Raw genomic sequence first — 57,671 nt, 5'->3', positions numbered from 1 at the left:
GGTCATCGTGTTCTCGAACACGAAGATCGGCGCATCGCGCCTGTCGCGGCACCTGGAAAAGGAAGGCATCAAGGCGTCGGCAATTCATGGCGACAAGACGCAGACCGAACGCATGGCGGCGCTGGAGGCGTTCAAGCAGGGCACGATCGAAGTGCTGGTGGCCACCGACGTCGCCGCCCGCGGCCTTGATATCGCCGAACTGCCCTGCGTGATCAACTTCGACCTGCCGTACAACGCGGAAGACTATGTGCACAGGATCGGCCGCACCGGCCGCGCCGGCGCATCCGGCGATGCAATCTCCCTGTTCTCCGACAAGGATGCGCGCCTGCTGACCGACATCGAAAAGCTGATCAAGCACACCATCGCCCGCCAGCCACTCGCCGGCTTCGTCCCCCAGCGTTCGTCGGACCGCAGACCGCCGCGCCATGACGACGGCGAAGAGCGTTCCGGCGGATCGAGCCGGGGCGCCAGCCAGTATGGTCACGGGCGCACGTCCCATGCGCCGCGCAGGGAAAAGATCGACCCCTGGTTCCTGAAACCCTACGAGCCGGCGGCACCCACGCCGCAGCCGGCGAACGGAAACGGCCCCGATCAGGGCAACGGCAAGCCGGCCAAGGTCAAGGTGGCGGCATTGCTGGGCGGCCTGCAGAAGCGCTCTTAATCCCTGAACCGCGCCTGCCAGCGGTGCAGCGCGGATTGCCAGAACTGCTCGATCGTATCGACGCCGTTCACGTCCAGTTCCAAATAAGCGGCGGCCCTGATCAGCTCCGGCAGGGGCCGTAAGACATCCAGGGCCAGCGCGCCGGTCTGCTTCGACAATTTTTCCCCAGCGCTGTTGGTGACCACCGGAACATGCAGATACCGGGGTGTCGGCGCTCCCAGCAGGCGCTGCAGGTAAATCTGCCGAGGCGTCGAATCGAGCAGATCGGCGCCGCGAACGATGTCGGTCACTTGCTGGTCGGCATCATCCACCACCACCGCAAGCTGGTAGGCCCAGAAACCGTCGGCGCGCCTGAGCACGAAATCCCCCACCTCCGACGGCAGATGCTGCGACACCTCTCCCTGCCAGCGGTCGGTAAAGCCAATGCGGCAGTCATCCGCAATGCGAAGGCGCCAGGCGCGGGCGGTCTTGCCTTCCGCGAGTCCACCGCGGCAGGTACCCGGATAGACCGCCGCGCCGTCGCTGGCGATGCCGATGCGAGAATCCGCAATTTCCCTGCGCGTGCAGCCGCAGGCATAGGCATGGCTGCCCAGCCGGGCGAAGGCCGCTTCATAGAGCGCCTTGCGGCGGCTCTGCCAGACCACTTCCCCATCCCACCGCATACCGAATGCCTGCAGGCACTGGAGAATCGCTTCATCGGCGCCCGGCACGGTGCGCCCCTCGTCGATATCCTCGATGCGAACCAGCCACGTCCCGTGATGCGTACGCGCATCGAGGTAGCTGGCCATTGCGGCGACGAGCGATCCCATGTGCAATGGTCCGGTGGGCGAGGGAGCGAAGCGGCCGATATAGGCGGTGTTGTTCATGCGCGGAAAGAAACGGATCGGGAATGGATCATGAATCGGCCTGCCGGCCGACTGCGAGCCCTGCAAGCGCCGGCAAGCAGATTTGCTGATATTGTAAGCGGCTGAACCGTTTCAATCCCATTGCCTCCCATTGCGGAAGAAAGGAAGCCGACATGATAGAACTGCGCAGAAGCGAGGAGCGTGGGCATGCGAACCACGGATGGCTGGATTCCTATCACAGCTTTTCCTTCGCCGATTACTACGATCCGCAGCACATGGCGTTCGGCCCGCTGCGGGTGATCAACGAAGACCGCATCGACGGCGGCAGCGGCTTCGGCGCCCATGGCCATCGCGACATGGAAATCATCAGCTATGTGCTCGAAGGCGAGCTCGCGCACAAGGACAACATGGGCAACAGCAGCGTGATCCGTCCCGGCGACGTGCAGCGCATGAGCGCCGGGCGCGGCGTCATGCATTCGGAATTCAATCACTCCAAGGACAGCCAGGCGCATTTCCTGCAGATATGGATCGAACCGAATCTCTTCGGCATCCAGCCGGGGTATGAGCAGAAGCGATTCGAGCCCGAAGAGAAGAGAGGGCGGTTAAGGCTGATCGCCAGCCCGGACGGCAGCGATGGCTCGGTGACGATACATCAGGATGCGCGGGTGTATGCCGGACTGTTCGATGGGGAGGACAGCGCCGGGTTCGGGATTGTGTCAGGCCGGCGCGTTTATGTGCATGTGGTCAAGGGCGAGATCAGCATCAACGGGACGCCGCTCAGGCGGGGAGACGCATTGAAGACGATTGATGAAGATAGGATCGACCTCCTGAGTGGGCGGCAGGCCGAAGTGCTGGTCTTCGACTTGCCTTAGCTTGGAACGGATTGCAGATCGATGCAGGGCCGCGTTCAGACCAGAAGGGATGCTGTGCAAGCACAGCATCCCTTCTGGTCTGAACCCTTTGGGCGCCCTCGGCATCGGCCGCCTGCGGTGTTGCGACGTCTTGCCGCAGCCCTGCTGTGACACGTCGCCGTGCCCGGCATTCGGCCGGTTCCCGGAGTTGCGCGATCCCTGCATTGGCCTGCAATCCGCTCTCGTTATCGCAAACGCTTGGTAACTGCGCAATCGCTCAAGCATGTTCCAAAGCATCAACGTACTGGAACAGTCTTGTACCAATTCGAATTTTCAACAGCATCCAGCAGTTGCTTGGTGCTTTGCTCCCAAGTAAGCCACGGCATGTTTTCCGATGTTGGCACTTGGCCTACGTCTAGCATCTCCAGCCATATTTTCAAAGCTTCCGCCAAGTCTGCGGAGTCATCGCCTTTGAAGTAATAGGCATGGTTACCAGCCACTTCACGGAAAACCGGCAGATCGCGAGCGACGATAGGCAGCTTGTATTGAGCGGCTTCCACCAGCGGCAGGCCGAATCCTTCAGCTTCCGATGCCGCCAATAATCCCGACGCGGCTTCATACAGCCGCAGCAAAAGCGTATCACTTGCATTTTCAAACCAGAACAGGCGCTTGCCGATCTCTGGATGCGTCCGCAGTTTTTCAACCAGCGGTTCCACCATCCATCCCTGTTTGCCGACAATGACAAGATTGGCCTGTTCCCCGTTCTTCCACAAGAGCTCGAAAGCGGCGAGGGCTTGTGCATGGCCCTTGCGGGGCTCAAGTGTTCCAACCATCAGGAGAGAAGCGTGCTTTCCGATCTGCTCCGGGACGAGGTTTTCATGCTCTTCAGGATGGATTGCCGGTGCGGCCGCATTGATGTCGGCGCCAAGATGGAAATAGCCGAGCTGCAGCGGTGTCGTCCGCTTTAATTGGGTGGTTTCGACCCAGGCATGCACCTCGTCAGCGACGGCACGAGAAATGCAGACCAGTCCGTCTGCCAGCGTTGCGACACATTCCAGCCAGCGCGTGAATCCGGACTTGGCTCCGTCTACGAAGACATCCGGACGCAGGATGGGCAGCAGATCATAGACGACGAAGTGCAAGCCGATGCCGCGGTTCTTCATATCTTCGAACAGCTTGCGATTATTTGGGACCAACTGGGGATTCAAATCCAGGCCAAGGAAGATGTCTCCGGCATTCGCCTCAATGGCTTCGTCGTCCATTGGCACGGGTGCGATGTTCAGCATGCCGCAGGTGAAGTTGCGTGCATAAGCGTAGTAGCCGCCCGCGTCGTACACCGGCTCGACCCGGTATGCGGATGAGGTACGGCGCAGCATGAATTGCAGCACATTGCGCACCACGCGCTGGATGCCGGACTTTGCATCACGCTGTACCAGCTCTGAAATATCGACGAGCAGCTGCTTGCGCCGAGGCGTTTCACGATTCCGTGCAATGCTGCCGGCAATCGCAATCAAGTCGTCCTGGGCGGGTGACACCGGCGCAGGAATTTCGGAAATGGCGTTAATGAGTTGATGATGCAGCGCTGCAGAGCTGTTCAAGGCAAAGGCCTCGATAGCCTCGAAATACATTTGACCGACACGTGCCGGATGGTGCTGGTTGAGAACATGGGAAACAGCCTTTGTCGCCATCGCCTCGCGCAAATTGCCGTCGCCGTGCAACTGCTCGATTGCGGAGGTCAATTCACTGTCAGTGAACTCGTCAGGCAGCTTTACCAGCACTTCGTCCGGGAGCTCGGATGCCGATCCGTTTCTGTTGATGATCGTGGGGATGCCATGCGCCAGACAGTCGAGGATGCTGGCCGATGTCTCTCCACGTGACAGGGTTCGCAATTGGACGGCAGCATCTGCCGCTGCAAGATAAGTACGATAGAGTTCCGGCGAAGCGAATCCGGTAATCCGGATGCGATCACTGGCCGGGCTCTTCGCAATATTGGCGGCCAAGTCTCTTCCATACTGGTTCGGATCGTTTTCGCCGACGAAAACCAGGAGGCAGTTCTTGTTCCGGGCGAGGACGGAATTGAGCCAGGAATTCAACAAGCGGTGGTTAAGTTTGGTCTTGCCGAGCAGGCCAAAGGAGCAGATAAGAAAGTCATCGTCACCAATGCCAAGCTGTTGGCGAGCCTGCTCGCGGTTGACTTCCTTGGAAACGGCTCTTATGAGCGGAATGACTTTCCAGTTTGAGAATTCATCCTCGCCATACCATTTCTTGGCAAGCTGTCTGGAAAAATCTGAATGGATGATCAGTCCGGTGGCATGATCCAGTACCTGCCTGTTGCCAGGGTACTGCCAGGCCGCGGCTTCCTTCCCGGATGCGGCCGCGTCGATCAATGCCGGATAGCCGTGAGAATAATACAGCGCATTGCGGAAAGCTCCCGGAAGGTAGGAGGTCGCCTCCAGGTAATGCAGGATCCCGCTGAGAAAGAAATCATGCAGAACCACGACTCCGGGATGCTCCGGGAGCAATTTGAACATGTGCTCATGGAAGCTGGAGTTTCCGAAATGGTAGACAATTCTGTCGAACTTATCGGCATGCGACTGGAACCAGGACACCGGTCTCTGCACGAAGTTGGCCGCAACCCATGCGTCATCGACATGCTCCTGATTGACTATCAGCTCGATCTCATAATAACGCGCAAGTTCGGGCAGCAACTCGGCACTATAGTCAGCGATACCGGATTTGCCGGGGGGCAGGGGCGATACATACGCAAGACGTGGCCGGCGTCCAGTCGGCACACTGGGACGGACAGGTTGCCGACGTTCGTGCAGTTCTTCAAAAGCTTGCAATGCCCGGTATCCGCTTTCCTTCCACGAAAATTTCCTGCATTGTTCAAGTCCGTGACTTTGCAGGGACTGACGGAAGGCCGGGTCTATCAAAGCCTGTTCCATTTTGGCCGACATGGCTTCCAGGTCATCTGGCTTGAACAACGCATCTTCACGGCCGATCACTTCCGGAATGCTGCTGACGTTCGAACCAATCACAGCCACGCCGCATGCCATTGCTTCCAAGGCAGGCAAGCCGAAACCTTCATGCAGAGACGGGAACACAAACAGCGTGCACAGGTTGTACAGGCGTAGAAGTTCTTCGTCGCTGACATAATCGGTGAAGACGACTTCATCCTGCTGCAATCCCGCACTGCCGGCAAGAGCCTGCAATCGACGCAGGTCGGCATCGCTGATCTTGCATACGATCGCCAGTTGATAAGCACTGCGTAGCGATAAGGGGAGCCGCGCAAAAGCCTTGATCAGACCTTCAATATTTTTCCTTGGATCGATTCCCCCCGTGTACATTACAAAGGGGCGCTGGATGCCGAACTTTGCTTTCAAGCCTGCCGCTTCTTCCGCATTCAAGGCGAGGGGGCGGAAGCTGTCGTCAATCGCCGATGAGATATTAACGACGCGATCGCTTGGCAGGTGCAGCCAGTCCAATGCTTCGGTACGGCTATGCTCGGAAATGGCGAGCAGAAGCTCGGCGCTTTTCAAACCCTGGAGTTTCCGGTAATACCATTGCCGCACGCGCGGGTCCGACAGATACGTCTCCTTGCGAAGCAGCGGGATCAAGTCGTACAAGGTCACTGCGGACGCAAAGTTGTTTGGCAGATGCCTTACGGACGTGACCGCATCATCCACCAAGCCCTCGAAGAGACTGGAGACATGCACGATGTCCGGGGAAAAACGCCTGATGAAAAATTCCCGTATCTGCTCCGCGGATTTGCAGCGCCACGAACCTGGCGCATGGATTTCGGCAATGCCGGACGGTCCATCGAAGACCACGATATCGTCTTCATGCAGCAAACCGCCGAAGGCTTTGCGAATCGGCTCAATGCTTTCCGGGAATTGCCGGTTGAGCAATACCTTCAAATCATGATTGCCCCCTTGTCTTGCAATGGATTGCGCAAGAGACATCGAGTAACGGCCAATACCCCGATGCTGGTTGGTTGCCTGGCATGCTTGAAGGTCAATAAGGATTCGCATAAATATTCAGCAGAAAAACTTGCAAGGATAGGGAGCCGAGGCTGTACGCGGGACGGTTGAGTGCGCATCCTTGCACCCATATTTGTTGTTCCGGTTTTGCCGTTCTAGTGCTTGTGAGCGTTTTTGGTGTCGATGGCCCGTTCCAGTTCGACCAGGACACGATTGACGGAAGCGGGAAGGGAGGCGTGTCCTTCCTTCCCCTGAGGCGCCGCAGGGGACGCCGCCGTATTGACCGCCGCGTTCCGGCTGATTGAGGCCATTCGCTGATAAAGAGAAGGGTAACGGTCAAGCTGGCCCAATACAAAATTTCTCAATCGCGGTCGTGTTTGCAGCTCGCGCTTCGCCTGCACCAGCGTCCATTTCACTCCGGCCTTCGCCATCGCCTTCGGCTTCGGCATTTTCTGGAGTGTCGCGACCGGCTGCTTCATCAATTCTTTCATTGCACGCACAGGACGGGTGATCCGCCAGGAGGTGCTGTTATGAACAGCCATCAGCTGTTCATAAATATGATGAGCATTTGCGTTGGCTTCCTGCAGGCGTTCCTGTGTGTCTTTTATCTGCTGCTGCAGATCGAGAGCGCGTGCGTCGGCTTGCCTGGCAAACTCCTGGGCTTCAAGCAAGGCAGCCTCGACTTGCCTGCCGTGTTCATGAGCCTTGTGCACTTCAGCTTCAGCCAGCCCGAACTGTTTTTCCGCCTCGAGCAGTCGCATCTCGGCGGTATGGCAGCGCGACTCCAGATCGTACGGATATTGGCTGAAGTGATGGCGCAGCCTCAACTGGAAGTGATCGAAATAGTTCGGCGGCAGCTTCAGCGCTGCCAGCAATTCTGGATGCTCGTTCGCCACATAGAACTGGTTCAGACCATCGAAATAGGCGGGCTGGTAATCCGCTTCCAGCACCATGTGTTCCCATTCCGCATGAGCCGTTTCCTGAGTTTGCGGCCGCGTGGCTTCGATGACCAGGATCCAGGGGCGCCATGACTTGAAGCTCATTCCGCGCAATACCTCGGCCTCGAAACCTTCCACATCGATCTTGAGGAAATGGATGGGACCGGTGACATGGCGCGCGCAGATTTCCGACAGCGGCAGGACTTCGATATTCGTTTCAACCACGTTGCGACCGGCCTCGATATGCTGGCGGGCGACATTGGGTTCCATGGTCGACAGGCCGGTATCGGGAATGTCGTAGAACGTGATATTGCCAGGACCGGCTCCCACCGCGAGCTGCAGATTCGTATCGCGCGGCCGCTGAGCTTGCAGCTGCTCATAATATTGCCGCATGGGTTCCACATTGATCCCGTGCCAGCCCTGCTGGTAAAAGGCTAGAGTGACCGAGTCCACCACCGGGTCATTCGCTCCGACGTCGATGTAAAAACCATTGGGAACGTGCTTGAGCGCACGCCACAGGATGACATCTTCGAAATTCTGCGCGTAGGAGATAAAGGTCATATACGTTGGATTTCTATCTTGGGGTCAAGCCATGTGCAGCCGACGAAATGCGCGCGCTTCATATTCATTACATTGAACACCAGGGCCAGATCGCGCCATTCGTAATTGTTCACGAGATGGGTGTCGCTGCTGACCAGAGCGGTGGCAACCGAGTAGCTGCCGGGTCCCAGGTTCATTGCGAAACTCGCACGGTATGTGATCTGCTCGCCGGGACGGACGTCATGCAGTGGCAGCTCCTTCAGATGCGTATTCGTACCGTACATCGGTTGACCGAGACGATCCTTGATCATGTAGCCGAGCACCAGGCGCGGAATCGGTGCCTGGATGGCGATTTTCACTTCGAGCGTGACCATGCTGCCGACGTCGATCATCTCTACCCGCTGGCCTTGCTCATCAAGCAGTGCAATCTCGCTCACCGTGGCTTCGCCGGTTCCGGAAATGGTCTGCACTTTTCCGTCCTCGCGCTTTTCCTGGCGTACGGTCTCGTTCTCCCGTTCGGCAAGCATCGCGTTGTAGAAATCCATGATCTCTTCAGGCGACCCTTCTTTCGCAAGACGGCCGGCGTCGAGAAGAATCGCGCGGTCGCAGATGGACTGGATTGCCGTCTTGTCATGCGACACGATCAGCAGCGTCGTACCCTGTTCGCGGAATTCGCGGATGCGGTCGAAGCTCTTGTGCTGGAAGTAGGCATCACCCACGGACAACGCTTCATCGATGATCAGCACGTCGGGGCGCTTCGCGGTCGCGACGCTGAAAGCCAGCCGCATCTGCATGCCGCTGGAGTAGACCCGAACCGGCTGATCGATGTAATCGCCGATCTCGGCGAATGCCTCGATCCGAGGCATGAGCGCTACCATTTCATCTGCGCTCAGCCCGATCAGCTGTCCCGCCATGATGGCATTCTGCCGGCCGGTGAAATCCGGATGAAAGCCCATGCCGAGTTCCAGCATGGCAGCGACTCTGCCGGTGATTGTTACATTGCCGGTGGTCGGTTGCGCCGTGCCGGTAATGAGCTTGAGCAATGTGCTTTTTCCGGCGCCATTGATTCCGATGAGGCCTACCGCCTCGCCCGGTTCGACATGGAAGCTGATCCCTTGCAAAACCCATTTGAGTTGATGTCTTGGTTTGCCGAACGGCGTAATCCATTCGGCAAATCTCGACCAGCGCGCCGGATATTGTTTGTAGGCCTTGCCCAGATTGGAGACGCGAATGCTGCCCATTAGAGTTCATCCACCATTTCACCGCTGCGCTTGCGGAAGAGCTGCAGGCCCAGGGCGCACAGGGCAATGCTGAGAATCGTGACAGGCAGCAGAGCCATCCATTGCGGCCACGCGCCGTTGACCATGATCGTCTGGTAAGCCTGGATAATCGGTGCCATCGGATTCCAGGCGATCATCGGACGGATATTGTCCGGCAGGATGGCCGCAGGATAGACAATGGGCGTCAGCCAGAACCAGAACTGCAGGGCAATCGAAAAGAACTGTCCGACGTCGCGGAAGAACACGTTCAGCACGCCCAGTATGGTGGCCAAGCCTATCGAGAAAAGAATTTGAATGACGAGAACCGGGAACACTGCGAAATAAACCCATCCGGGGAAATTGCCGCTGATGATGAGGAAGGCAGTGAACAATCCGAAAATGATGGCAAAGTTGAGGCTGGCATTGCAAACCACGATGATCGGCAGGCAGATACGCGGAAAACTGATTTTTTTGATCAGATTGGCGTATTCGAGAAAGACGGATTGCCCGCGCCCGGTGATTTCTGCAAACAATCCCCATGTCAGGGTTCCCGCGCACAGATAGATGCTATAGGCGAAGGTGGAATCCACGCCCGGCAATTTCGCCCGCATCACCTGCGCGAAAATAACGGTATAGACCACGATCATGGCCAGCGGATTCAGCACCGTCCACGCGGCGCCCAGCATTGAATTGCGGTATTTGGACTGAAACTCCCGCTTGACGCTGCTGAGAATGAAACCGCGGTAGGTCAGGATGGCTCTAGCGATGCCTGAAACCATTAGCGTCGTACTCCGGCGGATGGTTGTGCTATGCCCGGTGCAGCCACGTCTTGCGCAGTCGCAGTGCCGCAGCGTGTTTGATGAAAGCTTTTCCGGACCGATGCATAGACGACTTTACTCAGATAGTCCGGGACAAGTTGAGTCATGTTCATTGACAGAGGGTGTGTACGACCGTTGGAAGAGGGGGAAGCTGCCGGCTTGCAAAAAATGCATGAGCGCTGACAGCCGGCGCGGCGTATTTTACCGCACTTAGTTGCCTGTGAAGAAAGCAGACAAGACTGGAAACATTTCAGTCAGCCGGCATCGTTCGCGCTGGCCTTTGATCAACCACGGATGACCGTTGCACCTGCCATGACGCAGGGCAATGCAAGCAAACACGGGCGTGATGGGACTTGCGAGATGCCGATGCGCACCGTGATACCCATCCATCCCTATTGGTATCGGGTACTCAGGAATCGCCTTGCGCCAACTTCTTCAATCCTGCCGGATCCCGAATGATCAGCCGATGGGGCTCTTTCTCGACAATGCCCTTTTGAACGAGCGTGAGCAATGCTCGCGTTACGGTTTCGCGACTGGTATTGATCATGTTGGCAATATCCTGATGAGTCGGAAGGTTTTCCACGACTTCGATATTGCCTTCGCCATGCTGCTTGAGAAGCTGAAGATAACTATAGATGCGCTTGGAAGTGTTATTGATGCTGAGCAGCGCACGGAATTCGGAATCGCGTTGCACCTTTTCTGCCAGATGTCCCAGGATCTGCTGTGCTACTGACGGCGAGTGCGAAAACAGATGAAGTGCGGTAAGGCGCGGCAGAAACGCTACCAGCACCGGACTGAGTGCCACCACCGAGGCGGATCGGGTAGAGCCTGTAATGACCGCAATTTCCCCGAAAAAGTCGCCCGGCTTGAGCATGCGCAGTCCGATGGCGCGGCCATCATCGGTTACGTCAATCACCTGCAGCTGCCCATGCAGCAGGAATAGAAGGCTGTCGCCCACAGCCCCTTTTTGCAGAACGATATCGCGCCTTGCGAATTGCTTCAAACGCAATTCCGCCTTCACGCGCTCCATCTCATCATTGGACAGATGAGCCAGAAGAGGAATCTTGCGCAAGTGAACCTGCAGGTTCACTTGCGTGATGCTGAGCTTGATTTGTTTCGAGCTGGACTCCGGAAGGTTGGCCACTTCCGATGGAGGTAAATTCTTCGCCGCTGAATTAGCGAGTGCGTTACTAATGGACGGCATTGCACAGCGCTCCAGAAATTGATGGGCCAATTATAGCCGTCGTTTCCTGCAATCAGCTATTAAAGAGCGGAAATGTCACATCAAATGCACATATGTTGATATTACGGAAATGGCAGCGGCAAAGGCGATGCCGCCTGCGTTGGCGGCCATGTCCCGCCAGCAGAATCGGCGCCCCGGCACCATGTTTTGCAGGATTTCTATTACCCAGCCCAGAGCTAGCAAACCGGCCAGCCACAATAAATGTTGGCTGTCGGTCCGGGCAATGCGGCCCGCCAGGAGCGCAAGACCCGCATAAGCCATGAAATGCATGAATTTGTCATTAGGCAAGGGCGGCAACCACTTCGCCGGAACGAGACAACCTGCGGAAACGGCAACAAGTACCGCGACAAAAACAGTCAATTCCAACACCATAAAGATTCCTGTAATGCATCCTGCGGCAACGGCCGGGGACATTTGTTTCGACCGGATGGAGTTTGCTATCCCAATGCGTACATGGAATCGGGATGCATGACGGCATTTGATGCGGTAACGCCGGAAAGTTGCATGCCGGATTCAATCAGTGATGATCGGCGAGCTGATAACACATTGACTGGTACGCTGGCTGGCGGAAAAACATGTTCAATCGCGCCACTGCCAGCTCACCTGAATCTGCCGGCTGCCATATTGAAAAACTGAAATGTTCTCATCGTTTTTCACCTTGCGTACTTCCAGCTGAATGGATTGATTCTCTGTCACGGGAAAGATCAGGGCACCCCTCATGACCTGCGTCTTCTGATTCCGAACCCTGTCGATCAGGAGCGAGTAGGGCGATTCGCTCAGCCATGTCTGGCGTGTCCAGCTGAATTCACCAAGCACCAAACTGGAAAGCCGGGTGCGTCCATAAAAACTCGTGAACCATCCGGCCCTGTCCCCGCCTGGTCTGGCCGACATGCCGTGGTCGTTCAGATAGCCGATGTTGGCTTGCATCTGCGTTTCGCCGTGCCGATACGTCAGCAGGCCGCGCAGATCCGAGATGGTGGAATCATAATTGTCCAGCGTCAGGTACTCGATGCGAGACAAGCCGCCGGCCACCGAGAACTCCAGCCCGCGAGGCAGGTTCAGGGGAGGGCTGGCTCGCAGCTGTACTTGCTGCTGGCTTTGATACAGCTTGCCGCCCAGAGCATGCATGGCTACCAGGCCGGTTCCGCGCATTCCCCAGTCGCCGAACCGCCACGGATGCTCCGCGCCGACAATCAACGATGCCGTGTTGTAGCGCGCGAGACTGTCGTTATGCATGACGCGCGCCTGCAGGAAGCCCAGCGTGCCGTTGGGTGTCAGCTCCCGCAGGTAGTCACCGGTAAGCATTGTGTACTGGTCGCTTTGCGGCAGGTGTTCCGGCAGCAGCTGCAGTTCAACCTGCGTCGTACCGGTGCCGATGATGAAATTCGGATTGCTGGCGCCCTGATTGACATTGCTGTCCGTGCCGCGGCCCACTACGAACGACTTGCGGCTTTGCGGCTGCCAGGACTTGCATCCTTTCGCGCGTTGCGCAGCGATCACTTCCCTGATGACCGGCGGCGGAGAGAAACGGGATTCGATCACCTCGAACAGCTTCTCCGCTTCGGCGCCGCGTCCGAGTTCGCACTGGATGATTGCCAGGTCGAGCCATGCCCCGGCGTGCTGCGGCTCGCGCTCGATCATGCGGATCAGCGCTTCGCTGGCATCGGTATGGCGGCCTTCGGAGAGGGACTTCAGGGCGTCCAGATACAAATCCTGCTGTGCAACCACGATGTCGGCGCAGGCGCCCGATCCAAGCGACAGCATGAAGCCGGCAAGCGCGGAAACAATCGCCTTGCGCACGCAAGACGGTGCAGTCATCATCATGCCGCCGTCTCCATCTTCTCCGCAGCTCCCTGAGACTCCAGCGTGAACAGCGTGGTGGGTTTGCCTTTGCCGCGCAGGACGAAATCGCCCAGCAGTTGGAAACGATGGCGCGTCGCCCGCGAGACTGTGCCTTGTCCGATGATGATGTCGTGGGGCTGGTTGCGGGCGACCTGCTCCAGGCGCGCGGCGACATTGACGCTATCCCCGACCGCGGTATAGATGCTGCGCGACGGCGTGCCGAAGTCGCCTGCCATGGCCATCCCGCTCTCGATTCCGATTCGCACCCTTAGCCGCGGCAAGCCGCTGTCCTTGCGTGCCTCGCTGAACCGCCTGACCTCCTCCACGATATTGCGTGCCGCCTCCAGCGCCATGTCGGCATGGTCTTCCACAGGCAGCGGCGCGCCCCAGAACGCAACCAGGCCATCGCCGGTGTACTTGTCGATCGTGCCGTGCTTGGCAAGCACCGGGCGCGTCAGACAAGCCAGAAAATCGCTTGTCAGCTGGGCGGCCTCCTCAACCGAGAGAGACTCGACATAGGTCGTATAGCCTTCCATGTCGGCAATCAGCGTCGTCACATTCAGGAGGCGGGGCGTCAGCGGATCTTTCAGGTCGCTGCGCAGAAGCTCGTCGACCACCGCTGTCGCCACATACTGGCGCAAGGTACCCAGCAGGCTGCGGGATTTGCGCTGGGCGATCTGCCAGTGGTAAGGCACCGCGACCGCCAGCAAATAGACATTGCCTGCCAGGGGACCGCTGGCCGAGAATTCGGCGTCATGGCGGGTCAGCAGATAGGCGATGCACAGCCATATCACCGAAGCGCCGCCCAGGAGCGCCACGTTCGCGGCGGCTGAAAAGCGGGGCAGGGTAAAAGCGGCCAGAAACGCCACAGCAATCATGAAACCCGTCGCGATCCAGCGGCCCGGCAGCTTGATAGGTTCGCCTGCCGCCTGATGATCAAGCAGTGTCGTCAATGCCGCTGCATGCACCAGCATGCCGCTGGTCGACGGCGCCAACGGCGTGGCCACGCGGTCGCTTAACCCAAGCGAGGACGAGCCAACCACGACCAAACGGTCCTGAATCATGTCCCTTGATGCGCTCATGTCAAGTATCTGGGCCGCGGAGATGCCCTGGTAGGCTGACCAGTGGCGGCTGTAGGGAATGCGCCAGGCGCCGGTCTCCGTCTGCGCGTAGGTTGGTGCTTCCGGATTCGCCATACCTGTGCCGGCCGCCTGACGACAGCACTGCATCAATGCCAGCGACAGGGTCACGTAACGATTGCCTTCAAAATGCGTGACCATGGGCAAATGCCGGATGACGCCGTCAGCACTGGGAATGAAGCCTATGTTTCCGGTATAACGGGCCTTCGCCAGCCCCGCATGGTTGGCAATGAAGCCGGTAGCCGCGGCCGCATGGCCCTGGTTTCTTGCCAGCTGCCCACCGGTAACATCACCTACGCGCAGCTGGCGGTCGCGGTCCGTATAATCGAAAGCCTGTGCCAGCACGACAGGCGCATGCTGCGCAAGTGCCGCCAGCCGCGTGTCGCCGTCTGCATCGGCGCGTTCCGGCATCACAAGGTCAAGTGCCACGCCGCGCGCACCATAAGTGCCGATCAGGTTTTCCACGAGGTCGGCGATACGGTGGCGCGGCCACGGCCAGGGACCTATGGATTTCAGGCTGGCCTCGTCGATATCGACCACAACCACCCGGGTTTCCGGCTCACCGGAAGCCTGCATGCGGATGAACCGGTCGCGCAGCCATTCATTGCCGAAGCTGAATACGCTGTCCGTGTTGGCCCACTGTGAGCAGATTACCAACACGACGGCGATAGAACTGATGACAAACCGGAAAAGCGCTCCAGAACTGATGAGGGAAACAAAAGCGCGAAATTTGGCCGTTGAATTCATAAGACTATGATCTTGTGCGCAGACAAGCTGCGGGGCCACCTTTCCAACCTGGATGCTCAAAGCGTGCAAGTATAACCGTATGTCCTGATGGCTACATCCCACATTTCATAGAGAAAAATGCCTTGCGTCGTCGATTTTTCTTGAAATTTAGGCAATCGCCGCCAAAAAAAGAGACTTGTTCTGCGAACGAGTGTAGCGAACCGGCAACCGTACTCCCCAAGTCATATTTCCATTTGGAACAATATGCTACCCTCAGGAAATCATGCCGGTTTTGTGACCGCCGTCACTGAAACCTTTGCCTTGGGAATCAAAATGGCAAAAAGGAAAAATCCATGCTTACTCAACTAATTGTCTTATCCGCCTTGTCCGTTTTATCCGTTGCAAATATTGCCTTTGCAGGGGAGGCTGCGCATGTGGTGTTTGTTGCAGGCCAGGTACAGCTCGGTGCCGACGCAGTGACGCTCAACCGGGTCGTTCAGGAGGGAGACGAGCTGACAACCGGAAGCGACGGTTATGTCTACCTGAAAACTATCGACAACGGCTTTCTTATATTGAGGCCCAACAGCAAAGCCAGAATCGTTTCGTATAAGGTTGATGCAGTACAGCCGGCTAATACGCGCATCAAGCTTGAGCTTGACCATGGAATCGCGCGCGCGATTTCAGGCGAAGGCGCCAAGCATGCCAGGGAAAATTTCCGTTTCAACACGCCGGTGGCGGCCATCGGTGTCCGGGGTACCGATTTCACTGTATATACGGATGACGCGACTTCACGGGTAGCCGTGCTTTCCGGGGGCGTCGTGGTCAGCGGCTTTTCCGGTGCCTGCGGACCAGAGGGGTCGGGGCCGTGCGAAGGAGCAAGCAGCCGTGAATTGTTTGCCCGGCAGGCAGGCCAGGTGCTGCAGATCAGCAAGGGACAGGCGACACCGCAGTATCTGCCCAGCAGCACTGCCTCGCCGGACAATAGCGCTCCACCTCGTTCCGATGAGCCGAGCGCAAAGTCGAGCGGCGGCACGGGGGCTGGAACAGCAGGCGCGAAGGATGTCAATCTCGATCCGCAGAAGAATGCCGATATTGTCAGCCGTGCAAATTCAAATTTGCCCTCCGTGCCGAGCACGCCAACCAGCCCTGTGCAGCCCGTCACGCCGATGCCGCCCGTCACGCCGGTGGAAATGCCGCCGCAGATCGTTTGGGGGCGCTGGCAGACTGTTCTGGATCAGGCCGCCAACATCAAATACGAAAACATGTTGAATGCCGGCACACATCAATTGATTGCTTCCAATGCGCACTTTGTTCTATTGCGTACTCGCGGCACGGAATGGCAGATGCCGAATACCGGCGTGATCAATTTCGGCCTGCGGGACAGCGCCGCCTACATTACCGATGAATCTCGCAGCGCAATTACTGCGGCAAATATCGAAAACGGCCACTTGCAAGTCGATTTCGCGAAGGCTACGTTCAGAACCGGCTTCGACCTGGTCAGCAACAACGAGCGATTCAACATGCAGTCTCGGGGTGCCATCGCTCCTGACGGCCGCTTTGCGGCCGATACCCCGATCCTGAAGCCATTTAATATGGATGTGAGCGGCGTACTGTCCCAGGAAAATGGCGGAACAGCTGCCTATCTTTTCCAGGGGCGAATCGATGATCATCGTAGTGCGGCCGGCGCGACGTACTGGACCAAATAGCAGGATGTGCATTCAATGCGATAGGAGTCGGTAATTAACAAAATGGGGCGCTCGGCGCCCCATTTTGTTTATATCGCTCAAGAGCGGACAGTCATGGCCTCCTCATTCGTTGAATCCAGGCATTGCTCATATTCATCTTCTGCCTGTATGTCTTCATCCGGCTTCTCGTTCCCAATCCTTTGGCTATGGATCCCTTCGCGGCGTAGCCGCAGCGCCTTCAAACACCTGACCAGATGCGGTCCAGAAACATGTTGGTAAAAATTACACGCTCCCTCTATAATGCGACGCTGGCAAATGCTGTGGGGAAACTACAACGAATGTGGGTTTTTCGCTCAGTGTGATAACCGTCACATATTTGCAGTAGTGCTCTCTGTCATTATTCGCCTGCGTTCTTGCAGATCAGCAAGCGCTGATTGCTCTGATCAGAGTAACAACAATTCGTTTTTTATACTTCCTAGGAGTTTTTTAAATGGGTATTTACGCAGAAGCAGTACAAAAGCTGTACGTTGCTTACTTCAACCGTCCGGCTGACGCACTCGGCCTGATCTATTGGGAAGAGCAAGTCGCCAAGAACGGCGGCAGCGTAGCAGCAGTTGCTAACGCCTTCAGCGCATCGCAAGAGTACAAAGACCTGTACGCAGGCAAGGACAGCGCCAACGTCGTCAACTCGATCTACCTGAACCTGTTCGGCCGTCCTGCAGAAGTTGATGGTCTGCTGTACTGGGGTTCCCGCCTCGAGAACAAGACTTTTGACGTCGGCACAATCGCTATGGCGATCCTGACCGGTGCTCAGAACGACGATAAGAAAGTCATCGACAACAAGACAGCAGCTGCAGTTGAGTTCACCAAGGCACTCGACACAACAGCTGAAATCACTGCTTACTCCGGTAACGCAGCAAACGCAGTTGCTAAAGCATGGCTCGGCGCTATTACTGCATCCGCAGACAGCCTGACTGCTGCTAAAGCTTCTGTGAACAGCACGATCACATCGATCGGCTCCGGCACTGTTGCTAACGGCCAGACTTTCACTCTTACAACTGGTGTCGACACTCTGACTGGCACAGCAAACAATGACACATTCATTGCTGCAACAGGTGGCAACTTCTTCGGTCAGGCAACTCTGAATACGTCTGACGTCATCGACGGTGGTGATGGTGTTGATACACTGAAAGTATATGCTGATGGCGTTACACAGGCTCAGCAAGGTACTATCAAGAATATCGAAAAGGTTCTGATTGATAACGCTCAGGGCTTCGTATTCCGTGAAACCGCGACTGGTAATCTCAATGCTGGCAAGTTCGAAGGCGCAACTGAAGTAACTCAGATTGGTGCAGCCGCTAGCGTCTCCAATTTGGCCGCTACTACAACTGCTGGTTTCAAAGGTGTTACTGCTGGTGCAGGTCTGGGCCTGAGCGTTACTGGTGCAGCAAGCGCAAACAGCGTATCGATCGCTCTGGATGGTCTGAAAGGTGACGCAGCAACTGCTGCAGCAAATCCTGGTAGTGCTGGTACTCCTGGCAATGCAGGTCCTGACACTATTCCTGGCACCATTGATGATGTCGCGCCTGTCCCAGCAGTTCCGGCTTCCCCGGCGACTATTCAGAATCAGGCTGTACTGAACGTGGCTGGCGATGCAGTAAGCAAAGTGACTGTTTCCGGTACTCTGAAGCAGACTACAACAACTACGGGCGCTGCCGCCGCTTCGCTCGCACTCAACGTTGTGGCTGGCGTAGATGCTACTAACAAATCGGTTTCCACAGTAACTGTCAAGACTGACGTTAAGACAACGCTGACCATCAATGAAAAAGCTGGTTCGACTGGCTCGGTCAAAGATGTGCAAGCTTATGATTCCCTCGGCGGCATCACTTTCACAGGCGACGCTCAGACTGCAACAATCCTGACAGGCGCAGGTGACGACGTTCTGACAGTCACAACTGCAACTGCCAAAACCGGCGTTGTCGTCAATGCAGACATCGGTACAGGTGCTGGCAAGGACACTATCAACGTTCGTACAACTGGCGATGGTAAAGTTGCTGTTTCCTCTGGTCACGGTGATGACACAATCGTTCTCGCAGCAGTAGTTGGTGGCGCGAACGTCGTTGCAGCAGGTACCTTGGCAATTACTGCTGGCGAAGGCAACGACAAAGTGGTGCTGTCTGCTGGTACTGCTAATCGTGCCGTTACAACAAACGATGTGATTGATGGCGGTGATGGTTCTGATACCGTTGTTTTGGCTGGCTCGACCACTGCACGTACTGCTGATGATTTCATTGTCTTCAACAAAGTACTGAAGAACTTCGAAACATTGACATTCACTTCTGCTGAAGGTGTTGCTGGTGCAACTGGTGCGTTTGACGCGTCAAAACTGGCTGCTAACTACACTGGCATCGATTTTGCGACTGACTCCTTTGTAACTAAGGTCACTACTCAGGCTCTGACAGCAAACGGCAACTTGACTGCACGTGCTGATGGCATGATCTTGGTCGGCGAAGTTCCTGCTGCAGGCGGCGCTGCTGCTACAACAACAACATATGCTGGTACTCTGAATGTTACTGAGAAAGCAACTGGTACTGTTACAGCAATCGCGGATGTTGTAAATCTGGCTGTCAAAGCTGGCACAGCGGATGTCACTGCAACACTGGCTGGTAATGTCCAAACTGCAAATGTCACACTGACAAATGCTGTTAATTCCCTCACTGCACCGACTGCCGACACTATCGCTAGCGTTTCCGTAACTGCTAACGCAGGTACAAACCTTGGTGCAATGACAGCCCTGACACTTTCCGGTAACGGCTCCGCTTCGGTTACCAATACCGCAGGCAAGCTGGCTACGGTTGACGCTTCTGCCCTCGGTGGCGTGGCAAGCTACGATGAAGTCATTGGTGGCGTTACATACGCAAAGGGCGGCGCTCTCAAAGGTCTGACCTATGCATCGAGCAACGTCAATGCTGAAACAGTAAAGCTGGGTGCAGGCCTGGATGCCGTAACACTTAACGCATCCACATATGGCAAAGCTGATTCTATCGTTGGTCTGAATCTGGTTTTGAATGCAACTGGCACAGCTCTTGATGCAGCTAAGTCGGATGACATCAATGTTGCCGGCAATGGCAGCAATGTTTATGTCAAGATGACAACAACACACGCTGATCTCGATCTGGCACTGAAAGATGCTGCAGCCTTGTCCATCAACAGCGTAGCTAAAGAGAACGTTGTGTTCCAACTGGGTGGTGATACATACATCTACGTTGACACAAACGCTTCCAACTTGGTTGATGCAAATGACACAGTCGTTAAGCTCGTTGGTACTATCGACCTCGACGCGCTGATCATCGCTCTGGCTTAATATCGCCAACGCGGTAGAGTAGAAACAACGGTTAGCAGAGCATCGCTAACCGCTTGAAGGGCCAAGGCCTCAAAACCTTGGCCTTTTTCAGTAAGACATTGTTGTTATTGAATTAACTTTTGGTTATTTCGTACTCCAAAAACAGCCCTAGGAAGGCAGCGGTAATTTCAGCCGAGGTGCGCAAGCCCCTCGGTTTTTTTTGTTTACGGCGCGGCAAGCAAGTCCATCACCCATGCGCACAAGTAGACTATGCTGCTGTCCATTCAGCCTCCGCTCCATTGCCATCTCACATAATCAACCAATGCAAGACTGGAAGTCCCAGCTCAACTTGGCACAAGCCGCCGCACAACAAGGCCAATTCCAACTTTGTCTAAATACCTGTCAAGGCATTCTCAATGCGCACTCAGCAAATGCCGAGGCAGTGTTAACGGTCGGCGCAATGCTATCGTCCGCAGGGCTGCTTTCCTCCGCCCGGCGCTGCATCAGCCATGTCTGCACCTTGACACCGAACGATGTGCGGCCCCTGCTTGAGCTGGCCACTATCGCCAGCGCGGAAGGCAATCATGCAGAGTCTTACCGCCTCTATTCGGTTCTACTCGCGCGTCTGCCCGACAACCCGGTGGTACGAAGAAACCTGCTCACCAGCCTGGAATACCATCCCGCCGTATCGGAAGCGGAACGCTTGCAGCAGGCGCGGGTTTGGGGCGAGTGGGCAATATTACGGGCCGGCGGCATGCGGCCGCGTCCGGTGCTGAAGCTGGACGTATCGCGGCCCTTGCGTGTGGGTTATCTATCGGCCGACTTCTGCCAGCATACGGTCGGTCTGTTCGTAAAAGACGTGATCGCCCGCCATCATGCTGACCGGGTCATTACCTATGCGTACAGCGCAGGCCGCGTGAACGACTGGGTAACGGCGGCCATTCGCAATAGCAGCCAGTTCCGCGATGTTGCCGCAATGGATGATGCGGTGCTGGCCGCGCAAATCCGGCAGGACGGCATCGATGTGCTTGTCGATCTATCGGGGCATACCGGCGGCTCGCGGCTGACCGTCTTCGCGCATCGGCCCGCGCCGGTGCAGTTGAGCTGGCTCGGCTATTTCGCCACTACTGGCTTGCCGGTGATCGATGCGGTACTGCTGGACGACTGGCATGCGCTGGCGGGCACGGAAGCTCAGTTCGTCGAGCCTATCGTGCGCCTGCCGCAGGGGCGCTTCTGCTATGTGCCGGTGCCGTTCGCGCCGGACGAGGTAGCGCCGCCGGCCTTCGAAAAGAACGGCTTCATTACCTTCGGCTGCTTCAACAACACGGCCAAGCTGAATGAGAACGTTATTGCACTGTGGGCAAGGATTCTCACACCCGTTCCGTCATCGCGCCTGATACTGAAATGGCGCACGTTTCAGGACGAGGCCTTGCGCGCGTCCATACACCAGGCGTTCGCTTCGCATGGGGTTGAGCCTGAGCGCATCGAGCTGCGCGGCGCGTCATTCCATGCGGACCTGTTGAAGGAATATGCGGATATCGACATCGCGCTCGATCCTTTTCCATTCACGGGCGGGCTAACTAGTTGCGAGGCGCTGTGGATGGGCGTGCCGGTCGTAACGTGGCCGCAGGCGCAAGTGGTGAGCCGGCAGACCTATGCGTTTCTAAGCGCCCTTGGCTTGGCGGAACTGGCAGCGTCCAGCGCGGATGAGTATGTGACGATTGCCTGCGGACTGGCTGGCGATGCGGCACGACTGAAGGATTTGCGTTCCGGCATGCGTGATCGTATGCGAGCATCCCCCTTGTGCGATGTGGATGGATTTACGGCCATATTAGAAAACACTTACCGGGCTATCGCAACGCAGATTGCAGATTGAATTGCGGCGAGGGAGCATCCGACTGCACTAAAACAACGCCCTAGAAAGGCCAGCGGTAACTTATGCCGAGGTACGAAAGTACCTCGGTTTTTTTCGCCTGTAGGAAGGACGATGGAAATGCCGATGCCAGACAAAGGGAGCGAAATTTATTGCTAGAGAAGTGACTGCTACAAAAGATACAAAGACTCCCGCCGATTTGTTACTCTTGGGAAATATCAATCGCTAAATTTTCCATGCGTATTACCCTTCGTTCCCCTATTTACCTCGTCGCTGCAACACTCGCCACCATTCTGACTGGGTGTGGTGATTCAACCGATATCGGTTCCGAAAACCAAAACGTATCCCGGCAATTTTCCACTTCTGTTGTCGTCAATGCTGATTTCTTCGCAGGCCGGTATGCCGACTACGCAATCACCAGCGAGAACGGTCAATATGTCGTCACGGACAAGATCAGCGGTATCGCAAGCCACATTGCACCCGGAGTCCAACGCATAAGGTTCAACGACACTTCGGTGGCATTGGATACGGAGGGAGCGGCCGGGCAGATCTATCGTTTGTATCGGGCGGCATTTGACCGCGAGCCTGACCAGGGCGGGCTGGGGTATCAGATCGGGGCCATCGAGTTGGCCGGGCTGAGTCTGTCGGTAGTATCGCAAAACTTTATCAACAGCCCCGAGTTTTCAGTTCGGTACGGCAGCCTAGACAATCGGCAATTCGTCACCCGGTTATACAAGAATGTTCTTAAACGGGCACCAGAGGCGCAGGGACTGGATTTCCATGTATCCAATATTGAAAGCGGACGGCTGACAAGGGCGCAGGTTCTGATCGGTTTCTCGGAATCGCCCGAGAACAAGGGACAGGTGCTGAACGAAATTCAACATGGCATGGCATATGTTCCGGCGAAGGTCACCGACTTCCTGCCGGGGAAGCCGAACGGTTCTCTGGCAGATTATGTGGAAGTCATTCCCGACGCATTTACTTTTGCTGCCGTCGGCAAGACCCATATTCCCTGGATGCAGTCGGTGGAGCAAATCAAACAGATTCAAACGGGTGCGGACCTGATCGTTTTTGGCATGGTCTATCCGGACTGGTCGTACGATCTCTTCAAGAAAGAGATCTATGCGCGTGGGCCGCAGATGCTGCTGCGCTGGACGGGACGCCAGTTCGAGAATGCGGACGCGCTGGTTGAGGGAGGGATGCCGGCCATGTATTTCGCCGAGACGATGAACTCGCTCGGCGATCTGAACGGCGACGGCAAGGCTGATGCCATTTTGGGCGGCAACGGTCCGGATTCGCACGGCAACCCAGCAGAGCCTACCTATGCCATCCTCAGTCAGGGCGACGGCTACGTCAAACGCCAGCTCCCAAACACGGCACGGGCTGGCACATGGAACTGGGCGCATGGCGTCGCTTCGGTCAAGCTTGCGGACACGCCGTATAAGGCGGCATTCGTCGGCGACTTTATCAATGGACCGTCCGTACTGGCGAGGATTGATGCAAGCGGGCAGTTCGAGTCGCTGCAGGAACGACTGCCGGCCTGGCTGCGACTGCCATCCACGGATCTGAATGGATGGTATCCCGATGCCGACATGCCGGTGACGGCAGCAGCGGGTGCCGATCTGGATGGGGACGGCATTGACGAGCTGATACTCGGTACAAGCTTCAGTTATCACGAGACGTCTGAAAAGCTTGGCTTCAATAAACACGGGAGCTATGTCCTGAAGCAGGATGCAAAGGGAAGCTTTGCGAATGCGACGGCTCAGGCTTTGCCGAATGGGGCCTTTTCCAAGCGCAATTGCTGGGACCAGGCGGCCAATGCAACGGCATGGAACTGCTATAACCTGGCCGTCAAGCAGATTTCGGTTGCCGACATGAATGGCGACAAGCGTCCCGACTTAATTATTCAGAACCACCAGTACGGACTGGATGCAAAGGGACAGTTCAAAACAGGCTCGCAGACGCAGATTCTCATCAACATGGGCAAGCTTTTCTTCGTTGACAAGACGGCGGACTTCTTTGGAAACAGCATGGTGTCAGATATGACAGTTTCGGGCGGCTATCGGCATGCTTATCCTACTGACTTGAACGGCGATGGCTGTGTTGACATCGTCATGCGTGGAGATGCGGTCAATAACGAGAAGCTGCGCGTGTACCTGAACGACTGCGGCGGCAGGATGGTGGATATCTCGCAGGAAGTGCGGGCGCTTCTACCAAGTGCGACTACAGGCGTCGTAATGAATCTTGGAGGGCGGCCGGCCATCGTTACGGACCAGGACATGAAAGGTAATTACACGCTCAAGCTCCATGTTCTAAGGTTCACCAGCAACGTTCCGACGCCGCAGAACGGCACGGTCCCTTGGTAGGGTTGTTGTCATAATTTAGCGGTTGGAATTTCAGTCAAAGCCGAGGTGCGCAAGCTCCTCGGCCTTCTGCCGTATGGAGGATGATTAGTGCAAACAATATTACCGAGAAATTCTTTTGAACCTTATGGGCTAATGCTAGACGAGTAAAAAAGCCTTCCATGAGGAAGGCTTGGCATTGCTTGACGAAGAGCAGCGCTGACGCTACCACTCAGCTTATCGGCAAACAGCAATCAGCCGATCAATTCCATCCCATTCTGAATCACACCAATGATCGCCGCCTGATTCTCAGGCGACTCGGAAAAGCCGACCAGCACCTGGGCGCGGGACATACCATTGGCAAGATTGTTGACATGGAAGTTCAGCCCTTCGGTTTCAGGAGCACGGTGCAGCACGTTGGCGTAGAGCTGGGTGACGAACTGCGTATTGTTCAATGCGCCGTATTTGCTGGAGAACTCCGGACTGTCGATGAAGTTCTGGGCGATGCTGGCCACACCCCAACCGTCGTCGAGCGCCTTGGTCTGGAAGCTCAGGCCGCCGGTATCCGGTGTGCGGTTGAAGGCGGCCTGGTAGAGGCGGTAGGCTTGGCCGGCATTGCCGCTGGTATCGAAGGCAATGGTCTTGTCGTCGAACTTGATGCGCTCGATATTGAACAGTGTATCGCCGCCTTCAGTACCGCCATTGACCAGGTAGCCGTTGGAAGTCTTGAGGATCTGATAGCTTGCCGCGCTGCCCGCATAAACAGCCGTGTCCGTACCCGCGCCGCCGTCAATGATGTCGTTTCCAGCCGCGCCCTGGATGATGTCGTTACCCCCAAAGCCCTTGATGTACTGATTGCCGGCGGTGGCGATGATGGTGTCATTGCCGCGGAACCAATACGCTACCTCGGCTTGCATGCCAGGCGCTTCGCCGCCGAAGCCCGTGTCATAGGCATTGCTGTTGCCGTCGATGGACAAGCCTGTCGCCTCCAGAACCACCTGTCCGCTTTTCCGGATTGTGAGGCTGTGCGCTATTCCACCGATCCAATCGCCGTCCGCACCGTAGCGGAATTCGTTACCTGTTACGGTCGCGGAGTTGCCGAGAGCGTCGGAAATACTGAATCCAGTGGCGCTGGAGGTGCGTGTGACACCGGTGCTCATGTCGTCCACGTCATAAGTGGAAGGATTGGTGATGTTGAAAGCGGGGCCCAGTTTTACGGTAGCCATTTATTGTTCTTTCGGATAGTTAGTTGGAAGTGGTGGCATACCAGAGGACGGCCACAACTGGCGGGAAATAGCGGAAAGGGACGTCGATGCTTAAAGACCAAAAGGCCAGTATGGGAGAGTAACCAATAAGTGATTGATGTCTGTGATTCTCTTGATTTTATTGCCACACCTCAATCCCATATTTATGGGATGCTGAGGGTCGGCTCCCTCCCGCGCATACGTCGTTTTTTTGTCCTTTTAATGCGAGAGCTGCATCCACTAATACCAATCCCAAATCATTCCATGCCATGAGATCGCGTCTTTTTCCACCTGGCCGTGTTGCGCTCGTCATCCATAGCCCCGCTATGGACTCATCCCGCGCCTTGCCAGTCGAAAAAATCCATCGATCTCATTCGGCATGTCATGACTTAGAATTGGTATAAGTTGACATCGAAGCGTATAGCTCACATGTATATGGGATTGCTGCTCACCCTTGGCTAACGGAAACTATTGCTGATCAGGTAGCCAAGGAATAGCCACCCATGTCGAGCATCATCGAACAAGCCATTGCGCAGAAGCGCAAGCTCAAGCTTTACTACGCCGGATACAGCCGCACCGTCGAACCCTATGCCTTCGGCCTGGATCATGAAGGCCAGCCGCTGCTGCTGTGCTTTCAGGAAGACACGCAGGGCAATACCCGGCGCCCGAACAACTGGGTCTTCGTGCATGCGCACGAGCCGGTGTCGATCAAGATGCTGGAAGATGCGTTCAGCCGGATCCAGTCAGGCTATATCCGCAATCATCCGGCTTTTCATACCGTGCTGATTCAGGTGTAAGCGCCTGCTATGCGGCTGATGCGCATGGCTGGAATTGCAGAAAAATTATTCCGCCGCTGATGTTTTACGAGACTTTTACGCGGCTATACTCATTTCGGAAATACAACAACGCAGAACGAAGCAAGGCGTAACAAAGCATAACAAGGCAAAACGGTTGTTCTCGGGAGGAACAATGACGGATGCATGGCATGAGGCCCAGCAGGCGATACGGGCGCTGCGGAAAAACGGGGAGATCCGGCCCGGGCTAATCGAGGCCTATCGGGCGCTGGTCAAGATAAGAGGGAAAGACCTGCCGGGCGAAGTCCGGCATGAGCATGAATGGCTGGTTCATGGCATTGATACGCGCTCGCCCGAGCGCGTGTGCGGGGAGATCCGCGACAAGATCGCCGCCATGACACCGGGCCAGTTGAGCGAGGCGGTGCGTCGCATCGTGAGCCTGCATGATGCCCTGCAGGCGTATCAGCCGGTCGTTGCGCCCACGCGGCAAAAGCAGGCGGCGTGCCGCGCAATGCGGCGCAAGGAGGGCAAAGCCGGGCTGGAGGACCAGGGGCCTGCGGCATGCACCGACTGCACGCAATGCAGGCTGTTCTGATGACGGCTTGAAGTACCCGGAAGCAGGCTGAGGCAAGCCAGGACGGACCGCAAGCGCCTGCCGGATATTTCTCCAAGGCTACAATTCGTTACTGCAGGCAAGGGCCGGATTGAGGATAATGCTGGCCCTCCAAATTGTCTTCGCAGTTCTTCATGCCGATTCAAAACTTCACTACCCTGCTGCAAAGCATGGCCGACGTCCGCAACTGGATCGTCCAGCATGTTCCCACCGCGACCTCGCTCGTCGGATACGATCTTTTCCTGAAACTCGGCAACGACCATTTCGCCGGCCTGCCGCTCGATGTGCAGGCCTTGTACCAGAGCCTTCCTCATGCCAGGGAAACCATCGATGCATCGCTGGAGCAGATGCGGCAGGCGGGCTTTCTCGAGTACGCGATCGGCTCGGGCAATGCGCCGGCGACGCTGGTGCTCAGCGAGCGCTTCGTCGCCATCCTGATCGGCTACCAGAGGAAGTTCGAGAGCCTGTTCATCCTGCGCAAGAAGCTGCGCGACGAGCAGCTGCTGGTTCGCTGCGGCGATGCCGAGCTGAGCCACTTCGCACACTCGCTCTATGACCATTTCTATGACCTCGGCTGGCTTTACCTTCACAATTTCGGCGCGGTGTGCTTCCTGATGGCTTCGCTGGTGAAGCGGGTAGCGGTGGCGCATGGCTACGATGCCCGCGTGGAATCGGGACATGTGGAAGTGACTGCGCCGAACGTGCATTACAGCCTGGGCGGAAAGGGCTTCGCCAAGCCGGGGCAGATCGATGGCCATGCGATGTGCGTAATCAATGACAGGCTGATTCTCGACTTCGGCCTTGGCAATGTGCGCAAGGGATATCGGCGGGATTTTGCCTGGGCACTCGGATGCGACTACCAGCCTGACGGGCATGCGCTCGGCGCCATCGTTGTGCCGAGCGGCGAAACGGTGACCTGGAAGAACGACTGGCGTTCGCCGGGAACGGAGGAGGAGCTGCAGAATTACGAGCCTGCGGTCGAGCAGCTGTTTCAGCGGTATGTCGCGTACTTTGGTTGAAACGCCGGCCACCTGTCCGGCGGTCGGGCAGAACGCGGAACGCCGGCTTCAAACGATCAATTCCATGCCGTTCTGAATCACGCCAATCAACGCCGCCTGGTTCTCCGGCGATTCGGAAAAGCCTGCGAGCGTCTGCGCCCAGGACATGCCATTGGCAAGGTTGTTCAGGTGGAAGGCCAGCCCCTCGGCTTCCGGAGCGCGAAGCAGTACGTTGGCGTAGAGCCGGGTGACGAACTCGGCAGGCGTGAGCATGCCGTATCTGGCGGAGAACTCGGGGCTGTCGATGAAGTTCCGGGCGATGTCGCTCAAGCTCCAGCCGGCGTCGAGGGCCCGGGTCTGGAAGCTCAGGCCGCCGGTATCGGGCGTGCGGTTGAAGGCGGCCTGGTAGAGGCGGTAGGCCTGGCCGGCATTTCCGCCAGTGTCGAAGGCAATAGTCTTGTCGGCAAACTGCAGTCTTTCAATGTTGACGAGACTGTCGGCTCCGCCGGTGCCGGTGGTGTCCTTGACCGCAATTCCCCATTCTCCGGTGCTGATCTGATAGGCGGCCCGCTTGCCCGCGAAAACGACAGTGTCGATTCCGCTGCCGCCGTCGATCATGTCGTTGCCGGTCTGCGCGGCGATGCGATCACTGCCTGGCGTGCCGGTGTAATCGATGCCGGCGCTTCCGACCGAGATCCGGAACTCGTCCGAGGCCGAGGAGCCATCGGCGGCACGGGCGGTGACGCGCACGCTCATGCCGGTGCTGTCGGTGGATGCGGGCGTGCCGGAAAACGCCTTTGTTGCCGCATCGAACTTCAGCCATGAAGGAAGCGCCGAGCCATCTGCCAGTGTCGCGGTATAAGCGAGGTGGCCGCCGGCATTGCCGCTCTTGAATGTGTCGGCGGCAAGAGCGAGGCTGAACAGCCGTCCTGCGGTGGCATCCGCATCGGGAATGTTCTTGCAGCGATACGCGCCATCGATGAGTGCATCATTGCGCGACATGGCGGCAAGCAGCCGGTCGTGGAGCAGGTCGATATCCGCCCAGATGTTGGTGGATGCCGTCCCGGCACTCTTGACGCCGATAATCGATGGAAGACCGTTGCCGTCGATGACATACAGCGGCCCGCCGGAGCTGCCCGATCCCAGCAGGTCCGTGCCGGGACCGGCCGAGGCGGCATACAGCGATGTCGAGGTCTCCCGCGTGACCCATGCCTTGCCGCTCATCAGGCCGGTCGTCCCTGATGCATAGCCGAGCACGCTTGCCCATTGTGCGGTGTTGTACCCGCGCGCCAGGGCGAACCAGCCGGTCTGCATGCCGATGGCCTTGCTCAAGCCGATGACCGCCACGTCGTATTGAGATTCTTCATAGCGGAAGGTGGCGTTGCTGTCGTCCGAGAAAGCCTGAGCCGGCCAGCCGTCGAGCTGCCAGCGGAAGTTCTCGACAACATAGGGGGCGTCTTCGATGCGGCCGGTCGTGCCGTTGAAATCGGCGCCGGGGTAGAGGCTCAGCGCCGATGCCCAGCCTCCGTGGTCGGGGCTGTAGACGACATGCGCGGCTGTCAGAAGATCGTTGGGGCCGACCATGGTGCCGGTGCCGGCGACTTTATGGCCGTCCGGGAAAGTGACCACGATCAGCGATACAGCGGTATAGGGATAGGTGGTGCGGGTATTGACTTCGACAGCCATGATTGCGGGCTTGCGGGTTGCTTTTTCGTGTGCTCGGTGAATCCGGGGGCGGGTTGGAAATCGTTTCCACTTTCCATGTCATGCCTGCGCTGGTCAGGCCGCTTTGGCTCCGTCCCCGTCTCTTGTTGATTGAGGGAAAGCATACCACGCCGCACTTGGTCGAAAAGCCTGGGCAACGCAAAAATCCGTGATGCTTGCGCATTGGAGATTCGAGCAGCGTGGCGGTGCTGCTGCTGCCCGTTCGGTGCCCTTTCTTGCCAAGCCGCATGTGCCGTTGTTGCTTGATGATGCACAGCCGATGCAATGCTACTTGCGGTAAAAGGGCCGGGCTGACTTATGCAAACCAAATGAAACAAAATGCGAAAAGGCAAGCCTTAGATAGGGTCTTGTCGTAAAGTGGCGACAAGACCCTAGGAAGTCGATTGAGGCCGAGGCGCGCAAGCTCCTCGGCTTTCTGCTTTCTGCTTCATGCGCTTTCGTGGTCAGGCCGATATGCGCAATGCACATCTCCATGCTGGGGGAAGCAAGCGATCCTACTGCGACCGGGTAAGAAAAAATATTCCCACGAAAATCAGCAGGATTCCGGCCGCCTTCTGCAGGCCGAAGCTTTCTCCGAAGAGGAGCGCACTGCTGGTTGCGATCAGGAAGAAGGTGGCGCCGGCCATCGTCGGCGATGCGACGCTCAAGGGGTTCACCGCAAAAACCCGTATCGTCAGCAGGAAGCTGAGGCCGTACAGGGCCACTGCCAGCAGCAGCCAGGGAGACGTCAGGTAACTCCACTTGTTGGCCAGCGTTTCATGGCTGGAGTATTTCATGCTCAGTTGTGCCGTTACGTTGCAAAGCACCGCAAAGAAGGCAATCAGCGGCTCATTCATTGGAAGAATCCTTTTTCCAGGGCTTGATCAGGTAGCTGGGCCGGCCTTTGATTTCATCGTAGATGAGAGCGAGGTAATGGCCGACGATGCCGAGCCCCAGCAGGATCGCTCCGCCCATGAGAATGACCAGGAGATTGACGGTGGTGAAACCGTCGATCGCCGCACCGCGGAATTTCTGCGCCAGGCTCACGATGCCGACTGCGGCGCCTATGCACAGGGTGCCCAGGCCGATGTAGGTTACCAGGCGCAACGGCAGGCTGGAAAAATGCGTCAGGTTGTTGATCGCGTAGCGGATGAGCTTGAGCTTGTTCCACTGGCTTCCGCCGCCCGCGCGCTCTGGTACCGAAAACGGAACTTGCGCACTTGGGAACTTCGCCCATCCGATCAAGCCGCGAAAGAACCTGTGCCGCTCGGGGAAGGCGAGATAGGTTTCGATGACCTTGCGGTCGAGCAGCTTGAAGTCGGAGTGTCCGGCGAGATCGAGCCCGGCGAGGTGGCGGAAGAGAAAATAAAACGTCTTGGCAAATAGTTTGCCCGAGAAGGTTTCCACTCCGCGATGGCTTTTCACCGCCTCGACCACGAAGGCGCCGCCGCGCCAGAGTTCCAGCATTTGCGGAATCAGCGCGGGCGGATGCTGAAGATCCGAATCGAGCACGATCGCCACTTCACCCCTGGCCTGTTCCAGCCCGGCATGAATGGCGGCTTCCTTGCCGAAGTTGCGTGTGAACGCAATGACGGAAATGCGCGAATCCTGTGCCGATGCACGTTCGACTTCTTTCACGGTCATGTCGCGGGAACCATCGTCGACCGCGATCAGTTCGAAATCGACCCATGAGGTTTCTGCCAGCGAAAGGATCGCGCGCAGATTGTCGTAGGCATGCCTTTCTTCGTTGTACAGCGGAACGACGAGGCTTACTAAAGGTTTGTTGGCCATTCTTCTATTCTTTTATTTGGGCGCTGGAAGCATCCAGGCCTTGACGGGTTATCGTCAGCTGGTGAACCCGCAGATCATGTGCTCCATTGAAATACGTGCGGACTTCGACTTTTCGGGCAGCATTGGCCTCAATGACGAACTCGCCTGATATTTCTTTTTTCACTCCGGCTGAACCGTACAGGTCGCCTTGGGATAGCGGTGTCAGCGTAGCCTTGTCATCCATGATGGCAACATCCCACCGGCCGACCCTGGTTTCCGAAGATTGGGCGCTATCGTAAACCAGTTTGAATCGATAAGTGCCGGGAGCCGCTTTTGCATAAGGACCGAATGTAAGAAACCCTGCGCCATCGGAGGCGTCAGCCTGACGCTGGGTGCCGGAAACACGGCCGATTTTGCTTGGCAATTGCGCTGCATCCCACTGCACGGAGTTGGCCTCCAGAGCGGAAATCGGCCGTGCCTCTATTTTCTTGTCCGCCCAGTAGGCGGCGTCGGTTCCCGGTTTGCACAGGATAAATTGCTTTGTCTCTGCGCATTCGCTGCGTCTTGCCGCTTCGTGGAACCCGACAGGCAGTTTCAGCTGCACCGTTCTCAATTGCTTGAGCGGAAGCATGTATAACTCACCGGCGGTAAATGGTCCCTTGAACTCGCTGTCATTGGCTTCGCAATCCACCTTCAGTCGTGCGATATGGCCTGTATCGAGTGTTTTCTTGTAATAGGCGGCGATGCGCTGCGCCTGCACGTATTCCTTGTCCGACACATCGCCGCATGTGTAGGCGGGATAAAGGCGAATCGCGCTCACATCCTTCAGTACGGCATTCCAATTCGCCAGATTGTCCAGCGCCGGGCCGGAAGCCAGGCTTCTCACGGTGAAGCGCAGGTAGCTGGTATCTATCCATTGCAACGGCAGTGCGACGATCAGTACGGCGGCCGCCAGGAAGGAAGATGCCCGAAGCACCGCTGCGAGTGCTCCAAAGAAGATCAGGTAGGCGACCGGCCAGAAAAAGCGCGCACCCGCACGGAAGGTTCCCGTCAGCGTTTCGAGCGAGGCAGGTATTTTGTACAGCTGGGGGACGGCAACGTAAGATCCCCAGCGAACCGTCGGAGAGATCGCATAGATGAGGAACAGAACCATCAAAACGATCAGTGCCGGGTAACGCCTTAGCAGGGAAATGGAGGTGCTGAGGCGTACGGCAATTCCGACCAGAATGATCGTCAATGCGCCGGCTCCGAAGTAAGTGAAGCTTTCACCGAATATCAAAGGTCCCCTGATCGGGCACTCGATCAGGGTGCCGCCGCAAAAAGGCGCGGCAAGATTCAATGCATATTCTCCGAAGCCGGATGTCACTGTGTTGCCGTGGCTGAAATAACCCAGTACGCCGCCGACAAGCGCAATCATGGCCAGGGACAGGACAAACAGCCCGCCCTGTTTCTTCCATCCCTTGCCGCTCAAGCCCTGATCTACGAGGTAAGCAATGAAGATCGTGTAGCACATGGCGAACAGGTACGGGTGAATCAGTAATGCCGTGACCGAAAGGGCAATGTACAGCAGCCCGATCCGCGCCGTGTTGTCGCCCGCCTTGCGCCCGGAAAAATACAATGCAAGCGCAAACAGGATGAGACCATGCGTCATCAATGATGTATGTCCCATGCGCCAATAAAGTGTCGGCCACATGGTAGACATTGCCACCGCCGCAATGGCTCCGGGAAGGTGACGTACGCCCAATGCCCTGATGAGTGCGACGGCACCCAGCCCCTGCACCAGGTAAGCCACTGCATGCCACCATCCTATGTAGTGAAATTGCTCCGGCAGCCAGGCTGCAAACGGCTTGAAAAGCAGGGCGGCCAGTGGAATGCTGTCTGTGAAGGCAATCGATGTGCCATGCGGAAAATTCAGAAGAACGGTATGCAGCAAGGGGAAGTGCCAGCCATCATGCGCATAGAACAGCCACCCGGTCACATGCTGAGCTGCATCGCCGCCTTCGAAGTATTCCCCCTGGCCATTCAGGAAGCTCGAGGGGTAGGTCACCCAGATCATGAACAAGGAGATAAGAAGCGCCGCGACGATCGCCGCACCTTTGGATGTGATCAGCCGCTTCCTTGCCTGTGGGCTGACGACGCGCTCATTTGACCCGGACAGCGCTTGATTTTGATTTTTTTTAAATAACATGCTGCTTGGCAAAAAGAGGCGACAAGAGAAAATGACCTACATGGAGGCGTCCTCGGTTCTGTGGATGAGGAACATTGCATCGAGCGAAAATATTGCCTTTTCATCAAGCGAGGCATCCATAGGAAAGACGCTCTCGTTAAGTGAAAGAGGCGCAAGATAATATTACGAAATAGGTAAAGTTGCAGCTTGATAAGCGTCGAAGCGGCATTGCGTGTTAACGCATCGCGATGACTGCTTGCTTAAAGTGCTTTCGGCCTGGCTGTGAGGACCTGCATCGATAGGTCAAGGAAGAGCGCAGTGCAGCGGGTCGTATGGTGACATGCAGCCGGAGCATGCATCCGCGGTCATGCGTGTGACGTTTCGGCTGGACTGGATTCCGGCCGGCGGGAGTGATGTTGTTCCAGGCGCCCGGCCATGTCATTGCTGTGCGTGAGCCTGCCATCGTTTGAGGAGCGCTTCGCGGCCGCGCTGAGGCCGCATGGGTTGTTGCGCGCATGCCGATCTGCAAGACGACCGGCATGCGTGTGATCCGGATGCCCGGATTGCCGCCAACCGATCAGATGATCGGTGTGAAGCTGAAGCCGTCCTGAATGACGCCGATCAGGTTTGCCTGGTTCTCCGGCGATTCGGAGAAGTTGGCCAGGGTCTGGGCGCGCGACAAGGCGTTGCCGTTGAGGTTATTGACATGGAATGCAAGCCCTGCGGCTTCGGGCTCGCGGTCCAGCACATTGCGGTAGAGCTGGGTGACGAACTGGGTGTTATCCAGATTGCCGTAGCGGCTCGCGAACTCCGGGCTGTCGATGAAGTTCTGCGCAATGTCAGCCAGCTTGAATCCGTTGTCCAGTCCCCTGATGTGAAAGCCCAGGCCGGCGCTGTCGGGCGTGCGGTCGAATGCAGCCTGATAGAGGCGATAGGCCTGTCCGCCGTTGCCGTTGATGTCGATGGCTACCGACGTGTCGGCAAAGCGCAGGCGCTCGACGTTCACCAGCGTATCGGTACCTTCATTGTTGGCGCTGGAGTGAACCGAGTAGCCGGTGATGGTCGGGCCGTCGGTGATGGCCATGATGGTGTAATCGGCCCGGTTGCCGGAGAACACTGCAGTGTCGATCCCGGCACCGCCGTTGATCGTGTCATTGCCGTCGTAGCCGCGAATGACGTCGTTGCCGGCGGATCCTGTGAAGGTGTCGGCTGCCGCCAGCGTGTAGGCATACGATTCGCCGACGTCGCCGCCTCCGAGAACATTGTCGATGGGAGTCACATTGGCGGAGATGCCGGTTGCGCGAGCGGTCAGTTGCGTGCCCTGATACACGTCATAACCTGTGACGGTGCCGCCTGCGATCGCGCCTGCATTGTATTGAAAGGTTCCGGTATAACTGATGGTATGCGTGCCGTCGCTGATAACGATTTCGGTCGGCGTAGTCCTGGTGACCGCGCCTTTCCATGCGCCCGGAATGTTGGCGGCGGATGGGGCGAGTAAATTGATTGTAGCCATTAAGTCAGGTCTCCCTCGTAAAGATAAGGCACGCATGCAGCAGCGCAATCACGGAAGCGGCAACAGCAGCTGCCACGGCAGCGGCTCGCCTCGCAATCGCGCATCACTGCATGCGTATGAAGGACTCAACAAGTCCTGAGGTAATGGTCGCATCGTGCCGGGCACCAATATTGTGCGGGCTCATGTTTCCGGGCAGACGTATATGACATGGCTCATTGGCACGACGAAACTCTCCTGACGAGGCTGCCTCCCACGGATATCAGCCTGCTCGTCATGCTTTATTGCATCATGCTGTTGTTTATTGGCGTTGACGTTCTCGCATCAAACCTCCGACATGCTTGGCATAAAAGAATGGCGAGACGTAAAATTTCTGAACGGAAAACGCATGTTCGGAGATCGTCATCGGCATGTTTTCCGATGCGTCTGCGGACGCAGGTTTTTTGTCGGAAGGTATCATGCCCAGTGTCACCGGGACCTCGCAGTCAACAATCATCAGCAACACCATCAGCGGCGACTATCGTATCGATGTGCTGCTTGAGGATTCGGCTTATCGGTGGAACAGGGCAGGCGCTCCCGGTACCCCTGTAGAAGTCACCTACAGCTTCATGTCGGCCGCGCCCGTCTATACGGCTTACGGCAACAAGATCGGGTTCCTGTCTTTTACCAGCGAGCAGAAGTCCGCAGTCAGGCAGATCTTCGCGGACATCCAGGCGCAGTTCAATATCAGTTTCAAGGAAGTTGCCGATAGCGCCTATAGCTACGGCTCGATCCGCCTGGGCAACAATTCGCAAGGATCGACTTCGGACGGATATGCCTATTTCCCCGATCCCGTCATCGGCATGGATGCCGGTGATATTTATATCAACCGCGACAATGCGTCGAACCTGGGGAATGTGAAGCCTGGCACTTATGCCTACGCGACCCTGGTGCATGAGATAGGACATGCGCTCGGGCTCAAGCATCCCGGCAATTACAACGCAGGCTCGGCGCCCACTTCGGAACCGGGCAACTTTCTCGGGCAGTCGGAGGACTCCGAGTCGAATACCGTCATGTCCTACAACGGGGTCAGCCAGGGACAGAACCGGACCTTCTACGGCACCTACGACATTCTTTCCTTGCAGTACCTGTATGGAGCGCAGGCCTACAACGCCGGGGACAATACCTATGCCTTCGTCAATGCTTCCGGACAAAGGCTGGAAGTGATCAACGACAGCGGCGGCAACGACACCATCGACGTCTCCGCCGTCACTGCCGGCAGCAAGATCAACCTGAAGGATGGCGCACTCAGCTCGATCGGCAAACTTGCCAACGGTTTTACGCCGGCAATTGGCAATGTGTCGATTGCCTTCGGCGTCACCATTGAGAATGTCATCGGGTCCGCCTATGCCGACCAGATCACCGGCAACGATGCAAGCAACCGCTTCACGCCGGGCATGGGCAATGACACCGTCGATGGCGGCCTCGGCTTCGATATCGTGGCTTATTCCGGCACGCGCGCACAATCCGTCATCAGCCGCATCGGCGACACCATCCTGGTTTCCGACAAGACGGGAGCCGAAGGCCGGGACACGCTGGTCAATATCGAGCGCATTTATTTTCGGGATCAGGCAGTGGCTTTCGATACCGAAGGCATTGCGGGGCAGGCGTACCGCCTCTACAAGGCCGCCTTCAATCGCAAGCCGGACGAGAGCGGCCTGGGTTACTGGATCGATTATCTGGAGCATGGTGCAATGCTGGCCGATGCTGCAGCGGGATTCACCAATTCGCCGGAATTCAAGGCACTGTACGGTGTGACGCCAAGCCATTCGGAATTGATTACCCACCTGTACAACAATGCATTGCACAGGGAGCCGGAACAGGCGGGCTTCGACTGGTGGATGAATGAAATGGCGTCCGGACGCGCAACGGTCATCTCTGCTCTGGTGGGCTTCAGCGAAAGTCCGGAAAACCAGGCAAACCTGATTGGCATTACGTCTCAAGGCATGGAGTATTTGCCAGTGATTCGATAGAAGCCGATGCAGGACACGTTGGCGGAATGATCCGGCGAAACACGAGCAAGGCATCGTGGAGACTGGAGCGCTGAAGGCAGCATTCTGCGGTTGGTGAGGCTGATTGCCATTGCCGGTATCAGACCTGCTGCACGGTACGGCAGACGGCATGGCATTCATGTGATGTAATGGTTGTCGGCGCTGCAGCCGATGCAAATCCTTCCCATGAACCAGACGCTCCCCCAAACCCTGCTGATCGCGGTACGAGAGGACGACGTTCCCCTCGTCCAGTCCTTTCTCGGCGATGCCTACCGCATCGTCTACTGCCATACCCTGGATGCCGCGAAGGCCGCTCTTGATGACGGTGTGGACATCGTGGTGTCGGGCGTGCATTTCGACGGCGGCGCGGTATTCGATCTGCTGCAGCATGTCAGATCGAGGCCGGTGTTCGGCCGGCTGCCTTTCTTCGTCATGCTCGATACCAGCCGGCGCTACAGCTATTCGCGGGCCATCGTGCATGGCATGCGCACGGCGTCCAGGGCGCTCGGCGCCAACGGCTTCACCGATCTCGGCGGGATGATCCAGAAGTTCGGCAGGGACGAGGCAGTGAGGATGCTGAAGAAAGGTATCGACGATGTGTTCAACCGTTCATGACAATGTTGATCACAATCGGCGCTGCGGCAGCGTGGCCGAACCGCGCTGCGTGGCGTCGAGATAGCTTTCCGCCGCATCAGCCCCATAAATCGATGATGCGCTGATTCAACAATCAGGCTAAAGTTTCGCACTCGGGCGATCCCGGCCGATGCAACCTGCCTGCAAGGAACCATGCTTGCAAGGCCCGGGTCCATTTCCTTTTCATGCCTTTTCATTCCACGATAGAAAAATTCGACATGCCAGTCTCCGCACCACCTTTCGATCCTCCCTATGTCAGCATGCATGTCGCCGAAGAGCGCACCGAGTACATCGAAACTCTGGCTGACGGCACAACCCGCCCTGTCGTGGAAGCCGCATTCGGGGTGGCGTGGCATTACGTGCAGGGCGGCTCCGGCACCTCGCAGAACGAGGCGCAGCCGGCGCCGCGCAGCCAGCGGCCGCGCTCCTCTTCCTCCGGATCGGACCGGTTTTACCTGAACGTACCCTATGCCGAGAAGGACGAAGCCAAGGCGCTGGGCGCCCGCTGGGATGCCGCGAAGAAGAAATGGTATGCGCCGCAAGGCGTGGAGCCCGGGCAGTTCGAACGCTGGCTGCCGAAGGCGTAAACATCCGGGAGTCCGGGCAGCCTTGCAATTGCGGACCGAACCAATCGCCACCAGGGCACCACACATCAGTAGTGCCCCTAGGAAGGCCAGCACCATTTTCAGCCGAGCGCGCGAGCCCTCGGCTTTGTTTTGTCTATCGCCTGACGCATATTTATGGGATTGGCTATTTATGCTGCACCGCATATATTTGTCCTTCCATGAAAAGCAAAACGATTGTCGGGAGGCCGGACAATGGCAGATGCGTGGCATGAATTGCAGCGCGCCGTGCGTGCATTGCGGAAACGGGGTGAAATCAGACTGCGGCTGATCGAAGCGTACCGGGCCCTGGTACGGCTGCGCCAGAAGGACTTGCCGAGCGAAGCGCGGCATCATCATCAGTGGCTGGTCGGCTCCATCGATGCACGCACGAGCGAACGCCTGCATGCGGAAATCCGGGACTGCATCGATGCCATGAACGCCGCCCAGCTCAGTGAAGCAGTGCACCGCATCGTGGCGCTGCATGATGCCGTGAAGGTGTATCAGCCCGGTGTTTCCCCGGCACACAGGTCGGATGTTTGCCAAAGAGGCGAAATCTGACGTTGTTGCGGGCGCATCGGGCTTGAATGGAGGCCGCTGGGAGAGTCTTGAATCCGCTTCGGGCCGTGATCAGCCAAGCCGGTCAAGACAACCGCTCTCATACCAATCCCGATGTATAACGTGCCAGATGAGAACGATGGATTTCTTCGGCTAGCAAGGCCGGGGTTGCAGGATCAGGAATCCATGGCGGTGCCATGGATGACGAGCACAACGCGGGCAGGCGGAAAAAGACACGATCTCATGGCATGTCATGCCTTGGGATTGGTATAAGTCCCTTCGTTGGTGAACTGCCTCATGAAGTACCGGCTGCGCGTATCCATGTCGGTGAAGGCAATCCTGCAGTGGTAATCCGCCTCGGCCGCCCGGGTAACCTCGACAATGACGCCCCAGGCATTGATGCGCTTTTCTCCTTCCTGCGTCATCAGGTCGAAAGCGATCATGCAGGGGCTTCCCGTCACGACGAATTGGGACGTGGCAATGCAGACGCCGCCGATCGAGGCATCTACCGTTTGCACCACGATCGGTTCTGACTGCTGGAGCATGAACTGAGCCGGAATCTCCAGGGGAATCCTTGGAGTGTGTCTGCGATCATGATGAACGGCCTGGCTCATATGCGTAGAATCTCTTGCACCGCTGCACGGCAAAATGCCGGTCAGCGACATGCTCTCACAAAAAGTTTCCTTGGAGTATGTATCCCATATTTGGCTCTTGCGCGCAATAGCCGGAATGGCAACATGTTGCATGATGGTGCAGGCTGGCGTTAAAGACCTGCACGTTAATGCCGATGTGCTGAAGTCGATTTATTCATATTGAAAGCGCAGCAACTGTCGTTTTTAGGTCATTAGCATAGCCATTGTTCAAGATCGGCTAGACCGCCGTGAAGATATTGCTTATCCTTCGCCTGAGAAAGATTCATTAGGGAAACATTTTCAAAAGCCGGTCCTCGTTCCACTCTTTCCCTCCGCAGCCCCTCTTTTCTACTCCCTGATATCGACCGGCCAAGTTTTACTAGGTGCCTTATGCAATTCTTTTCCCGCATGAAAATCGGCAAGCGCCTGTTCCTTGGCTTTGCCGCCGTCTTCGCGCTCTGCATCGTCATTACGGGCATTGCCATCATTCAGCTCGACACGGTGGCGAGTGCCACGAAAACGATGATGCAGATTCCTCTGGCCAAGGAACGATACATCAGCGACTGGAGCCGCAATATCAACGTGGCGGTCATTCGCACCACGGCCGTGGCGAAAAGCAGCGACCCTTCGCTGGGACCGTTCTTCAAGGACAATGCGGCTGAAATCACCAGGAGCACGTCAAGCCTGCTGCAGAAGATCGAACCGCTGATTGCCGCACCGGAAGAGAAGGCCTTGTTCCAGCGGATCGGCGAGGTCAGGAAGGATTATCTGGCGGTACGCGACCAGGTGACCACGCTGAAAGCCGACGGAAATATCGACGAGGCCAACAGGCTGCTTGAAACCGGCTATCTGCCCAAGGCGCAAGGCTATATCGGCCTGGTCGGCGAACTGCTTGCGATGCAGCGCAAGAGCCTTGACGACATGGCGGTCGCCGTCGAGGAAACCGAGCACCGCAGCCGCAATTACCTGATCGTTCTCGCCGCCTGCGCGGTGATCCTCGGCGCCATGTGCGCCTGGTCGCTGGCGGCCAGCATCACCAGGCCCCTGCATGAAGCCGTTGCGGCGGCGCGCCGGGTTGCCGACGGCGACCTGACCGCTGACATTGCCGTCAACTCGGCATGCGAACTCGGGCAGCTCCTTGGCGCCTTGAAGGAAATGAACGGGAAGCTGTCGAATATCGTGGGACAGGTGCATGCGCGTACGGGAACCATCGCCGTCGCATCGGCCGAGATCGCCAGCGGCAATCAGGACTTGTCCGCGCGTACGGAGCAGCAGGCGGCCAGCGTCGAGGAAACCGCGGCGTCGGTGGAAGAGCTGAGCGCCACGGTGGCCCAGAACCTGGAAAACGCCAAGCACGCCAATTCGCTGGCCGGAGCGGCATCATCAGCCGCGCTGCGCGGCGGTGAAGTGATGACGGAGGTTGTCGGAACGATGAACGGCATCCAGGCTGCATCGCAAAAGATCGTCGAGATCATTGCCGTCATCGACGGCATTGCCTTCCAGACCAATATCCTCGCACTGAATGCGGCGGTGGAAGCGGCGCGGGCCGGCGAGCAGGGGCGCGGCTTTGCGGTGGTCGCGTCGGAGGTGCGCACGCTGGCCCAGCGCTCGGCGAATGCGGCGCGCGACGTCAAGGCGCTCATCAATGATTCCGTGGACAAGGTCAACGACGGCACGTCGCTGGTGCAGCGCGCGGGCGCGACCATGGACGAAATCGTGCAGAGCGTGCGCCATGTGACCGACATCATGGAAAAGATTACGGTGGCCACCCAGGAACAAAGCGCCGGCATCGGCAACATCAATAGCGCACTCGTCCACATCGACAACGCCACGCAGCAGAATGCGGCGCTGGTCGAAGAGGCATCCGCCGCCGCGGCGACGATGCAGGAACAGTCGGAAACGCTCGCACAGCTGGTGACGCATTTCAAGGTGAATGGCCAAACGTAAATGTTGGTCAAGCAATTGCAACAAGATGCGAAAAGGACTGATAAGGTAGACGCTTCCGGATAGCATGAGTCGTTCCACACGGAAAAGCCGCCCGGCTTTGCGTATGCCGCGAATCTCTGCCTGTCTCTTTCCAGTCTTGATGCTTGCACTGACAGCCTGCGGGCTGCCGCGGGAGGTGCACGCCTATTCGGGCGACAAGCCCTGGAAGGAGCACTGCGCCGATGTGGCTCGGGCAGTGACCGCTGTTGTCCCGGAAGCGAGCCGGCGCAGCGACGGCAATTTCCTTCGTACCGGGACATATCGCACATTCAATCGTGTGTCCGAAGGCAGGGAGCATGTGACGACGCGGCTCCTTTTCGAATACGCGCAGATACGCTACGGCATCATGAAAACGGCCTATCAGACGTCGATCGACGTGTTCAACACCTGCGTCGAGATCGACCGGCTCTGACTGCCGAATCAGGAATCAGAAGCGATAGTTTACGCCGAGGCGCAGCACCGGAAATGCCTTGTAATCGTCGGCCTCTTCCTGCAGCGAGCGGTTTTCCACCGCGATGTCGGAAGCGAGCTGCGAACAGACCAGAACCGGCGCCGTGCATCCGCTGTTGCTGAGCGAGGTCCGGGGTGTTCCCTGGAACAGCACGCCGAGGTCGGCGGTAAAGCCCCAGCCTTTTTCCTGGCGGCGCGAAGTGGCGTTGCCCCAGCCGATGCCGAGGTAGGGCGCAACATTGCGGAAATCGATCTTGCCGTTGAGGTTGCCGACCACCGAGGCGGGATAGCTTCGGCCATTGAGGGTATAAGTGCCGCCCGGGCCAGGTACGCCGTTGGCGTCGATCTTGTTGCCGTTGTACACGATGCCGCCGGTCAGCCGGAATCCGGTACTCATGGGGTAATAGTCCAGCAATGCGTCCACCGTGCGCATCTTGAGCTTCAGGTCGTAATCCACATCCGAGGTATTGCCGCTGTGTGAATAATTCAGTCCGTTGACGCCGAAGCGGGCATCCAGTTGCGGCATGACGGGAACGCTGAGGTGCAGGCCGGCACCTGTCGTACCGATCATCGCATTGAAACCAACCTGAGCCTGTGCCGCACTTGCCATGGACAGAGCAATGCATGCTCCGGTGAACGCATGTTTCAATTTCATTTCTTATCCTTTTTAATTGAGTCGCCTCGCATAAAAGACAGCAATGCCAGTGATACTGCGCAATCAGACTGATGTCAGGATGCTGGTTAAGCATAGCGCCACTTTTCGTCATTGCGGTGTGCTCCGGCTCAAATGTGTCGCAGCTTTTTCACACTTCATGCAACGTGCGGATTGCAGTAATGACAGCATGAAAAACCGCGGCTGTACCTTGGGGAAAAGGGACGGCAAGGTGACAAAAGTGTTTCAAAGTAGGAAGAATGTAGGAAGTTTTTTCCTGCATGCATCATTTATTGCACTTTGACAGCGTGGTTTGCATCAATGCCATGGCAACATGAAAAAATGTTGCATAAATGCTTCGCCATGAAAAATGTGATCGCAAACACTGATTTTTCGCAGAGTTTGTCAGCAAGTCGGGGCTACACTGAAATCGACCCCTAGGAAGGTCAGACATTCTGTACCGGGATGCCAGCGCATCTCGGTATTTTTTTGCCCGCATTATTGCTTGAGTACAGCGTGCGTGTCTTCAAAACAAGGATCGAAATCTAGGCCCGAAGACTCATTCACGCCGGGTTTGCGGCAGAATAATCTCATAAGAGACGTAAGGCTATCGAGTTTCTCTTTCGAATTTCCGCTTTTGAACGTTTCTGCTGTACTGCTTAACCACTCTTGTAATTGCTCACGATGGTACTGGGAATTTTTTAATCCATTTCTCTTTTCATGGCGTGCATAAATCTCGATTACCTGCTTTGACATGCGTCTCGAACCAGTACGGCGCAAGATATTGGGTAAGGAATTCTGAGGTGGTAATCGCTTCGCGGAGTCTGTATCGTTGCCGGGCTGGGCGGCGGCATCGTGCGCCCGGGGGGGTGACGAATTATTTCCGAAAAGTGTTGGTAGTCGCGCTATTAGTTTCATGATCGTTGTCTCTCAGGGAAAACTCAGTAACGTTTGGCCGGCCGTCACGCGTCAAAGGTACTACCTCTGTCTCGCAACCCAAGGCGTCGGCCTTCCTGCCCCTGATCGAACATGCAGGAGCTTCGCAAGCACCATCCCCATGCCGGTGTTCATCGATTTACCTGCGGCCTGGGTGAGCCGAATGCCGTGGCAGTCAAGATAAATCAATCCATGGCGAACAGGGGCGCCTGATGAAGTTTGTTGAACATGGCGGCTGCAACGGCAGACCAATCCCAACCCATGCGCATGAAATGGGACTGCGCTTTTCCACTGTGGCAGATGAACGTAACAGTATTGACCCGAAACCCGAGGGTTCCGGGTCGCATCCCTTTTACATAGGGATCTCGCATGAGTGGCAAGCGCTCAAGTCTGGTTCCATGAGGAATGAAGCTTTTTTGGTTTCCATGTGAAATCCGGTGGGCCGGCCGCATCATGCCCAAGCGGCCCGCCGCACACGGCGTGCATCATGAAAAAGCCGTTCCGTCGCGCATGGCGAGGGAACGGCTTGATGCAGAAGAACCCGGGCCACCGCAATGATGGTGACCCGGTTCAACGCCTGTCAGCGCTTCTGCCCGATGAAACCGCCGATGATCGACACGCCCGAGGTGGCGTTCGACAGCGTCATCGTGCCGGCGATTTCGGCGGGGCCGGCGGTTGCGGTGCCGGCATTGGCGACCGGGCCGAAGTAGCGGCCGCCGATGGTGCCGGTGAGCGAGCCCGAGGTGGCGGGGCCGGACAGGTAGTTGGCAACGTTGGTGCCTGCCGCGCCCATGGCCGCTCTGCTCTGGAACGATGCCGGCACGGCGGCGCCGGCGGCGTCGTTGCGCACGGTGTTCTGGAACACCAGCGTGACCTGGCGTGTGGCGAAGTCCACCGTGATGGTGGCCGCGCCGCGGAACGGGTCGGGGTCCAGCGCCGGGTTGTTGCTATACCAGCCGTAGACGATGCCGGTATAGGTGGCGGTGCCGGTGGTGGGCACGGTTGCCGGATCGGTCACCTGGCCGAATGCGGTCACGCCGCGGCGGTTGGTATTGTGCTCGTCGGTGCCCGCGCCGCCGGTCCACTCGGCCATCGATACCGTATCCTGCGTGATCCAGGCACCGATGTTCGCATAGCGCATGTTCCAGGTATCGAGCGCGCGATAACCCTTGGAGCCGGGGAAGGGAACGCCGATGCCCGTGCCGCCCGCAAGCCATGCCGGTGTCGAGCCCGGAAGCGCATTGCCGGAATGGATGTCGCCGTCATTGTGCAGGCGCGATGAACGGGTATAGTCCGGCTCGGTGCCGCCGGTGCGCCAGTTGCCGGCCAGGCGTTCAACGGGGCGTGTTTCGATGCCGGTCTGGCATTCCGGTGCTGCACCGGCAGGGCAGCGCGCCGGCTCGGCGCGCGGGAAGTAGGAATTGTTCGCGTAGTTCGCCTGCGTGGCGCCCGTGCCGAGGTTCGCAAAATTGTAGAAGCCGAGATCGGTGCCTGGCGGCAGCGTGTTCGTCGAGGTCAGGGCGCCGGTGGCCGTGAGTCCTGCCCGGCCTTGCGCGGTGCGGAAGGTTTCCACGATGACCGGGCGCTCGGCCTTGTTGTCCCAGGAGATGCCGAAGTTGTTGAGCACCATTGCATTGGTCACCAATGTGCTGTTTGGATCCTTGGTGACGCGGATATCTGCCACGCCTGTGGGTGCGGTAACAGTCGTGAAGCCGGTGGCGGTGGCGGGGGTGGCAATGGGATTGGCGAGATCGTTGGTCGAGCGGCCGTAGACCTGCACGCCCGAGCTCAGCAGCGCGACGCCGTTGTCATTGCGGATGATGCTGGTGCCCGCGCACTGGAATCCTGCGCCTTCGGGGCAGTTCATGACCATCGATGCCGTTGCGGATACGGGTGCCGGCGATGCGACGGGGCCGGAAGGTGCGGGTGTGCCGGGCGTCGGGTTCTCCGCGGGTGTTGCCGGAGCCGGTGTTGAAGGTGTTGCGGGCGTTGACGGCGTTGATGGGGACGCCGGCGTGGTCGGCGCCGCCACGTTTCCGTCGTCGCCTCCGCCGCCGCCGCAGGCGGTCAGCACGCTGAGGGCGATCAGGGCCGAGCCCAGCGATTTCATGTTCAAGTCGTTCATCTTCATGCCTGTGTCTCCCTGATGTTGAATGCTTCTACGTCGAATGCTTCTGCTGATGTAACGAAAGGCAATGCCGCAGCCCTGAGGCTGAAGTGCTTCATCGAAATGTCCTCCGTAGCGAAACGCGTTGTGCAATGGATATGCTGCAATGGATACGTGTTAATGGGCTTTGTTGTAGCCGGCGCTCAATGCTTCGCAAAGCGGCGAGCATGCATGCCGCGCACAGCGAGGGTGCGTGGCATTAAAGGCAAGAATACCGATGCGAGCGAGCATGCAAAGCAGAACTCGCGGCTCCGTTGAGAGCTATCAACGGCGTAACGAGGTGTATCTGCCTCGATGTGCCCGGACCGCAACGCATGAATGATGCATGTCAAGAAATGCAATGGCGATGTGCAGTGCCGCGCGCTCTTGCAAAAGCAATCAGTGTTTTTCACGCTGCGCTGAAGCGATTGTGTTAATCAATGCGCAAGGGAAATCGTTCATTCAATAAATTGTTTCCGGTCGGGGAAACTGTTCGTGACGGTCTCATGTCAGAGACGACTTCCGGTCATGCAAGGACATCGGTGAAAGGGTAGGGACAAGGAGCCGGCCTGCTTTGCAAAAGTTGCCACCTTGAATATGGACACCAGATTGCAGCCAACCGGGAAATAGCAGTTTCACAGGCTTTTTTCTGATATCACACGACGAAACTGTGGTTTTCTGTTCCCACGAGAAAAACTGTGGTACGGCAAATTTCGCTGTGGTAAGCTTCGCCAAATGTGATAACCGTCACATTTTTCGAAAGACAACAACAATGTTTTCAGATTGGCAAATTTCGATTAACTGACAGTTATCCGGCAGTGCAGGAGGCGTTCTGTCCGGGTTGCAAAACGGATACCGATTGTTCCCGCCGCCGTTTTTGTTCTTCATGGATCCATTTGCCCAACCGGCATTCACCAGCGCGTCAAATCCTAGATGAAATCTAAACTTCAACTTCCCAACAACGAAATCGCCCAGGCGCTTGCCAGCTTCAAGGGAGCGTTTCGTACCGTCGGCATCTTCAGCGCGATCATCAACCTGATCATGCTGACGCCGTCGATCTACATGCTGCAGGTGTACGACCGCGTGCTCCCCAGCCGCAACGAGATCACCCTGCTGATGCTGACGCTCATCATGCTGGGGGCGTATGTATTCATGAGCGCACTCGAATATGTGCGCAGCTTCGTGCTGGTACGCGTCGGCGCCAAGCTCGACATGCAGCTCAACAAGCGGGTCTACACCGCCGCCTTCGAGCAGAACCTGCGCCGCGGCGGCGGCAATGCCGGGCAGGCATTGCAGGACCTGACCAACCTGCGCCAGTTCCTGACCGGTAATGCGCTGTTCGCCTTCTTCGATGCGCCCTGGTTCCCGATCTACCTGATCGTCATCTTCCTGTTCGAGCCCACCCTCGGCGTGTTCGCCCTGGTCGGCACGGCGGTGCTGGTGGCGCTGGCCTTCATCAACGAGAAGGTGTCGAAGAAGCCGCTGAGCGAAGCCAACGCGCTGGCCATCGCCTCGACCAACCTGGCGACCAACAACCTGCGCAACGCGGAAGTCATCGAATCCATGGGCATGCTGCCCAACCTGATGCAGCGCTGGTTCAAGCTGCACGGCCGCTTCCTGCAGCTGCAGGCCGAAGCGAGCGAGAAGGCCGGCATCGTGACCGCGATTACCAAGTTCTTCCAGACCTCGCTGCAGTCGCTGGTGCTCGGCTACGGCGCGCTGCTCGCGGTGGAAGGCAAGATCACCCCCGGCATGATGATCGCGGCGTCCATCCTGATGGGCAAGGCGCTCGGCCCGGTGCAGCAGGTGATCGGCGTCTGGAAATCCTGGAGCAGCACGCGCAGCGCCTATCAGCGCCTGAACGAACTGCTGGCCAACAACCCGGCCCGCGGCGCCGGCATGGAACTGCCCAAGCCGGAAGGCCGGCTGACGCTGGAAGCCGTGATGGCGGCGCCCCCGGGCGCGCAGGTCGCGGTGATCAAGGGCCTGAGCTTCGGCATCGTCCCGGGCGACGCGCTCGGTGTGATCGGCCCCAGCGGTTCCGGCAAGTCCACGCTGGCGCGTCTTCTGGTCGGCGTATGGCCGGCGGCGTCAGGCAAGGTGCGCCTCGACGGCGCCGACATCTTCCAGTGGAACAAGGATCAGCTCGGCCCGCATATCGGCTACCTGCCGCAGGACGTCGAACTTTTCGGCGGCACCGTCAGCGAGAACATCGCCCGCTTCGGCGAAGTCGATTCCGAGAAAGTCATCGAAGCGGCCAAGCGCGCCGGCGTGCACGACATGATCCTGCATTTCCCGAAGGGCTACGACACCATCCTCGGCGATGGCGGCGCCGGCCTGTCGGGCGGCCAGAAGCAGCGCATCGGCCTGGCCCGCGCCATGTACGACGATCCTTCGCTGATCGTGCTCGACGAGCCCAACTCCAACCTCGACGACGTCGGCGAGCAGGCGCTGGTGAACGCGGTGATGGATCTGCGCCGCCGCGGCAAGACCATCGTCATGATCACCCACCGCACCAGCGTCATCGGCGTGACCAACAAGCTGCTGCTGCTGCGCGACGGCGCGGCCCAAATGTTCGGTCCGACCAATGACGTGCTGGCGGCACTGCAGCAGCAGGCTCAGCAGGCCCAGCTGGCACAGCAGCAGGCGGCGCAGCAGCGTGCGGCCCAGCAGGCCCAGCTGCAGGCACAGGCACAAGGACAAGCACAGGACGCCCAGCGAACCACCGAGCAGGACGCCACGGTAGCAGAACAGGAATAAGCGCATGAAACTCTTGAAAAGCAAAGACGCGACCGAAGTCGTCGCGCAGGATGTGTCGCCGGTCGACATCGATACCGATCCTTCACGCCATTCGCGGCTCGGCTGGCTGATCGTCCTGCTGGGCGTCGGCGGCTTCCTGCTGTGGGCCATCTTCGCTCCGCTCGACAAGGGCGTGCCGGTCAGCGGCACCGTCACCGTGTCGGGCAACCGCAAGGCGATCCAGCACCAGACCGGCGGCACCATCGAGCAGATTCTGGTCAAGGAAGGCGACACCGTCAAGGCCGGCCAGCCGCTGGTCAAGATGAACGACGTGCAGGCCAAGGCGGCCGCCGAGATGACTCGCGTCCAGTACTTCTCGGCGCGCGCTACCGAAGCCCGCCTGATCGCCGAGCGCGACGGCAGGAAGACCATCGAGTTCCCGGGCGAACTGGAAAGCGCCAAGAGCGATCCCCGCGTGGCCAACAACATCATGCTGCAGCAGCAGCTGTTCTCGTCGCGCCAGTCCTCGCTGCAGAGCGAACTCGCCGGCGTGGATGAAAGCATCGCCGGCCTGAAGTCGCAGCTGGGCGGCCTGAACGAAGCGCTCGAGAGCCAGAAGCAGCAGCAGGTCTTCCTGAAGGAGCAGCTGGCCGGCATGCGCGACCTCGCCAAGGACGGCTATGTGGCCCGCAACCGCCTGCTCGACCTGGAGCGTACCTATGCCCAGATCAACGGCGGCATTTCCGAGAACATCGGCAACATCGGCCGCACCCAGCGCCAGATCGCCGAACTGAGCCTGCGCCGCATGCAGCGCCAGCAGGATTACCAGAAGGAAGTGCGTTCGCAGCTGAGCGAAGTGCAGAAGGAAGCCGAAGCGCTCGAAAGCCGCCTGAAGAGCCAGGACTTCGACCTGAACAACGTGATCGTGCGCGCGCCGGTCGACGGCACGGTCGTCGGCATGAACGTGTTCACCCAGGGCGGCGTGGTCGGCAGCGGCTTCCGCATGATGGACCTGGTGCCGGTGGACGATCCGCTGATCGTCGAAGGTCAGGTGCCGGTCAACCTGATCGACAAGGTGCATCCTGAGCTGGACGTGGAACTGATCTTCCCGGCCTTCAACCAGAACACCACGCCGCATATTCCGGGCAAGGTGACCCAGATTTCCGCCGACCGCCTGGTCGACGAGAAGACCGGCATGCCTTACTACAAGATGAAAGCCATGGTCACGCCGGAAGGCAAGAAGATGCTCAAGGACCATCAGGTGCGCGCCGGCATGCCGGTGGAAGTCTTCGTCAAGACGGGCGAACGCACGATGATGAATTACCTGTTCAAGCCGGTCATGGACCGCGCCAAGACATCCCTGAGCGAGGAGTAAGCGTGGCGGTACTGACGAACAAACGCCTGCTGGCGGCGGCAGTGGCCGCCGCATTGCTCGCACAGGCCGGGCAGGCCTCGGCCGTCGGCCTGGTGCAGGCTTATGAAGCGGCATTGCAGAACGATCCGACCTACCGCTCCGCGGTGCATGAGAACGAGGCGGGGCAGCAGAACCGGGTGCTTGGGCGCTCCAACCTGTTGCCGAACGTGTCGGCGAACTATTCGACCTTCAAGAACAAGGGTGACATCACTACACCGAGGAATATACTTGGCGGCGGAGGAACCGAGCCTCTCGATTACGAGAGCACCTCAAGAGGCGTCACGCTGCGCCAGCCGCTGATTAATCTCGACGGCTACGCGCGCTACCGGCAGGGTATCGCCCAGAGCAATTACAGCGATGCCCTGTTCAGCGCGCGCGGCCAGGACCTGGTGATCCGCCTGGTCAGCGCCTATGCGGAAGCGAAGTACACCGAGGACCAGCTCGCGCTGGCGACGATACAGCGCGACACCTTTGCCGAACAGCGCAAGGTCAACGACCGCATGTTCGAAAAGGGCGAGGGCACCAGGACCGACATGCTGGAAACCCAGGCCCGTTACGACCTGGCCGAAGCGCAGCTGATCGAGGCGCGCGACAACATGACCACCGCGCGCAACAATCTTGCCGCCATCGTGGGCATCGATGTCTCTCAGCTGGATCCGCTGGGCGACGACTTCCGCGTCAAGCCGATGTCGCCGTCTTCCTTCGAAGAGTGGAAGGCGCTGGCGCTGGAGCGCAATTCCGAAATCGCGGCGCAGCGCTACGCGGTGGAGATTGCCGAGCAGGAGGTCAAGAAAGCCCGCGCCGGCCACGCGCCGCGCGTGGATTTCATCGCCCAGTACAGCAAGAGCGGCTCGGAAACGGTGAATACCCGCAACCAGGAATCGGATGTCCGCGCGCTCGGCGTGCAGGTCAATATCCCGATCTACTCCGGCGGCTCGGTGAATGCAGCGACCACGCAGGCGGTCGCCAGCCAGCAGAAGGCCAAGGCCGACCTGGACGCGCGGACCAGCCTGGTGCTGGTGGAGCTGCGCAAGCAGTACGATCTGCTGCTGAGCGGCGCCTCGCGCATCAATGCGCTGGTCAAGTCGGTCAATTCGGCCAAGCTGCTGGTGGAAGCCACGCAGCAGAGCGTCAAGGGCGGCGTGCGCATCAACCTCGATGTGCTCAATGCGCAGCAGCAGCTGTACACCGCGCAGCGTGACCTGGCGCAGGCGCGCTACAGCTATCTGATCAGCTACCTGCGTTTGCGGTATGCGGCGGGGACCTTGAATGCGGATGACCTGCATACGGTGGCGGCTTACTTTGCGCCCGGCGGCACCAGTTATGCGATGCCGGTGGGGCCGGGGGTGGGGAAGGTTTCCAGGGTGACTTATGATCTGGAGTATCCGAAGGCCGGGAAGTAGGTTCTGAGGCTTGATGTGAAACGCCCGCAGTGATGCGGGCGTTTTTGTTTGTGCGGGGGCTTGTGCGTGTTCTATGGGTTTCGGTTTGGAGATGGCTTGTACGGTGATTTCTCCGTGGGGGCTTGCTTTGCCGGGACTGGCCCCGGCGGGCCACCTTCTTCTTTGTGTCGACAAAGAAGAAGGCAAGAAAACGACCCCGATGCCGCCGCCCCTGCGGGGTTCCCAAAAGAGCGCGGCACCAAGCGGGAAGCGTGGAAACTCGCCTGCGGCTCAGACAGTCCGCGCTTCTCTATCCGCTTGGCGCCGCGCTCTTTTGGCGTCGGCAAAAGGGGGACTAACAGCCTCTTTGGTTTTTGCCTGGCCAGTCTTGCCAGTCTTACCAGTCTTATTTATGCGAAAGTAAAAAAGAACCCCTCTCCCGCAGGCGGGAGAGGGGAAGGGGTGAGGGGGGGTAGCCAAGACCTCAGGAGGCTTTGCTAACCCTTTCATCCCGACCCCTCGCTCTTAGGCCCCACGATTCGGCTAAGGCAGCGCAAACCTGCGGTCTGCAAAACCTTGCCTGCAACCCCGCAAACAGCAAACCCAACCCAACAAAAAAGCCGGCCCGTCATCAACGGCGCCGGCTTTTTCATCAGCTCATCCCAACAGATCATCCCAACAACAATCAAGCCGCCTGCGACTCCTCCGTCGCCTTCATCTCCTTCTTGCAATGCGGGCAGGAGCGGCCGGGAATGTAATACGGCGACAGCTGCTCGCGCGGCGTCACCACTGCGCGGCAGGCGAAGCACTGCTTGGTGTCGGTCGCTTCCAGCTGGGGATTGAGCGCAGTGCGGTAGTCGAAGACGAAGCAGTCGCCCTTGTAATGCGCGCCGCCGACTTCCTCGAAGTATTTCAGAATGCCGCCCTCGAGCTGGTAGACGCTGTCGTAGCCGACGTTCTGCATGTGGATGGCCGCCTTTTCGCAGCGGATGCCGCCGGTGCAGAAGGTGACCACGGTCTTGCCGTCGAGCTCATCCTTGTGCCTGGCCACCACATCAGGGAATTCGCTGAACTTGTCGATACGGTAATCGATGGTGTTTTCAAACGTGCCGACATCGACCTCGAAGGCATTGCGCGTATCCATCATGACCACCGGCTTGCCGTTGTCGTCATGGCCCTGGTCGAGCCAGCGCTTGAGCGTCTTCGCATCGACCGCCGGCGCGCGGCCTTCTTCCGGCTTGATCAGCGGATGCTTCATGGTGATGATCTCGCGCTTGAGCTTGACCAGCATCTTGGTGAACGGCTGGCGGTCGGAAAAGCTTTCCTTGACTTCGATATCCGCAAAGCGCGGATCGGAGCGCAGGAAGGCGAGAAACTTGTCGATGGATTCACGCAGGCCGGCCAGGAACAGGTTGATGCCTTCCGGGCTGAGCAGGATGGTGCCTTTCAGGTCGAGCTCCTCGCACAGGGCGCGGAACTGCGGACGCTTTTCGACGGTATCGTCGAAGGTAATGAACTTGTAGGCGGCGATATTGACGTAGAGATTGCTGGACTGCATACGGTAATGGAGAAGATAAGTCTTTGATTTGCCGACATTATAAACGCTCGCAGCCGGCAGACGGTACAGCTTTTGCCGCCCGTGGGCCTGTTTGCCTGCTGCCTGCCCCGTGACCTGCCGGGTGTTTGTCAATAGGGAAACCCGCAACAGCCGGAGCCACGGGAAATGGGCTTGCCGTCTGGAAGCAGGGCGCTCGCGGTAAAATACCGGCATGACATCGCCGCAATTCATCCATCTCCGCCTTCATACCGAATACTCGATCGTCGACGGCCTCGTGCGCATCGACGATGTGGTCAAAACGGCATCGAAGGACCAGCAGCCCGCGCTCGCCATCACCGATCTCGCCAATCTCTTCGGCATGGTCAAGTTTTATAAAGCGGCGCGCGGCAAGGGGATCAAGCCGATCGCCGGCTGCGATGTCTGGATCACCAATGACGACGACCGCGACAAGCCTTCACGCTTGTTGCTGCTGGTTAAGAACCACAACGGTTATCTGCAACTGTGCGAACTGCTGTCGAAGGCCTGGCTGACCAACGTGCATCGCGGCCGCGCCGAGATCCGCGCGGAGTGGCTGGAAAACGACGGTGCGAGCGATCTCATCGCCCTGTCCGGCGCGCAGAGCGGCGACATCGGCATGGCCATCGACAACGGCAACGCCGCCGCCGCGCAGCGCAACGCCGAGCGCTGGGCCCGCATTTTCCCGAACCGCTTCTACATCGAAGTGCAGCGCTACGGCCAGCCCAACATGGAAGGCTATGTGCGGCAGGCGGTCGCGCTGGCGGGCAAGCTGAAGCTGCCGGTGGTGGCCACGCATCCGACGCAGTTCCTGAAGGCGGAAGAATTCATCGCGCATGAGGCGCGCACCTGTATCGCCGAGGGCGAGATCCTCGCCAATGCGCGCCGGGTCAAGCGCTTCAATGAACAGCAGTGCTTCAAGTCGCAGGCCGAGATGGCCGAACTGTTCGCCGACATGCCGGCGGCGGTGCAGAACACCATCGAGATTGCCAAGCGCTGCAACCTGCAGCTGGAGCTTGGCAAGCCCAGGCTGCCGCTGTTTCCGACGCCCGATGGCGTGTCGCTCGATGAATTCCTGGTGACGGAGGCAAAGTCCGGCCTGGAAGAGCGGCTGGTGCAGCTGTTCCCCGATCCGGAAAAGCGCGAGAAGAACCGCCAGCGCTACGAGGAGCGGCTGAAGTTCGAGACCGACACCATCATCAAGATGGGCTTCCCCGGCTACTTCCTGATCGTGGCCGACTTTATCCAGTGGGGCAAGAACAACGGCGTGCCGGTGGGACCGGGCCGAGGCTCCGGCGCCGGCTCGCTGGTGGCGTATGCGCTGAAGATCACCGACCTCGATCCGCTCGAATACAACCTGCTGTTCGAACGCTTCCTCAACCCGGAACGCGTCTCGATGCCTGACTTCGACATCGACTTCTGCCAGGAAAACCGCGACCGCGTGATCCAGTACGTGAAGGACCGCTACGGACGGGAAGCGGTGTCGCAGATCGCCACCTTCGGCACGATGGCGGCCAAGGGCGCGGTGCGCGACGTCGGCCGCGTGCTCGACATGGGCTACAACTTCTGCGACGGCATTTCCAAACTGATTCCGTTCAAGCCGGGCAAGCTGGTCACCATCGCGGATGCGATCGAGGAAGAGCCGCTGCTCAAGGAGCGGATGGAAAACGAAGAGGAGGTCAAGCAGCTGCTCGACCTCGCGCAGCAGGTCGAGGGCATCGCCCGCAACATCGGCATGCATGCCGGCGGCGTGCTGATCGCGCCCGGCAAACTCACCGACTTCTGTCCGCTCTACACCCAGGGCGGCGATTCCGGCGTGGTCTCGCAGTACGACAAGGACGACGTCGAAGCCGTCGGCCTGGTCAAGTTCGACTTTTTGGGCCTGACCACGCTGACCATCCTCGACCGCGCGGTGCGCTACATCAAGCAGCTCGATCCGGCGATGCAGGACTTCTCGCTGGAAAAGCTGCCGCTCAACGACAAGCCGTCGTATGAGCTGCTGACCAAGGCCAAGACGGTCGCCGTGTTCCAGCTTGAAAGCCGCGGCATGCAGGGCATGCTGAAGGATGCGCGCCCCGACCGCTTCGAGGACATCATCGCGCTGGTGGCGCTGTACCGGCCGGGCCCGATGGACCTGATCCCCGATTTCTGCCGCCGCAAGCACGGCGAGAAATTCGAGTATCCCGATCCGCGTACCGAAGGCATTCTCTCCGAAACCTACGGCATCATGGTCTATCAGGAGCAGGTGATGCAGATGGCGCAGGTCATCGGCGGCTACTCGCTCGGCGGCGCGGACTTGCTGCGCCGCGCGATGGGCAAGAAGAAGCCCGAGGAAATGGCGCAGCACCGCCTGATCTTCCGCGAAGGCGCGGCCAAGAACGGCCTGTCGCAGGAAAAGGCCGACGAAATCTTCGACTTGATGGAGAAGTTCGCGGGCTACGGCTTCAACAAGTCGCACGCCGCCGCGTATGCGTTGCTGTCATATCACACCGCCTACCTCAAGGCCCACCATCCCGCCGCGTTCATGGCAGCCAACTTGTCGCTGGCAATGGACGATACCGACAAGATCAAGATCCTGGTCGAGGATGCGATCGACATCTGCGGCCTCAAGCTGCTGCCGCCGGACATCAACCTGTCGGACTACCGTTTCACTCCCGTCGGCGAACCGGGCAAGAAGGCCGCCCAGATCCGCTACGGCCTCGGCGCCGTCAAGGGCTCGGGCCAGAATGCGATCGAAGCCATTCTCGCCGCGCGTCAGGACGGGCCGTTCAAGGATCTGTTCGATTTCGTCAAGCGCATCGACAAGCGCCAGATCAACCGCCGCACCATCGAATCGCTGATCCGTGCCGGCGCGATGGATTGCTTCGGCGTCGATCGCGGCGTGCTGATCGCCTCGGTCAACTATGCAATGGAATGCGCGGAGCAGGCGGAAGCCTCGGCCAACCAGGTCAGCCTGTTCGGCGGACCGGACGACGGCATGGAAGCCCCGCTCGAATACGTGAAGGCCGCGCCCTGGAGCGAGAAGCAGCGCCTCACCGAAGAGAAGGTCGCGCTCGGCTTCTACCTGTCGGGCCACCTGTTCAATGCCTATGAGCAGGAAGCGCGCAAGTTCGCCCGTTCCAAGCTGTCCAGCCTGGAGCCAGCCCGCGAGCCGCGCCTCATGGCCGGCATCGTCAGCGCCATGCGTACCCAGATGACTCAGCGAGGCAAGATCCTGATCGTCACCCTCGACGACGGTACGGCGACTGTCGATGTCACCGTCTACAACGAGCTCTACGAGCCCAACAAGCAGCTGTTCAAGGAAGACGAATTCCTGGCAGTGCAGGGCAAGGTCTCGGAAGACCGCTTCGCCGGCGGCATCCGCGTCTCGGCCGACAAGGTCATGGATATCGCCATGGCACGTATCGCCTATGGCCGCCAGTTCGCCTTCTCGCTCGATACCCGGCTCGACGCCGCGCAGATGAAACAGATCCTCGCGCCTTACCGTTCCGAGAACGGCCTGCCGCTGATGCTGCGCTACATGCAGGCCGGCGTGGGCAGCTGCGAGATCCGTCTCGCCGACGACTGGCGCGTGTCGCCTGCTGATGGACTGAAGCAGGTCCTGGCCGACAAGTTCGGCGTGAAGGGCGCGGCGGTCGAATACTGACGCGCCGCCCGGCCGCGCATGGCTCGGACCTTGGCGTCCTGACCACGGCGTGGCCAAGTCAGTCATTTGGTCCCTTAATTTCCCAAGCAGGGCAGCAAAGTCGTTTGACGCGGCGTTTCTTTCCCCCTCTCCCGCAGGCGGGGCGCAGGCAGGGTTTCGCAAACCACGGGTTTGCGCTGCCGAAGCCGATCTGGCGTGCAAGCCAGATCGTGGGGCGCGGAGCGAGGGCCGGGGATGAGGGGAGTTGCCAAGACCTATCTCCGTCACGATTACCCTCATCCCAATCCTCACCATGATCTGGCTTGCAAGCCAAATAGACTACAGCAGCGCAACCCATGGCTTGCGAAAGCCTGCCATCGCACCGCCTGCGGGAGCAAGGCACAAATACAACGAATTTCGTTAAAAGATTTCACTGCACTTGCTCAGCCTTTACGCCGAGGCGCGCCTGCGTCATTTCGTCTCAATGCTGACGCCAATACATCTCGACTCCTTCATTCCTCTCCCTGCATGCCAACACGATCCAACTGTGGCATACATGCGTCAAATGTTGCAATTTTCTTAATTATTGGCAATAGCCGTGTTACCATCCAGACAACTTTTGTGTTGCATTTAAATCAAGTTCTGCAGGCTTTCTATTCAGATAAAAGCCGCAGAAACGCAATACCGTCGGAGAAACACATGTCCCTCAAGCCATTCGATGACCCGGAACAGGATCCGCTCAAGGACTTTGCCCCCTCATCGGCCTCCACTCCATCGTCGCTGGCTTCGCTCGCCGCGAGTGCTGCCGCGCTGGCGGGACCGCTTCCCAAGGAACTGCAGCTTGCGTCCTCCGCCATTCAGGCTCTCGACGCATTGCAAGCCGAAACTCCCGGCGCCGTCCTGCAGCAAGGCCTGCAAGCCGCTGGCAAACTCAATCCCAACATCACCAAGGCCGCCCAAGCCGCTGGCCTCGCACAGCAAGCCGCCCAAGTGCTGAACATCGCCGGCCACCCGCTGCACGGCCAAGCCATCCGCGACTTCGCTACCCCCACCGCACCGTTCTTCCCCACCTTCGCCAGCACCGAACAGGCCGACGACGTCGAGGAAAGCCTCTCCGCTTTAGCGGGCATCCCCCAGTTCACCGACACCCACCGCCTGCTGCGCTTCACCTCCCCGCTGCCGCCCGAGAAAACCCTCATGGTCGACACGCTGCACGCCCATGCCGCCCTGTCCGAACCCTTCCACCTGCGCCTGCAGCTGCTCTCCACCCACGCCGGCATCGAACTCAAGGAACTCATGGGCAAGAACGTCACTGTCGGCATCGAGCAGGACGACGGCAGCGAGCACTACTTCAACGGCTACATCCACCACTTCGCCTTTTCCCATGCCGACGGCGGCTTCGCCTGCTACCACGCCGAAGTCCTGCCC

At 58.3% G+C, this 57,671-nt stretch carries 39 protein-coding genes (1 of these 39 running past the window's edge); 20 read left to right on the top strand and 19 right to left on the bottom strand.

Annotation, left to right across the window (positions count from 1 at the left end; all coding sequences use genetic code 11):
• Window positions 1-661 carry the end of a DEAD/DEAH box helicase gene (locus tag IGW03_RS20615; RefSeq protein ID WP_194724413.1) on the top strand. Its footprint begins 791 nt before the window's first position, so 661 of the gene's 1,452 nt are visible here — the last part of the coding sequence; its start codon lies beyond the left edge, outside the window; its stop codon occupies window positions 659-661.
• Here the strand turns inward: IGW03_RS20615 and gluQRS are convergent.
• Window positions 658-1,527 (bottom strand): tRNA glutamyl-Q(34) synthetase GluQRS, encoded by an 870-nt coding sequence (gene gluQRS / locus IGW03_RS20610; protein WP_194724412.1) that lies wholly within the window; start codon window positions 1,525-1,527, stop codon window positions 658-660. The two genes, IGW03_RS20615 and gluQRS, sit on opposite strands and share 4 nt — an antisense overlap.
• Before the next feature lie 152 nt (window positions 1,528-1,679).
• Here gluQRS and IGW03_RS20605 point away from each other — a divergent pair, with 152 nt between their 5' ends.
• Window positions 1,680-2,378, top strand: coding sequence for a pirin family protein (locus IGW03_RS20605; RefSeq protein ID WP_194724411.1), 699 nt, complete (start codon window positions 1,680-1,682; stop codon window positions 2,376-2,378).
• Window positions 2,379-2,653: 275 nt separating this feature from the next.
• Here the strand turns inward: IGW03_RS20605 and IGW03_RS20600 are convergent, their stop codons facing one another.
• The 8 genes from IGW03_RS20600 to IGW03_RS20565 all read right to left on the bottom strand — a co-directional run bounded on the left by IGW03_RS20600 (window position 2,654) and on the right by IGW03_RS20565 (window position 14,776).
• Entirely contained in the window at window positions 2,654-6,388 is a 3,735-nt protein-coding gene (locus IGW03_RS20600) for a glycosyltransferase (RefSeq protein WP_194724410.1), read from the bottom strand.
• Window positions 6,389-6,492: 104 nt separating this feature from the next.
• Window positions 6,493-7,836 carry an FkbM family methyltransferase gene (locus tag IGW03_RS20595; RefSeq protein ID WP_194724409.1) on the bottom strand — a complete coding sequence of 448 codons (1,344 nt, stop codon included), beginning with the start codon at window positions 7,834-7,836 and terminating at the stop codon, window positions 6,493-6,495.
• Complete coding sequence (locus tag IGW03_RS20590) at window positions 7,833-9,056, bottom strand: ABC transporter ATP-binding protein (protein WP_194724408.1); 1,224 nt, start codon at window positions 9,054-9,056, stop codon at window positions 7,833-7,835. Before IGW03_RS20590 ends, IGW03_RS20595 begins: the two co-directional genes overlap by 4 nt.
• Complete coding sequence (locus tag IGW03_RS20585) at window positions 9,056-9,853, bottom strand: ABC transporter permease (RefSeq protein WP_194724407.1); 798 nt, start codon at window positions 9,851-9,853, stop codon at window positions 9,056-9,058. Before IGW03_RS20585 ends, IGW03_RS20590 begins: the two co-directional genes overlap by 1 nt.
• A gap of 448 nt (window positions 9,854-10,301) precedes the next feature.
• Window positions 10,302-11,126 (bottom strand): Crp/Fnr family transcriptional regulator, encoded by an 825-nt coding sequence (locus IGW03_RS20580; protein WP_228535845.1) that lies wholly within the window; start codon window positions 11,124-11,126, stop codon window positions 10,302-10,304.
• Between the two features lie 45 nt (window positions 11,127-11,171).
• The gene (locus IGW03_RS20575; RefSeq protein WP_194724406.1) at window positions 11,172-11,507 is read right to left on the bottom strand and encodes a VanZ family protein; all 336 of its coding nucleotides are present in this window, start codon (window positions 11,505-11,507) and stop codon (window positions 11,172-11,174) included.
• Between the two features lie 207 nt (window positions 11,508-11,714).
• Window positions 11,715-12,959, bottom strand: a complete 1,245-nt coding sequence (locus tag IGW03_RS20570; protein WP_228535843.1) for a tetratricopeptide repeat protein — start codon at window positions 12,957-12,959, stop codon at window positions 11,715-11,717.
• Entirely contained in the window at window positions 12,956-14,776 is a 1,821-nt protein-coding gene (locus IGW03_RS20565) for a CHASE2 domain-containing protein (RefSeq protein WP_438943665.1), read from the bottom strand. The genes IGW03_RS20570 and IGW03_RS20565 overlap by 4 nt, the downstream gene beginning before the upstream one ends.
• 419 nt (window positions 14,777-15,195) lie before the next feature.
• On the opposite strand from IGW03_RS20565, the gene IGW03_RS20560 reads away from it, so the two are divergent.
• The 4 genes from IGW03_RS20560 (at window position 15,196) to IGW03_RS20545 (ending at window position 24,109) form a co-directional block, all read left to right on the top strand.
• Window positions 15,196-16,548 carry a FecR family protein gene (locus IGW03_RS20560; RefSeq protein ID WP_194724404.1) on the top strand — a complete coding sequence of 451 codons (1,353 nt, stop codon included), beginning with the start codon at window positions 15,196-15,198 and terminating at the stop codon, window positions 16,546-16,548.
• A gap of 469 nt (window positions 16,549-17,017) precedes the next feature.
• Window positions 17,018-19,891, top strand: coding sequence for a DUF4214 domain-containing protein (locus IGW03_RS20555; protein WP_194724403.1), 2,874 nt, complete (start codon window positions 17,018-17,020; stop codon window positions 19,889-19,891).
• 439 nt (window positions 19,892-20,330) lie between these two features.
• On the top strand, window positions 20,331-21,746 hold the full coding sequence (locus IGW03_RS20550; protein WP_194724402.1) for an O-linked N-acetylglucosamine transferase, SPINDLY family protein: 1,416 nt from the start codon (window positions 20,331-20,333) through the stop codon (window positions 21,744-21,746).
• Window positions 21,747-21,979: 233 nt separating this feature from the next.
• The gene (locus IGW03_RS20545; protein ID WP_194724401.1) at window positions 21,980-24,109 is read left to right on the top strand and encodes a DUF4214 domain-containing protein; all 2,130 of its coding nucleotides are present in this window, start codon (window positions 21,980-21,982) and stop codon (window positions 24,107-24,109) included.
• A 230-nt stretch (window positions 24,110-24,339) separates the two neighbouring features.
• Here the strand turns inward: IGW03_RS20545 and IGW03_RS20540 are convergent, their stop codons facing one another.
• Window positions 24,340-25,311 (bottom strand): DUF4214 domain-containing protein, encoded by a 972-nt coding sequence (locus IGW03_RS20540; RefSeq protein ID WP_194724400.1) that lies wholly within the window; start codon window positions 25,309-25,311, stop codon window positions 24,340-24,342.
• A 521-nt stretch (window positions 25,312-25,832) separates the two neighbouring features.
• Here IGW03_RS20540 and IGW03_RS20535 point away from each other — a divergent pair.
• The 3 genes from IGW03_RS20535 to IGW03_RS20525 all read left to right on the top strand — a co-directional run bounded on the left by IGW03_RS20535 (window position 25,833) and on the right by IGW03_RS20525 (window position 27,755).
• Window positions 25,833-26,126 (top strand): hypothetical protein, encoded by a 294-nt coding sequence (locus IGW03_RS20535; RefSeq protein WP_194724399.1) that lies wholly within the window; start codon window positions 25,833-25,835, stop codon window positions 26,124-26,126.
• Window positions 26,127-26,298: 172 nt separating this feature from the next.
• Complete coding sequence (locus tag IGW03_RS20530) at window positions 26,299-26,718, top strand: hypothetical protein (RefSeq protein WP_194724398.1); 420 nt, start codon at window positions 26,299-26,301, stop codon at window positions 26,716-26,718.
• 152 nt (window positions 26,719-26,870) lie between these two features.
• Entirely contained in the window at window positions 26,871-27,755 is an 885-nt protein-coding gene (locus tag IGW03_RS20525) for a hypothetical protein (protein ID WP_194724397.1), read from the top strand.
• 48 nt (window positions 27,756-27,803) lie between these two features.
• Here the strand turns inward: IGW03_RS20525 and IGW03_RS20520 are convergent, their stop codons facing one another.
• The 5 genes from IGW03_RS20520 to IGW03_RS20500 form a co-directional block, all read right to left on the bottom strand.
• On the bottom strand, window positions 27,804-29,420 hold the full coding sequence (locus IGW03_RS20520) for a DUF4214 domain-containing protein (RefSeq protein ID WP_194724396.1): 1,617 nt from the start codon (window positions 29,418-29,420) through the stop codon (window positions 27,804-27,806).
• Window positions 29,421-29,953: 533 nt separating this feature from the next.
• Window positions 29,954-30,295 carry a DMT family transporter gene (locus IGW03_RS20515; protein ID WP_194724395.1) on the bottom strand — a complete coding sequence of 114 codons (342 nt, stop codon included), beginning with the start codon at window positions 30,293-30,295 and terminating at the stop codon, window positions 29,954-29,956.
• Window positions 30,288-31,229, bottom strand: coding sequence for a glycosyltransferase family 2 protein (locus IGW03_RS20510; protein ID WP_194724394.1), 942 nt, complete (start codon window positions 31,227-31,229; stop codon window positions 30,288-30,290). The genes IGW03_RS20515 and IGW03_RS20510 overlap by 8 nt, the downstream gene beginning before the upstream one ends.
• A gap of 4 nt (window positions 31,230-31,233) precedes the next feature.
• Window positions 31,234-33,396: a DUF6311 domain-containing protein gene (locus tag IGW03_RS20505; protein ID WP_194724393.1), complete on the bottom strand. Its 2,163-nt coding sequence runs from the start codon at window positions 33,394-33,396 to the stop codon at window positions 31,234-31,236.
• 556 nt (window positions 33,397-33,952) lie between these two features.
• A complete protein-coding gene (locus IGW03_RS20500) occupies window positions 33,953-34,888 on the bottom strand; it encodes a DUF4214 domain-containing protein (RefSeq protein WP_194724392.1) in 936 nt (311 codons plus the stop codon).
• A gap of 455 nt (window positions 34,889-35,343) precedes the next feature.
• Between IGW03_RS20500 and IGW03_RS20495 the strand changes: the two genes are divergently transcribed.
• The 4 genes from IGW03_RS20495 to IGW03_RS20480 all read left to right on the top strand — a co-directional run bounded on the left by IGW03_RS20495 (window position 35,344) and on the right by IGW03_RS20480 (window position 38,711).
• A complete protein-coding gene (locus tag IGW03_RS20495) occupies window positions 35,344-36,897 on the top strand; it encodes a DUF4214 domain-containing protein (protein WP_194724391.1) in 1,554 nt (517 codons plus the stop codon).
• A 204-nt stretch (window positions 36,898-37,101) separates the two neighbouring features.
• Window positions 37,102-37,530, top strand: a complete 429-nt coding sequence (locus IGW03_RS20490) for a hypothetical protein (RefSeq protein WP_194724390.1) — start codon at window positions 37,102-37,104, stop codon at window positions 37,528-37,530.
• Between the two features lie 236 nt (window positions 37,531-37,766).
• A complete protein-coding gene (locus tag IGW03_RS38205; RefSeq protein WP_228535841.1) occupies window positions 37,767-38,135 on the top strand; it encodes a DUF5710 domain-containing protein in 369 nt (122 codons plus the stop codon).
• Window positions 38,136-38,366: 231 nt separating this feature from the next.
• Window positions 38,367-38,711 (top strand): hypothetical protein, encoded by a 345-nt coding sequence (locus tag IGW03_RS20480; protein WP_194724389.1) that lies wholly within the window; start codon window positions 38,367-38,369, stop codon window positions 38,709-38,711.
• Window positions 38,712-38,959: 248 nt separating this feature from the next.
• Here IGW03_RS20480 and IGW03_RS20475 read toward each other — a convergent pair whose 3' ends face one another.
• Entirely contained in the window at window positions 38,960-39,322 is a 363-nt protein-coding gene (locus IGW03_RS20475; protein ID WP_194724388.1) for a PilZ domain-containing protein, read from the bottom strand.
• A gap of 408 nt (window positions 39,323-39,730) precedes the next feature.
• Between IGW03_RS20475 and IGW03_RS20470 the strand changes: the two genes are divergently transcribed.
• A complete protein-coding gene (locus IGW03_RS20470) occupies window positions 39,731-41,287 on the top strand; it encodes a methyl-accepting chemotaxis protein (protein ID WP_194724387.1) in 1,557 nt (518 codons plus the stop codon).
• A gap of 139 nt (window positions 41,288-41,426) precedes the next feature.
• The gene (locus tag IGW03_RS20465) at window positions 41,427-41,738 is read left to right on the top strand and encodes a hypothetical protein (protein WP_194724386.1); all 312 of its coding nucleotides are present in this window, start codon (window positions 41,427-41,429) and stop codon (window positions 41,736-41,738) included.
• A gap of 15 nt (window positions 41,739-41,753) precedes the next feature.
• Here IGW03_RS20465 and IGW03_RS20460 read toward each other — a convergent pair whose 3' ends face one another.
• Both IGW03_RS20460 and IGW03_RS20450 read right to left on the bottom strand, forming a co-directional pair.
• A complete protein-coding gene (locus tag IGW03_RS20460; protein ID WP_194724385.1) occupies window positions 41,754-42,431 on the bottom strand; it encodes a hypothetical protein in 678 nt (225 codons plus the stop codon).
• A gap of 1,513 nt (window positions 42,432-43,944) precedes the next feature.
• Window positions 43,945-45,495 (bottom strand): hypothetical protein, encoded by a 1,551-nt coding sequence (locus IGW03_RS20450; protein ID WP_194724383.1) that lies wholly within the window; start codon window positions 45,493-45,495, stop codon window positions 43,945-43,947.
• A 948-nt stretch (window positions 45,496-46,443) separates the two neighbouring features.
• Between IGW03_RS20450 and IGW03_RS20445 the strand changes: the two genes are divergently transcribed.
• The 3 genes from IGW03_RS20445 to IGW03_RS20435 are packed head-to-tail and all read left to right on the top strand — an operon-like array spanning window position 46,444 to window position 51,066.
• Window positions 46,444-48,270 carry a type I secretion system permease/ATPase gene (locus IGW03_RS20445; protein WP_194724382.1) on the top strand — a complete coding sequence of 609 codons (1,827 nt, stop codon included), beginning with the start codon at window positions 46,444-46,446 and terminating at the stop codon, window positions 48,268-48,270.
• Window positions 48,271-48,274: 4 nt separating this feature from the next.
• Window positions 48,275-49,624: an HlyD family type I secretion periplasmic adaptor subunit gene (locus tag IGW03_RS20440; RefSeq protein ID WP_194724381.1), complete on the top strand. Its 1,350-nt coding sequence runs from the start codon at window positions 48,275-48,277 to the stop codon at window positions 49,622-49,624.
• Window positions 49,625-49,626: 2 nt separating this feature from the next.
• Entirely contained in the window at window positions 49,627-51,066 is a 1,440-nt protein-coding gene (locus IGW03_RS20435; RefSeq protein ID WP_194724380.1) for a TolC family outer membrane protein, read from the top strand.
• 664 nt (window positions 51,067-51,730) lie between these two features.
• Here IGW03_RS20435 and IGW03_RS20430 read toward each other — a convergent pair.
• A complete protein-coding gene (locus IGW03_RS20430; protein WP_194724379.1) occupies window positions 51,731-52,603 on the bottom strand; it encodes a sulfurtransferase in 873 nt (290 codons plus the stop codon).
• A gap of 211 nt (window positions 52,604-52,814) precedes the next feature.
• Between IGW03_RS20430 and dnaE the strand changes: the two genes are divergently transcribed.
• Together dnaE and IGW03_RS20420 are read left to right on the top strand one after the other, a co-directional pair.
• A complete protein-coding gene (dnaE, locus tag IGW03_RS20425; protein WP_194724378.1) occupies window positions 52,815-56,264 on the top strand; it encodes a DNA polymerase III subunit alpha in 3,450 nt (1,149 codons plus the stop codon).
• A gap of 678 nt (window positions 56,265-56,942) precedes the next feature.
• The coding region (locus IGW03_RS20420; RefSeq protein WP_194724377.1) for a contractile injection system protein, VgrG/Pvc8 family at window positions 56,943-57,671 on the top strand (729 nt) is incomplete at its 3' end.

Source organism: Noviherbaspirillum malthae (assembly GCF_015352985.1).
GTDB classification, from domain to species: domain Bacteria; phylum Pseudomonadota; class Gammaproteobacteria; order Burkholderiales; family Burkholderiaceae_D; genus Noviherbaspirillum; species Noviherbaspirillum malthae.
This window is presented reverse-complemented; position numbering and strand designations above follow the sequence as displayed.

What these genes read in the sequence shown, in the direction of transcription:
- IGW03_RS20470 (WP_194724387.1), top strand. Translation starts at nt 39,731, where the DNA reads ATGCAATTCTTTTCCCGCATGAAAATCGGCAAGCGCCTGTTCCTTGGC.
- IGW03_RS20525 (WP_194724397.1), top strand. Translation starts at nt 26,871, where the DNA reads ATGCCGATTCAAAACTTCACTACCCTGCTGCAAAGCATGGCCGACGTC.
- IGW03_RS20555 (WP_194724403.1), top strand. Translation starts at nt 17,018, where the DNA reads ATGGGTATTTACGCAGAAGCAGTACAAAAGCTGTACGTTGCTTACTTC.
- IGW03_RS20480 (WP_194724389.1), top strand. Translation starts at nt 38,367, where the DNA reads ATGGCAGATGCGTGGCATGAATTGCAGCGCGCCGTGCGTGCATTGCGG.
- dnaE (WP_194724378.1), top strand. Translation starts at nt 52,815, where the DNA reads ATGACATCGCCGCAATTCATCCATCTCCGCCTTCATACCGAATACTCG.
- IGW03_RS20430 (WP_194724379.1), bottom strand. Translation starts at nt 52,603, where the DNA reads ATGCAGTCCAGCAATCTCTACGTCAATATCGCCGCCTACAAGTTCATT.
- IGW03_RS20460 (WP_194724385.1), bottom strand. Translation starts at nt 42,431, where the DNA reads ATGAAATTGAAACATGCGTTCACCGGAGCATGCATTGCTCTGTCCATG.
- IGW03_RS20600 (WP_194724410.1), bottom strand. Translation starts at nt 6,388, where the DNA reads ATGCGAATCCTTATTGACCTTCAAGCATGCCAGGCAACCAACCAGCAT.
- IGW03_RS20605 (WP_194724411.1), top strand. Translation starts at nt 1,680, where the DNA reads ATGATAGAACTGCGCAGAAGCGAGGAGCGTGGGCATGCGAACCACGGA.
- IGW03_RS20595 (WP_194724409.1), bottom strand. Translation starts at nt 7,836, where the DNA reads ATGACCTTTATCTCCTACGCGCAGAATTTCGAAGATGTCATCCTGTGG.
- IGW03_RS20575 (WP_194724406.1), bottom strand. Translation starts at nt 11,507, where the DNA reads ATGGTGTTGGAATTGACTGTTTTTGTCGCGGTACTTGTTGCCGTTTCC.
- IGW03_RS20520 (WP_194724396.1), bottom strand. Translation starts at nt 29,420, where the DNA reads ATGGCTGTCGAAGTCAATACCCGCACCACCTATCCCTATACCGCTGTA.
- gluQRS (WP_194724412.1), bottom strand. Translation starts at nt 1,527, where the DNA reads ATGAACAACACCGCCTATATCGGCCGCTTCGCTCCCTCGCCCACCGGA.
- IGW03_RS20465 (WP_194724386.1), top strand. Translation starts at nt 41,427, where the DNA reads ATGCTTGCACTGACAGCCTGCGGGCTGCCGCGGGAGGTGCACGCCTAT.
- IGW03_RS20505 (WP_194724393.1), bottom strand. Translation starts at nt 33,396, where the DNA reads ATGTTATTTAAAAAAAATCAAAATCAAGCGCTGTCCGGGTCAAATGAG.
- IGW03_RS20535 (WP_194724399.1), top strand. Translation starts at nt 25,833, where the DNA reads ATGTCGAGCATCATCGAACAAGCCATTGCGCAGAAGCGCAAGCTCAAG.
- IGW03_RS20550 (WP_194724402.1), top strand. Translation starts at nt 20,331, where the DNA reads ATGCTATCGTCCGCAGGGCTGCTTTCCTCCGCCCGGCGCTGCATCAGC.
- IGW03_RS20440 (WP_194724381.1), top strand. Translation starts at nt 48,275, where the DNA reads ATGAAACTCTTGAAAAGCAAAGACGCGACCGAAGTCGTCGCGCAGGAT.
- IGW03_RS20560 (WP_194724404.1), top strand. Translation starts at nt 15,196, where the DNA reads ATGCTTACTCAACTAATTGTCTTATCCGCCTTGTCCGTTTTATCCGTT.
- IGW03_RS20475 (WP_194724388.1), bottom strand. Translation starts at nt 39,322, where the DNA reads ATGAGCCAGGCCGTTCATCATGATCGCAGACACACTCCAAGGATTCCC.
- IGW03_RS20450 (WP_194724383.1), bottom strand. Translation starts at nt 45,495, where the DNA reads ATGAAGATGAACGACTTGAACATGAAATCGCTGGGCTCGGCCCTGATC.
- IGW03_RS38205 (WP_228535841.1), top strand. Translation starts at nt 37,767, where the DNA reads ATGCCAGTCTCCGCACCACCTTTCGATCCTCCCTATGTCAGCATGCAT.
- IGW03_RS20445 (WP_194724382.1), top strand. Translation starts at nt 46,444, where the DNA reads ATGAAATCTAAACTTCAACTTCCCAACAACGAAATCGCCCAGGCGCTT.
- IGW03_RS20540 (WP_194724400.1), bottom strand. Translation starts at nt 25,311, where the DNA reads ATGGCTACCGTAAAACTGGGCCCCGCTTTCAACATCACCAATCCTTCC.
- IGW03_RS20500 (WP_194724392.1), bottom strand. Translation starts at nt 34,888, where the DNA reads ATGGCTACAATCAATTTACTCGCCCCATCCGCCGCCAACATTCCGGGC.
- IGW03_RS20510 (WP_194724394.1), bottom strand. Translation starts at nt 31,229, where the DNA reads ATGGCCAACAAACCTTTAGTAAGCCTCGTCGTTCCGCTGTACAACGAA.
- IGW03_RS20585 (WP_194724407.1), bottom strand. Translation starts at nt 9,853, where the DNA reads ATGGTTTCAGGCATCGCTAGAGCCATCCTGACCTACCGCGGTTTCATT.
- IGW03_RS20545 (WP_194724401.1), top strand. Translation starts at nt 21,980, where the DNA reads ATGCGTATTACCCTTCGTTCCCCTATTTACCTCGTCGCTGCAACACTC.
- IGW03_RS20490 (WP_194724390.1), top strand. Translation starts at nt 37,102, where the DNA reads ATGAACCAGACGCTCCCCCAAACCCTGCTGATCGCGGTACGAGAGGAC.
- IGW03_RS20530 (WP_194724398.1), top strand. Translation starts at nt 26,299, where the DNA reads ATGACGGATGCATGGCATGAGGCCCAGCAGGCGATACGGGCGCTGCGG.
- IGW03_RS20570 (WP_228535843.1), bottom strand. Translation starts at nt 12,959, where the DNA reads ATGATGATGACTGCACCGTCTTGCGTGCGCAAGGCGATTGTTTCCGCG.
- IGW03_RS20590 (WP_194724408.1), bottom strand. Translation starts at nt 9,056, where the DNA reads ATGGGCAGCATTCGCGTCTCCAATCTGGGCAAGGCCTACAAACAATAT.
- IGW03_RS20515 (WP_194724395.1), bottom strand. Translation starts at nt 30,295, where the DNA reads ATGAATGAGCCGCTGATTGCCTTCTTTGCGGTGCTTTGCAACGTAACG.
- IGW03_RS20495 (WP_194724391.1), top strand. Translation starts at nt 35,344, where the DNA reads ATGCCCAGTGTCACCGGGACCTCGCAGTCAACAATCATCAGCAACACC.